Below are 57,671 nucleotides of genomic sequence, written 5' to 3'. Positions count from 1 at the left end.
GCGGCAGCGCATTCATCCTTAGATATAATTCCGTATGATCTTCCGCTTGCCCTGAAATAATCAGCGGCGTACGCGCTTCATCAATGAGAATTGAATCCACTTCATCAACAATCGCGAAATTCAGTTCACGTTGCACGCGCGCGCCAACTTCGTACACCATGTTATCGCGCAAATAATCAAAACCGAATTCATTATTCGTGCCATAAGTAATATCGGCCGCATACGCCTCGCGTTTAGCCTCAGGCTCCATCTGTGACAAATTAACACCGACTGACAAACCCAGAAAACGGTACAGGCGTCCCATCCACTCAGCATCACGCTGCGCCAGATAATCATTGACCGTCACCACATGAACACCGCGGTCAGCTAGTGCATTGAGATAAGCAGCCAGGGTTGCCACCAGCGTTTTACCTTCGCCGGTGCGCATCTCAGCAATCTTGCCATGATGCAACGCCATGCCGCCGATAAGCTGCGTATCGAAGTGGCGCATTTTAAGCGCACGCCGGCTCGCTTCGCGGCACACCGCAAAGGCTTCTGGCAAAAGCTGCTCGAGCGATTCGCCAGCCGCGACCCGTTGTTTAAAGAGTGCCGTGCACGCTTGCAACTGTTCGTCAGTGAGTTTCTCGAACTGCGCCTCAAGCGCATTGATCGCAACGACAGTTTTTTGGTATTGCTTAAGCAACCGCTGGTTACGGCTGCCAAAAATCTTTTTGAGAAGTCCTGCAATCATCGCTTATAAGGTTATAACTGCTAACGTTATTGAATAAAGAGTAGAGTTTATCATGCTACTCTGCCCTGTAATACAGGGAAAACATAGCGCTAACGTATAACTTGAACTCAAGGGCTGGCGCGCATTAGTCTAGTGTATGTGTGTGCGTGCGTACAGACAGAAAGCCAAACCGTAGAATGGAGTTTTGTAAGTTCGAACACGCAGACAGCCCCCATTTTGCTTTTTGCTTGATGCTAATGCCGATCTCACAAAATATTTTTACGCTTACTCCCACGTACTATGTGGAAACGCTCAATAATTTATTTTTGGATAGGGAGATCGTACCGTGTTCCAGGAAAAACAATGTCCAGATTTCCCTTCACAACCTGCAGGCCAAATATTGCTGGCATGAAAAAGTTAACTGTTTTTTTTAAAACAAAGGGAGGCATTCGAATATTGAGTTTCGATGTTTCTACAGCTACCCTCCAATCTGTCAAGGAACCTGTAGGACCACAAATATAGCCGAAATTAACTCCTTGACCATCAAGTGCGCCTTTAAGCTCATACAGAAAACTTTCTTCGTCTCCCTTTCCAACATTGCAAGATTGTAATTTGAGAATACCTACCTCATTCAACCCAGCGCTCTTAAGAGCGTATGCCAATTCTTCCGCCGACATATCTGAGAAAGACTCCTCATTACCATGACCATGTATATCCAAACGGTCAGCTAGCTTTACCTTTTGTAGCCAACCCTCCTCAGGAAAAATAGGAGTGCCAAATTCATTTTTATATAAAATTCCACTTTTATTTATAGCGCGAACATGACTCGGGTTTATCATAATAAACCTATCAAAATAAAAACAATTTTCCTTTGGAATTTGATGGTCTATCGCTTGAGCTCTAGCGTTACACCGGATTGTGAAATCTTCCTCCGTAGAAAGTACATACCTCTTTTGAGCATCCGGTTTTTTTATAATTTGCGGAGATTCTTGACTGCCTCTTCCAATTTTATTTCTGAACCCAGCCAAATTCCCTAGCGAAAAGAATTTCGATCGGAACCCAACCTTGCTTTCTTGAAAGTGTGGCTCGTCAGAAACAGCAGCAGATGGAATGAGCCGAATTTCTTCACAAGAAAAAGAATTTCTCATAGACTTCTCACCGTTTATTAGGTACTGAGATATAAAAATCTTCTCTTATAAAGAAACGCCTCATGCAAGAACTCGCGAAATACACATGTACCTAGCGAACACAAAATATATCTAGGTTGATGTAAGATCAAGACAATTATGAGCTCTCAAAATTTTACAAAATCGTCCCGCCCGCCCAATGCATCATCCGTCGTCAAACTGCTTGAACGCAATGAAACCTTCGCCCAGCTACGTGCCGGCATCAAACAAATCGCAGCCCTGGAACATGACTTAGCCAGCGTTTTACCAGATTATCTAGCACCCAATATTTCCGTTGGGCCAATCAAAAATGGCACACTCTCCCTGCTCACTGCACATAATGCGCTCGCAGCACGTTTACGCCATCTAGAGCCCCGTTTATTGCAAACATTACAAGAACGCGGCTGGCTAGTAGATGCAATTAAAATCCGCGTGCAATCACCTCACACAAAACCCATCTTCACAGCCAAAGAAGCGCATCTATCGAAGACGGGCTTGACTTGTTTGCAGGACTTACACCAAAAAATCTCCCCTTCGCCGCTACAAACCGCCATAGCGCAGATGATTGAGCGTCAAACAAAAATTTCTCAAGAAAAAATATAAAAAAACAATACTCTTATAAGTAATATTAATACCTAATTTTTCTCATTTTTTAAGATCATTCTTATATGAGTAGAGAGTGAAACGTTGCATCATGTCCAGCACAAAACAATCTTGCATTTATTTTCTGTTTACGCCAAACCACTCACTGTTAAAGTATGAATCAACTGCAAGCCATGCGCGTCTTCCTGCAAGTTACCGAAAGCGGCAGCTTCGGGCGAGCAGCCACCCAACTTAAATTGTCCAATGCAGTCATCACGCGTTATGTAGCGCTGCTCGAAGCACATTTAAATACTCAACTATTACAGCGGACAACCCGCTGTCTATCGTTAACTGAAGCAGGGCGCGCTTACGCAGATGGATGTCGCCATATCCTGGCACAAGTTGAAGCAATCGAAGCCAACGCGACACAAATGTCAAGCGTGCCTTGTGGGACTTTAAAGATTTTCGCGTCAGCCGCCCTCTCACTGGCTAATTTAACCCCCTTGCTTAGCACGTATCGCACACGCTACCCAAAGGTAAAATTACAACTCACGCTAGGGCACCGGCCGGTAGATTTAATCGAAAACGGCTTTGACGCCAGCCTTGTCGCTACGGGCTCAATCACCAGTACGAGCATGACTCAACACCCCCTGCTCACGATTGAATCAGCCCTTGTAGCGGCTCCGAGCTACCTTGCTCAGCACGGCGGTACGCCCCATTCTCTCAATGCACTCACACAGCATACCTTTGCCGGACCTACGCAACGTACCTCCAGCCCCACTTGGACCTTTGTCAGCTCTCGCGAAAGCCGTCAAATAGCCATTGAACCTGCTTATTTAGTCAATGATTTAGCGAAATTACGCGAAGCTGCGCTCGCCGGCATTGGTATCGCAATCTTACCGCAGACCATGGTAGATAAAGATTTAGCAAAGGGTAAGTTAAAAAGGATTCTGCCTGAATATAGCGTACCGGAGGCAAACGAACAAATTTCGCTGGTCTACTCAAGCCAACGCCATTTACCGGCTAAGACACGAGCATTTGTCGAGCTCGCAACGCAGCTTTTAGCAAGTGATACTTCACATACAAGATAAAAACGCGGAGCTGCGCACCCCGCTCCTTCGCGCCAACCCATCCTACTGGTCCTTCCCTTCGAGATTGGCCATCCGCACCCTAGCCGTAGCATTATCGATATGCGCTATGGCAGCTCGCCGCGCGGCATCTGGATCAGCCCGCGCAATCGCTTCTATAATCGCTCGATGCTCCGCGTGTAAGGAAAAATCCATGCGACTAACCTGAGTTGTACGAGTCGCTTTAATCGATGTATAAATAAAACGGTTCAGAAAATCTAACAAAGATGCATAAAGCGCATTGCCCGTGGCTAAGGCAATCATTTTGTGCAGCCCAAAATCTTCGTCAACAGCGACATCGCCCTTTTTTGCCGCTCCATCAATGGCTGCCAGCGCCTGTTTGATTTGCACCAATTGCTCAGGTGTGCAGCGCTGTGCTGCAAGTGCTGCAGCCTCCCCCTCAATGCTACGCCGCAATTCAAATACCTGAAATACAGTTTGCAATGAATCTGTTGTGCCGACATCAATCCTAAACGCAGTCGCTGCGCCTGGCTGCAAAACCACTGTACCTAAGCCCTGGCGCGCCTCAACTAAACCGTCTGATTTTAAACGTGAAATGGCCTCTCGGATAACGGTACGGCTTACGCCAAAACGTTTGGCCATGATATGTTCTGTTAGCCGTGAATCAGGGCGTAACTCTTGGCTTCTTATTTTTTGAGCTAGTACCTGAGTTACGCGATCAGCTAACGTACCTACCGAAGCAATCCGAAAAGTATGTGCATCCTTAAAATCCTGTGGCCCCGCCATATTAAATCTTTCCTCGCTATCAATTTTGAAGATTGCCTCTCTTGACCTAATCTAATTTACCCATTCACCTCTTATCCAAAACGAACATAATATTTGATTAACCGAATTATTACCACCAATTTATATTCAATTCCATTTTTAATATTATTAAATTATTATTTTCAATAATTTACCCTCTTCAGTAGCACATAAATTAATCGCAAATTAAAATATCGTTGCTTTTGCAAGCTCGCAAACACAGCGCTCGCCGGACCGATTACAACAAGGATAAATTGGATAACAATATTTACTCAGCTGGCCAAATCTCATTATGAACACTGATGTATTGCTTTACCTCATATCCTCGGTATTTTTACCGTTACCTTATTCACCATTTATATTTAATATAATTTTTTAAGAGTAAATACCAATAAGCCTAGCAAGAAATAAAATTTGACAGCCCATTAAAATCTGCTAAAAATAAAAACCAAGCATTTTTAATTTTCGAAATACTCTATTTTTTTCTTAAATATCTTATAACTCTTACCGGAGTCCATCATGCAAATTCGACATTATTCTCAAACCGCTCAATCCCCCCCAAGCTAATCGTCTAGAGGTGTCTCAAACGGACCACCATCGCATCAATTCCGACACAAACATAGATCACACAACAGCCAGCAGGTCTACCCAGCAACTCAACCGTTAGAACAAACAAAAAGTAGCCTTTTTAACCACTTATCCTCAATCTCGCACTTGCAAAGAACATGATTGAATTAAGCGCTAAATTACAAAACACTCAAGCACAATCTCAAGAAATTGAAAACATTAAGTCTACTGAGGCTGAAATTTTGGAACAAGTTGCAGAGATTGATGAGCTTCGCGAGATATGCCGAACAATAGGGAGAATAGTAGTGCTAAAGCGCCAGAAAGAGAGTAGCCAAGCCATCCCAATTGGACGGGAAATTTCCGATGAACAATTAGCGGACTTTCTGTGGCCAGACCGACTAGTGGAAACACTACGACTACGGTCATCAGCAAGCACAGGATGGGACTGGGGGCCATTGGATGAATCGCAACAATCATCAGACAGCCCGCAGGGATCACCTGCCCAGCCAATAATTATGTATGATTGCCTGAATTTCCCCTGCAATTTAAAAGATGATGAAATGTTTTGTGCGATATTGTTCTCAGGTGTTGATCCGTATCACGCATTACCTCATTAAAAAATGTTAAGCTACTGCAAATGTGGAATAAATGATTGTGCAATAAAAGTTGACTAACTTTTAAAGTCCGTTAGAACTGGAACGAGAAATTTTATTGAGTAGCACTTGATTGAACAAATAATTTGAATGGTTTATTTGAATTTTTAAAGCTTTATCGCTGGTTTATGATTTCCTGATGGAAGCAAGATTTTTCTTTGTGACAAGGGTAAAAAATGAACATTAGTAATTCTCCACGGTTAACGACTTTATTAAACTCAACATCTTCATTAAGCTCGATATCTTCATTAGATTCATCAACTTCATCGTCCCCTTCACCAACCTCGAACACTCCATCTGCTTCAACAAATTTGCTATTGGATAGTCATTTAATTTTGCCTACGCTTTCTTTTCAAGGGATGCTAGGAACAGAAAGCGACACGGAAGAAATGTCATTATCCAATCAGCAGATAGGGGGTACGGAGCATAAGACCGAAGAATTGGAGCAAACAACAAATAAGGGCTTTAGCTATTTATCGTCAATCAGAGAGAACATCAGTAGAATAACAGCGCAACTGCCCAGGCTGGAGCCGAGAGATTGGGGCTTGTCGCTTTCAGTCTGCGTGATTGCTGTGTTGTATCAGATCTATACGGCAAGAACGCTAGAGAGGAAATATGAGATTGAATTTGAGCAGATGCTGAATCACTTGCTAAAACAGGCAGAGCAGGCGATGAATTCGCCTATGGAAAAGGACGATCTCATTTTTGCCAAAATGGATTCGATGAAGAATCAATTTGATCGAATAGCAGAACATCTGAATCAACCAGGGCAGCAGGGATTATATCTGGCGTTTTGTGCCTTAATGCTGTCGCTCAGCGGGATGGCCGTTTTATGGAGAAAAATGAATGGGATGCAAGCGGCACAGTTCCAAAAATCAAAAGAAGATCTAAACAACAGGACTCATTTGGAAAGTAGTTTTAACGAAAGCATAAATCAATTGCAGAGCGCTCTGTCTAAACAAATTGATGGGGTAAATTCAAAAATCAAGGAGGTACAAAATGACCTTGCTAAAGCTGACGATAGAATTTCTCGCATTGAAAATAAGCCTCCTCAACCAAACTCTGACTTAGAAACAGCCCAAGCCGCTCAACTTAATCAACAAGCTACAGAAATTGCAGCAACAGCGGCAAAGATCGATAATCTTCGAGAGCTATGCCAAATGATAGGAAATGTAGTGCAAGATTTGATAAAGCACCTGCAGGAGCGTAGCCAAGTTAATTCAATTTCACAGGAAATAACTAATAAACAATTAGTTGGCCCGCAGTGGCCAGATCAACCATTAGGATGGCCAAGATCGGATTGGGGGCCATGGAACGGATCGCAACAATCATCAGACAGCCCGAGATCTCCGAGCGAACTAATCCCCCCCTTACTCGAGCGAACTCAAGAGCTAGAAACTCAAGTATCTAGACTAACTAGAGTAGAAGGAAATCAGGTAAGCGAAAGTGAAAATCCTGCCAGGCCGACAAATATTTCATTGAGCAGAGCCTATAATGAAACACAGAATATAGCTTCTTTTCAGGCGACACAAAGTGGTACCCCATCCTTAGAAACTGAAGACGAACAAAATAATCTAACCAATATAGCAGAAGGGACTCAGAATTTGGATGGCGTAGAATCTAGAATAGAAAGTGACGGGCAATCTCTTCCAACTTCACCGGAGATCGACGACCCATCATCACCAATAATAATAACCCTTAGCCTTCTAAAAGCCGCTTATTCCCAAGGCCGAAGCCCAAGCGAAGAGAGCTCATGGACTTCATCTCCAGGATCACGGAGCGGATCACCACCACTAACCAATCCAAACGAGTGCCCCCAGCAATGAGGACACTAAATTAAAGGATAAGTAATGCCCCCTCTGGGAGAGTATTTAGTGCAAAGAAGCTTGCTGTATTATGCCTGCATCAAAAGAGGGGGTAGCCCGAATTGGAAGATAAAACGATACAAGTTAACCACTTTTTTGGACGAATTGCCTTAATTGATACGTAAATAAAGTACGGAGGAAATTTGATAGAGACAAAGTGAGTTTCAAATTTCCTAAATAAACATTAATGATTTATATAAAAAATCGCGATCGATAGATTTACATTAAAAATCCAATCCCATACTTTTTACCTTATTTTCAGAAAAAGATCTTTTCAATTTCCAATTAGATTAGGCTTAAGCCTTCAAAAAAACCAGTACAAACGAAGAGAGGACAAAATTCAATTTTGAATTAAACAATAAATCAGTGTATGATGAGGGAAATTGAGAATCTGCTAATATTTGAAATAAATAGGAAAGCTATGTTACCAAATTTTCAAGACAATTTTTTTGATAGTTATTCGTTTTCGGAAAATTTCAGTGCTTATTACGCTGCTTTCTCACACAATAGTGATGATTGCGGTAGTCTTTTTATCACTTAACAACTTCCAATCAATTCAAGCCCACCCAACCAGGACTTAATCGCATTAGTCAAAAATCTCCGCTTCTTTATTAAAACTTCTTATATTTTCAAAACTTTTTCTTCTTGCTGGAGCCGATAATGCAAATTCCATCCTCTGTTACATCTCTATTTTCCTCTTGGCTTCCTAACTTTTGGGATACGGAAACAAAAGCCCAAAATAAACAAGTGCCAGATTTATGCGATCTTCATTTAAACCAAGTTTTGCAGCTTTATAAGGATGAAGGGTTCTGCGCTAGGACGGGAAATGAGAATTCGCCCCCTCGCTTTATTAGAGAGCTAGAGAAAAACTCTTGGCAACCACAGCAACAGGCAAGCAGTTTTTTGAATCATATAGGTTCGATGACAACAGAGGTGAATCGAATTTCTGCGCGGGTTGATCAGTTAAATCCAGAGGTTATACAGGTAGTACTAGCTTTATGTACAGTCCTTTCCGCCTATGCTTTTATTGCAATTAGCTGTGCTTCTAGGAAGCCGGCAACCTTAAAGAAAGAGCACCAAGAATCAATAGACCTTTTACTCGAGCGAGTGCAAACACTAGAAAATCAGGTAAACGAAATTAAAAGTCTCGCCAGATCGACAAGTAATTCATCAATAAATGTCTTTGATGAAGCTGAAAATATAATTTCTCCTCAAATTACACAAAATGACGCCACACTCCCAGAAACTGAAGACGGGCAAACTAATTTGGCTGATATAGATTCCGAAAGGACCGGAGCCACAGTTGGAGAAACCCTCAACGAGGGTAATGACGAGCTAATGAGTAGATCTATAAATCTGAACGACCTAAGAAGGGCTTACAAATCGTCACGGATTCGAAGCACAAGCCAGGGAAGTAATTCTTCTTTAGCAAGTAATTCTTCTTTCATAAGCAATCCATAACTTACAATTACCCACAACTTTGAGCGAGTTCAAAACCTAGCTGTATATCGATGAGTTTTCGCACTCCCCTCCAGATAACGGTGTTGCCTGGAGGAGGATCGTTAGCGCGGGTCATATAGTCGCCAATGTGAGAGGCTTGGCATTTGAGGTTTTCGCAGTATCTTAACCGATTTGATCAAGCCACTCTGCATTTCAGAAGGCGTGGCGTAAACTCGGCCAATAACTTGGAATCTCCCCCCGTCACCCAGAAAGATCCTTTAAATGTATTCACAGCCTGGTGCCTATTTCCCGTTGTTCCGCCACACAAAATCATCTTAATCAAAATACATAAAATCAGTGACTCTGTTGCTTGGCTCGTTCAGCCAACTAGCAATTTCACCACGCTTAACACCTTCTAAGTATTTCGGCTCTCCATCAGGGTCGTTAGAACTAAAACTATACCACCCTTCTTGATTTCCCTTATTCTTGCTCGGAAAATTTTGATCGTTGTCACTATAATAACGCACACCTTGAATTTGAGCAGAGTTCGAAGAATGACTTTCTTTAGACCTCCACACTGAAACCATTAGCCTATTAACAGAAACTTCATCGCTAATGCTGGCCCCCCTAATTTCAAAATTCTTCTCAGGGATCTGAATACCCTTTTGCGGAAGACCTTCGGGATGATAGTTCAATGCATATGTAGATGCATAAACCCCTAGCAGTATCATGCCATAATTGAATGCAGTGTTTATAGCCTTTGCTTCGTCTTGCAGGTATTTATTAACCACATCTTGCCCGGCATTCTCACCAGGCTGACTCAACTTGCCCAAGAATCTTTTCTTTAAAGCTTCCTCTAAATAAATTTCTTTCGATACAATTTTCTCTAAAATAATTTTTCTTACCTTTAAAGCATCAGGGTTTTCTTTTAGAATCTTTTCATTTTCATCTATATAATCTTGAACTAATTCTTTTACATCTTTTTTTTCAGCCTTATTTTTCCCATTTTCTCTGTACGCGCCGCCTAATATGCTCGCAATTTCTATTAATGATAAGGTCTCTCTGTCCGTAACATGACTTCCTTCGAAATCAAAAAGTTTTTCAAAAACTGAACGATAATGAATATCTTCAAACTTAGCGTGAGGATCCCTAATACTCCTTTTACGCTTAGACTTACTACCCGCCGCCGCACTTACTTCAGTGGACGTCGAATTTTCTAGGACTATTTCAGCCCCGTCTACAGGAACACTCCTTGATCCATCTCCAGACGCTGTCTCTATAGATGAGGTATCAATATTAGCATGATCAGATGAGACACCGTTTTCAGACGGTCTGCTATTCCCGCCCCCTGCCGCTACAGATGAGGTATTAACATGCCTCGATGAGACATTGTTTTCAGACGGTCCGCCATCCCCGCCCCCACACGCAACCACAGTCAGAACAGCCATCATTACAAAAATGCATGATTTCATCTATTTCCCCGTTAATTCTAGCTCTTAGCCAATCTTCATTTTATAGCGAACTAGTCAAATTTTAATAACTGTTAAAAAAATACAAAACACTATTTTGCTATATTCGGTCCATTCTTATTCTAAAGCTATCGATATGACTTATGCCCATTCTATCCTAGAAATCTCTCGGTAGAGTTTCTCAAAATCAAACAATTTTATACGTTTACCTTCAAACGTGGACTTGCCCCTCTCCATCCAACTCCAACATCGCAATCCTCAACACCTCAGCCACCGGCTCAAACAATTTATCAGGGATATAATCCCCAATCTTAGTATCCGCCATCAATTGTCGCGCAAGCGCAACATTCGCCACTACCGGCACTTTATAAATCTGCGCCAATTCAAGCACTTGTAATGCCTTACGCCCTTCGCCTTTTTCGGTGACGATTGGCAGTGGCGTTTCACCTTGCTTGTAGTATATACATATTGCAAGATGTGTAGGATTTTTAATCACGGCACTGGCTCGTTCAACGCGGCCAGACATATCGCTGTCTTGCATTTCTTCATGCAATTGACGAATGTGCCCTTTAATGTGTGGGTTGCCTTCTGTATCCTTAAACTCGTGTTTAATGTCTTCCTTGCTCATGCGCAATTGCTTGATGAGCTGGTAGCGCTCAAATAAATAGTCAGTGATCGCAAATATTATATAGAAAGCTAGCACACAGCCAATCAGCCAGCTACATAACTTAGCTACGACTGGAATTGCGCAGTGCACACCGCATTCTGGCAAATAAATTAAAGATTTACCATAGCGGCCTAAGATATAAGCGAAAACAGAACCCAGCAGGATAATCTTAAATATCGTGCGGAGTAAGGTATAAAGTTTTTTCAGCGAGAAAAGATTTTTTAAATTTTGCAGAATGCTAATTGAGCTAAGCTTAGGTTTGAGTTTTTTTGGCGCAAAGAGAAAACCCGTTTGCGCAAGCCCTGTTATGATGGTAACCAGGAGCAATACCGCTGCCAATGAACCGGTAAAGCGCACTAATACTTGTATACACGCTAGAAAAATTCTTAACAGCGCTTGCTCAAACGGCAATGCCATGTATTGAATTGCCTGACCAAAATTATCTTGCAGCGCAGCAATCAACTTCGGCCCTTCTAGCCAAAACCAGAGCGCGGCTATTAGCAATTGCATCCCTTGGATAATTTCGACGCTTTTTGCAACCTGCCCTTCTTCACGCGCGTCTTTGAGTTTCTTGGGGGTGGGCTGTTCGGTTTTTTCGGCCATTTTATGCAGCCTTGGTTGCGCTGAGTTCCAACAATCGACGCACGATTAGCCAAATTTCGTCAAATCGATCCAAATAATGGCCAAGCCCTAAACGCAGTCCAAAAATCAATGCTAAACAGGCAAAAATGGATTTGATTGGCATCGCAATAAAAAATACGTCGAGTTGACCAGCGGTGCGGTTAATCAAGCCAAACGAGAAATCAACCAACAGCATCAAGGCCACGGCCGGTAGCGCAAAGCTAACGCCTAATTCAAGCACAAGACGCCATTGGTGGATCATAAAAAAAGCGGTGTCTTGATTCATTAACAGCGCTTGCCCAAGCGGCAATTTACTATAGGATTGATAAATCGTTGCCAGCAGTAGATTAAAGCCGCCTCCCACAAAAAATAGCGCCGCTAATAATTGTACGAAAAGGAGCGAGAATAATGAAACTTCTTCGCCTAGCGCTGGGTTTAAAATTTCAGCTAACCCAGCGCCGCGTGCAGTGTCGATAAACTCGCCCGCAACAGCCACCGCCCAGAATGGGATCGCCGCTAAAAGCCCAATATATAGGCCCGCTGAAAATTCGCTTAACATCATGCCGGCAAAAGCAAAGCCCTCTGGCGGCGCAGCGCTGTGCGCCCAGGCAAGAGCGATAGGCACGGCAGGTAAAGCGATTAACAACGCAAGTGCGTTTCTGATTAATACGCCACCTAACATGCGAGGGCTAGTGACAGAAAGCAACGCCATGACGCCAAGCGGGCGCATCATGCAGAGCGCCAGCATTTTTAATAGGGGCGCCCAGGCGGCCCAGGCCGTCATATTCAACGCCTCATATCAGACAGTTGTTGAAACACCATATCGCTATAATTCAGTAAAGTGAGGCCAATCCAGCGATACGTCACGAGCAAAGTCAGCGCGGCCGTGAGCAACTTAAAAATAAATTGCACGGTTTGATCTTGTAATTGAGTCAGGGTTTGCATTAAGCTCACCGCTAGACTAACCAGCGCTACAGCAACCACAATAGGCAATGCAAGCAATAAGACGACCCAAAGTAGCTGCGTCGTCATATGGATCAGGATGGAGTCACTCATGAGTAAGAAAGCATTAATTGTGACAAGAGTTTCTCCCAGCCCCCCATGAGTACGAATAACAGGAGCTTGAAAGGTAAGGCAATGGTGAGCGGTGACACCATCATCATGCCGAGGGAAAGCAAAAGGATTGAAACGATCAGGTCAATCGCGAGAAAGGGAAGAAAAATCAGCAAACCCATTTTAAACGCTTCAATCAATTGACCAATCGCAAACGCTGGCATCAGGACTAATAAAGAATTGACATCGAGCCGCTCCTTATATTGCTCCGGCCAAGTGCGCTGTCCAATATCAACAAAGAAATGCGTTTGCCGCGGTGGCGTATGGCGTTTTAGAAACGCCCGATATGGGGCGAGCACGCTCTCATCGATTTGGCTCACTGATTCAGGCGAGCTAAATTCCACGGGATGGGCTTTGAGCGCATCGCTGACCTGTAAACCGACAGGCGTCATCACATAGGCCGTCAGCACGAGCGAAATCGCATAAAGTGCAATATTTGGCGGCACATGCTGAATGCCAAGTGCATTGCGCAAAAGCGCCAGCACAATCGAAATTTTTAAGAACGAGGTGCCAAGCACAACCAATAAAGGCAAAATCGACAGCAGGAAAAGAAAAACGATCAGTTGCAGCGGGTGATCGAGCAAACTCATCTTGTTTCTTCCGGCGCAAGTAGGCGAGTAATTTTGGCGCCCAGGCGCTCGCCAATGCGCACTAGGCTCGCCGTCGCAATTAAACGGCCTTGAGTGCGAATGCCAATTTCCGGTGTGGTTTTCAAATCGGCTTCCAGTACATCTCCCTCTTTGAGCTGAGAAAGCGCTGCAAGTGACACTGTCATCTGTCCAATTTCAAAAACTAGGGTCAGCGGTAAACTTGCAGCAACCTTTCCGAGGGTGAGATTATCTTCAGCTACGGGCTGAACCTCTTCTGCGAGAGGGGCGTGCGCCGCGACTTCAGGAGTGTCAGTCATAAAATGATTTTCTTCGCCTAATGGCTCCATAATGCGCTCAATTTGAATATGATTTTCATCCAACCGACATATTTGCACTAACAGCCGGTCCAATACCAATAACAGGCTAGCGTTTTTAAGCGGAGCTTGCCAGCTAGCCATAACGACATCACCTACTTTTAATGCAGTCAGTTGGGCGACAGATAAATGCGCAAAAGCCGCACAAGCTGAGATGACGGTGTGCTGTTCCGTCGGCTGATGCGGACTGGCGGTCATACATTTTGCCAAGGCGCTCAACCAGGTTAATGGAAATGCATCGAGATGCAGATCAAGCCAACGAAGATCTTTAGAAGAGACCAAAGACAAAACCATGTCGGCCGCATATTCTCGCTGATCAGATCGAGCAGGAGGCGATGCTGGTGCGCCCAGCGCTTTAATCGATGGCGGCACTAGCCCATGCTGTACACACCAATCTAGCCACGGCGCTAAGGTCCAGGCCGCCGCGGCTTCGCGCAAACCCTCATCGAGCACTGAAAAATCTGGCGTGGGTAGAATCGGCTCCAGCCATTCCAGCAACGCTACTTCATCAAACCAAATCCAGACTGATTGGCCGTTAAGCGATAATTCAAGCGGCAACATCGTGCGTTGCGCAGGGTTCGAAGCTTGTGCGCGTTGGGTCAATTGGAGCGAAAGTCCCTCTGTTTCACTTTGCCGCCCGCTACCAATCGCTTGCTGCAAATGCGCGTCTGCGACAGTCCACTCCGGCGCTTCAAAAAAGGCTTGCTCAGTCATACAGACGCTCAATTAATATGCTCTCAAGTGAGTAGAGTGAAGACATCTGCTGCTCAAGTTTATGCCGCATCCCTTTCAGCGCTTCAAATTGTTGAGGATTAGCTGCGCGCAGTGTCATTTTGAGACGGCCTTGGAGTTGGGCAACCCGCATTTCAACGCCAGCAAGCATCCCTGAATGCACCGTAACATGCAATGAACTGCCTGCGTTTTGTATCTTGATTGCAGCAAGCATAAAGATGCTCTCCGCTAACGCACGCAGGGTTGCCGGGGCTAGGCTCCGGCTATGAACGGTTTTAAGTGTGCCGCCAAAGGTGTCCAATGGCGACGGGAGCGACGACGGCACCCCCAGCGCTTCTGAGGTTCGCTTTTTTTTGAGCAAATCCGCGAACCGCTGCATCTGTTCTTGTGATGGCGTTGGTTGTGGCGAGTCTGACTGGGACTCTCTACTGCCTGCATCGTGGCGGTTATCTGTCGTTAAAATTTGCATTATCTTGGTTGTTTTTCAATGAGCTTTAATTTCTCCTGCTTCGCAATACATTGCCGAAGCAGGATATTGTGTTCCTTAAGTTGTTGCTGCAAATCCTCTATTTGCGCACCGAGCTGCTGGCTCTCTTGCTCAAAATTCAAAGCTGTAAGATTGTAATGGCTCAGCTCTTGCAATAATTCCTCTACTCCATCTGACCGGCGCACTGAGCTTTGCGCACTCAGTGCTTGCCATTGCTGCATGACTTGCAAGCGTTGCTCATCGAGTTTTGCGCGAGCGGTTTTTAATTCACTCACTTGCGCTTCAACCTGGTGTATTGCAATTCGTAAACGTTCTTCTCGGCGGCGCTTAACCGCGATTAATTTTGACCACATAACATAGGGTCTCTAAGTTAATGCATCCACTCATTCTGGTCTAACCGGGTAGGCTGACTCTCGGTAAGCACCTGCCTCAGCGCCATTTCAGTTTCAGCCAGTCCACCTCTTTGTGCTGTGCTTTGGCGCAAAAAACTCTCTATCGCAGAGCGCCGCTCAAGCGCTTCATCGGCTTCCGCATCTTGGCCGCGCTGATATTCTCCAACGCGCACCAGTAAATCTATCTCATCGTAACGCGCCAGCAAACGCCTCAATTTGGCAGCGTGCTTTTTAAGCTCGGATGGCGCAACCTGATTCATCACTCGGCTGACGCTACGCAATACGTCGATCGCAGGATAATGATTACGCTCAGCCAAAGCCCGCGACAAAACAATATGCCCATCTAGAATCGAGCGGGTTTCATCGGCCACTGGCTCGTTCATATTGTCGCCCTCTACGAGCACAGTGTAGATACCGGTTATCACCCCCTGCGCGGCTGGCCCGGCACGCTCTAATAGACGCGGCAACGCAGCAAAAACACTCGGAGGGTAACCGTTAGCCGCCATCGGCTCGCCAGCCGCTACGCCAAGCTGACGCGCCGCACGCGCGTAGCGCGTGACAGAGTCAACTAGCAATAATACATTTTTGCCTTGATCACGAAAATATTCAGCGATAGTGGTTGCGGTGTAGGCGGCTTTATAGCGCTCCAACGCAGGCCGATCGGAAGTCGCAATCACAATCACGGCGCGCCGCCGCATTTCATCATCAAATACGCGATCGATAAATTCGCGCACCTCTCGGCCACGCTCCCCAACCAATGCAAGGACAACAATATCGGCTAAATTGCCATGCATCATCATACCCAACAAGGCGCTTTTGCCAACTCCTGCGGCCGCAAAAATTCCGACCCGTTGGCCTTTGCCGCAAGTCAACAAACCATCAATCGCGCGAATCCCGAGTGCCAAAGGCTCTGCGACTAAAGGACGTGATAACGCGCTTGGCGGGTCCGTGCAAATCGGCCGCGACTGGCTCAACGTCCCCGGCGCACGCGTTCTTTGGACTCTTAACGGTCGGCCAAATCCATCTAATACAGCACCAATTAAATGATCCCCGACCTCAATTTCAAGTTGCCGCTCCAACCGCTCAACATCAGCTCCGCAAGCAACGCCTAGAGGTTCATCGAACGGTGACAAAATTGCGGTTTCTTCACTTAAACCGACGACTTCCGCGATCAAGCCACGCGTACCAATACGGCATAGTTCACCCAATTGCGCGCCCGGCAAAGAAGCGTGCAGAACGGTTGGGCCAACGCGGCGGACCGCACCGATCACGCGTGCAGGCGATAGAGAAACTTTAGCTTGCAGCCGTTCATCCAGGCGCTGTGCGAGCACTTCAACGTCAGGCCAATGCATGGCGATGGTCCTCATCAAATAATTCAAGATTACCCAGCACATTCACCTCAAGATCGTCCATTAACTCCTGCGTCGATAATACTGGTGTGGAGAAAAACTCTCGTTCGATCATCTTGCGTAAATAACGACGTACATCCATTGCCGTCAAGAGTACCGGGTATTCTGCGCGAGCTTGATAGCTATTGATATGACGGCGCAAAAGTTCAAGAATTGCACTGGTTTTATCCGCATCTAATGCCGCATAAGTCCCGGCGGAGGTTTCGCGAATTGAATCGCGAATCATATTTTCAATGCGTTCGCCAATTAAGAGTACTGAAATACGGCGTTGCGGCCCCCCAAAAACATGGCAGATTTGCCGGCGCAAAGTGATGCGCACATACTCAGTTAATAAAACAATATCTTTTTCTTTATTTGCCCAATCCGTTAATGCCTCGCATACTGAGCGCAGATCACGAATTGGCACGCCTTCAGAGACAAGGCGTCGCATGATTTCGGAAACTTTTTGCAAAGTCATCGCGCGCAGTAGTTCGCGCAGCAGTTCTGGGTAGCTTTCTTCTATCCTGTTTAGGAGCGAGCGCGTTTCTTGCAAGCCGATAAAATCTTCCGCATAACGCGCCACTACCGCGCCTAACAGAGCACTGATGCGCTCCTCGTGGCTATAGGTAGCTAAGCCGAGACGGGTCGCTATCTCCTTTTGCTCTGACGGCAGCCAGGATAGAGTGACGCCCCATGGCAAAGAATGTTCTTGCGCATCGATATGCAATGCTTGCGCTCTTGCCCAGACTAGGTCTACGTTTTCCGGCATAGTTAGCGTAACCACGGGAACCAAGTAGAGTTGAATTTCAACCTGATACGGGAGCAACTCTGGAGCCTCTACAATAATCGGAAGTGGGAATGGCAGGCCAAGCTCGTCAAATTTTTCTCGGCGAAATTGTTCAAGCATATCGGCGAGCCGATCGCGCTGGGCGGCCTTGGGTCCCAGCCGCACCAATAGCGCAGGTGCCGGTGCAGCTTCAAGCCCGTCCTTGGCTGCCTCCGTCTCTTGCTGTCCGCGTGCTGCGGCGGCCTTGCCGCGTCGGATATACAAACCAAGGCCTACGGCTAGAGCAGCTAGCCCGCCAAAAATGAAAGGGGGAAACCCAGGAATCAACGCGAAAATAGCCATGACGCCCCCTGCCATGAGCAACGCCCATGGCTGCGCAGTCAATTGGCTCGTCATTTGAGTGGCGAGATTCTGCTGCTCCGCATTTGGGATGCGAGTCACAATCAGACCCGCGGTAATTGAAATCAACAATGCTGGAATCTGTGCGATTAGGCCATCGCCTACGGATAAGATCGCGTAGGTACTGACGGCTTGGCTCGCACTCATATTATGCTGTATTACGCCAATCGTAATACCACCAATGATATTCACCAAGACTACGATAATGCTAGCAATGGCGTCGCCTTTAACAAATTTCATCGCGCCATCCATCGCCCCAAATAGACGGCTCTCTTTTTGCAACAATTCGCGCTCGATTTTCGCCTCTTCCGCGCTCATCACACCGGCGCGCATATCGCCATCGATACTCATTTGCCGCCCAGGCATTCCATCTAAAGAGAAACGCGCACTGACTTCAGCCACTCGCTCCGCGCCCTTGGTGATGACAATAAATTGCACGACTGTGATGATCGTAAAAATAATAATCCCGACCGCAACATTGCCAGCGACCACAAAATTACCAAAGGCATAGACAATCTCGCCTGCATCATGTTGCAGCAAAACCAAACGGCTCGTCGTAATCGTCAGCGCCAGCCGGTATAAGGTGGTGATCAGCAAAAGCGCTGGGAAAGCCGAGAATTCAAGCGGATTACGAATATAAATTGCAATCGTTAGTGCCGTCACTGACAACATGATATTGATCGCAATTAATATATCGACCAGTACAGTCGGTAACGGCAGGATCATCATAAACACTGCCGTTACCACAATCGAGACTAGAACAATATCTTGCCGTTTGGAGGCAGCAATTAAAATAGCGTTTAGCCGGTTGATGGCAGTAGTCAGCCTGTTCATGAATTAATCTTTTTAATTTAGTCTATTTAAGAATGCTTTTACCACGCCGGCTCAATTTGCAGCGCTAAAGTCTCAGGCACAGGTTCGTCAGTATCTGTAGTAGCCACAGATGCGCTTGAAGTTTCGCCTCGCAGCGCAGCCAAAACTTGCGCCCAATGCCGAGTTAAATCAAATTCAATACGCAAAAATTCCATGTCTATAATGGCTTGGCCTGCCGTCAGCGTAGCATCCGCAACACAGTGAATCTCAGCTAAGTCTGAGCTCTGCGCTAACTGCGCCGCCACCGACTCGCATTCAGTTGGGTGCAGGCGGATCTGATAGGGGCGCTGCCGCGCGCGCACTCGTACTTGCGCGGCCAACTGGCGCGCAAGTTGCGCAATCTGGTCTTGTCCCTCTAACCATTCTTGCAATACGTTGGCCATGGTGCTGCGCACGCGCGCTTCTAGCCGGTCGATAATGTTGGCTTCTAACTGTGTCTCATCAGATAACCAACGCAGCCCTTGCGTGACCGTTTGATCACGCGCCTCGTCCTGAGTTTGGTGAATCAGGGCAGCTTTCTCTTCCGCGCCGAGTTCACTCGCCGCTGCGCGAATTTGCACCGCCTCTTGCTCAGCCTCATGCCGTATCAGAGCGGCTTGCGTTTGCGCCTGCTCAAGCGTTGCTTCTGCTTGCTCTAAGAGATCGAAGACAGCGGCTTGCAGCACAGGTTCTGACGGCTCTGGCTCAGCAATCAACTTAATTTCAAGATTAAAGGGATTGGCTTCGGTATTCACGGTAACGGCTAGATCTAAATTTATAAAAAACGGGCCAAACGGAATAATGCATCTAACCCAAAAGATGCGGCGGGTTCACGCAGCGGCTCGCCGTCAAAACTACCTGGCGCCAGTAAGATTTCAAGCGCTTGCAATACAGCGCTGCCGGCGAACACCCCAGTTAACGCTGCCGCTCCATAGGGGCACGCATGCTCAATCAACTGCTCAGGCTCAACTAACGGTACTTGCACTTTGAATCCGGGCGGAGCCACGGTGGTTGCCAATACGGCTAATTGAGAACAGGCCACTGTATCTAAATGAGAATTCAGCGCTTCGAGATAGGGTTTAAGCATCCAATATTCTGGCTGCCCAAGACGCAATAAGCCCAAAGCCAATAATAGAGCCGGTAATTTATCGGTCAAACCCAGTACGCGCCGCTCAAGCAAGGTTAATTTTGGGGGAGCGGCACTCGCTTTGGGCACGCCTCGGCGAGCCGCAATCGCATGCTCAATCCAGCGTCGGCTACGCGCACAGGTTTCATATACAGGCTGCCATGTCTCAAGCGCCAGCGCCGGCCACCAATGCTGGTGCATCGCCGCGCCTGGACGCCAGAGCAATGCGTTTAAGCGCGCTTCTAGCGGATCCACTACGAGGCTCGACGTGTTTGCCATATAGAGAAACCAACGGCAGAACCTAGCATTGCCACAAATAACAACACCATGCCACCAAACGATATCGGATTTTGCAGTAAACGCACCCACCATGAAGGCAGTACTTTAGGTTGCAAGGGCGTATAACGATAGGTTGCGGGGACCATCACTACGCTAATGCTGTCATTTTGGATTCCGGGCACGCCTTGACGCACGAGATCACGAATTTGCCCTTGCCAAGTCGATAAATTAGTGGCCGGAGAATATTTTACAAACACCGAGATTGTCGGCTTAATCGTCTCAAGGCCCAAATTGTCAGGCGGCACGCTACCGATTGATACACGCGCCACAATCACGCCATCAATGCTCATTAGCATGGCTTCGATTTGTTGTTCTTTCAGATAATTCATCTTCGCCCGTTCTTGCTCTGGCGATGAAATTAACTGATTAGACGGAAAAACATCCATCACCGATGCGTATTTAGACCGTGGGTAACCATTTTGGCGCAAGATTTCAACCGCCTGAACAAATTGCGATTTTTTGATCTGCAAGGTCAAACCACCAGCTTTATCTTTCTGCTTAGCGGCATCGATCTGATTCGCCATTAATAGCGCTAGCATTTGATTCGCTTCATATTCAGATAAATCTGAATACAATGTCACTTTGCAACCCGCTAGTAAGACGCTAAACGCCAATAAACAACCCGCGACAAAATTCTTGCTCATGACATTGACGTAAGCTTATTGAGCCCATCGGTGCCGGCTTTTGCAATTCTTGCCGCAAAATCGAGTTCCAATACGGTTTTGACTAAAGCGTGCTGCACCTTGAGCATCGCCGCGGGGTCATCAACTGCTTTGTCCAATGTTGCTGGCGCTAAACGTTGGTCAACACGCTCGCCTTGCATCTGCATGGCCTTAAGTAACCCTTCTTCATGCTTAGGTATCGCGTTAGATTGCAATAATTTGGCGAACCCTTCCACTTGCTCGACAGAAGGCTGCGGCTGAACCACGCCATGGGGTTCGTACGCCGCAGGTGCTAACATCGAAGGTGGGATCGATTGGATATCGATGGACATAAGAAATAGTTCTCCAAAAGAAAAGTCGGTTTACCCAAGGCAAATAAATAACCTGCGCTAACTCAGCGAGTGTTTTTTACGCGCTAGGTCGTCCATGTAATTTGCGATCATCTGACGCAAATCTTGCGCACAACCATCTTCAACATTTTTTATAGTCTCTAATGCGGTGTGCGGTTGGCGTAAGCCAAAATGCACCATGGCGACTGCAAGCGCCTGAGTTTCATCTTCCAGCCCTAGCGCTGGGAGCGCCTCAAGCAGCCCTTGCGCTTGTGCAACCAGGCCATGATTGGGTGCAGCAATCGCCGCCTCAACCAATAGCCGTTTGATGTCTCGCGCCAGTTCAGTCATTAGATACGTTGAATAATGACTTGGTTGATTTTTTTGTAAACATCTAAGATTGCACTCTGCAAGCCAATCGTACTATAGAGTTGGTGCGTAAAATATTGGACTTTACTCATGACTCTTGGATCCGATACATCAAGCGCAACGGTCTGTTGCAGTTGGTTTGTTAAATCCGTTGCTTTGTGGCCCATAATCTGGCTGATTTGGTCAATTGTCGTATTCATACTTATCCACCTTACAAAATTAAATTTTTGCGTTGACGTCGCAGCAACACACATCAAGCATGCATTCTATCTTTTGCGACCACACAATTATTGCGCAATTTCTTCCACTACCGAGTCTTCATTTGCAGGACTTGTCGACAAATTGGCAAGCGCTGGCTGCGGCCCAATTGGCTGCGGCTCCGCCTTGATTAGAAAAAGCCGCACTACACTATGCGCCGTGCCGTTTTTATTCCGAAACAAATTACCCAAAACCGGTATTTCACCTAATAACGGAACCCTACTTTCGCCCTGCATCTGCTGGTCTTGCACAAAGCCCCCCAACAACAAACTCTGGCCTGGCAATAAGGTCGCCTGAGTCGCAATTTCAGCATTCGCAATCTGCGGCAATTGCTCATGGTTGCCAGAAATCGGCTCAGTTTGTCGCCCATCTTGAATGTTCAGCGTGAGCATAATCTGATCATAGCTGCCGTTTTTGATTAAACGTGGGGTAACACGCAATAGCGAACCCGCGGAAACGGATTCTAGCCTAGCCACGTTCTCACCCTCTAATTTAGTGTAGAAAGTGATGCTACGATCCAACACTGCTTGCACATTGTTAAGGGTGACCACAGAGGGCCGCGAGAGAATCTTGGCTTGAGAGTGCTGCTCAAGCGCATTCAGCCGCACCATAAAACCGTTTGTATCATTCAATACGCTATTAATGGTAGCGCTTGAACCTTGCGGCAAGCCGGTATTAAAACTCACGCCATATTTGCCGCCTATGTTGGCAGTACCTGACCAGTTAACCCCGAGCGCACTCAGATTGGCTGCATTTACATCGATAATCGCCACCGATATTTCAATTTGGGCTGGCTGTGTGTCGAGCTGCTTAATCAATTTCGCGTAGATGGGCATATTAACCTGCCGATCGCGCACGACAATTGCATTTTGTCGTGAATCCGCTGAGAACGCGGGTAATGTTGTTTCTATAGGCAAGCTCCCGCTAGCACTAGTCAGCGGAACCCCTTCTCCAATCGGCGAACGGCCCTGGATCATTTCGCGCAAGACGCTCACCACACCTGGCACACGAACTTCTTGCTTCCGATAGTTATAAATATTATCGTCGGCAGAGGCAAAACGTAGCGGAAAAACCTGCACCGTTTCCTGATTTTGCGCTTGGTCCAAGACTTTTTCGTCTAGATTTTTCGCAAGCTCGCTCACCCGTTCAACACACATGGGTACGCCAAACACCTCAAGCGCATTGAAATTACTGATTGTGCGTAATGAGCAATATTTTTGCTCTTTTGCGCCACCTTGACTAAGGTATCGGATAAGTTTTTGGGTCGATAAATAACGCGGCGTAATAATCTGGCTTTTGATTTCATGCCCTTTATACACATAAAGAGCCTGGCCATCATAATAGGTGGCCAGATTAAATAGTTGAGTAAAACGCTCGATAATTACGTCCGGCATTTCATTACGAACTGTGCCGACAAAATGATCATTTACTTTAGGGCTTACAATCACGGGAACCCCGTAATTTGCGCCAAGGTCTTTTAGAACATCAGCCACTTTTGCGCCACGCGTCGTAATAAAGTAGGGATCCCCCCGCCATGGAATACGCGCCTGCACTGACCCGAAAGCTAGCATCATAGCTAGCAACAACACCCATTGTTTCACGCTATTCCTATTTTTTTCTTACTGAGAAGGAAGAACCTGCCCGAGCTGATTTTCGCGCAAGCGGTTTATGATACGCATGCCAAACTGCATCAACCACTATTTGCGCATGTTCGACTGCAGCATACTGCTGTTTGTAAATACGATATTGAGCTGGGAGACAAGGTTGACGCAAAGAACGTTGCAATCGATTTTTTTCGCTCTCAAGTTGAGCTGCGAGTTTAGTCCGATGCGCGCCGTCCTGATCGGCCAATAGGCACTCTTCAAGCTGTGTCACGGGGCTGCTCATTGGGTTGTCGCTCATAAGTCAAGCGGCAGATGAATCAACTGCCCATCTTTACGCAACTCAACCCCACCATCATCTAGCTTGGTCACCACATACCCACTTGGCAAGATACTGCCGATCTGTATTTTCATGCCATTGGCAAGCTGTAAAAAAGCCGTTTTATGGTTGCCGCTAAACCCCGTTACGGTGGCAGGAAGTATGCTGAGCTGAAGCTTTGAGGTTGGAATATCCTGATAGACTACGCGGATACGCTCTTCATATTGTTTTTGCCATACATCTAACACTTGCCGCAGTTGCTGTTGGCGCTCAGCTGGCAACTGGCCTGTGACTGTCAAAATGTTGCCGCTCTGGCGCGCCACGCTTAGCTTTGTAAGCAACTTACACTCACGTAAAGTATCCACTAAACTTGTGATGACAGCATCGGCGTCGTTGCTGACCATCCAAGATGCCAAACCTGGCATTTGATTTAACTGCTGACTCACTGTTTCCCAACGTTTACCTGCATGGATATTACCCGTAATCACCACCGAGCCTAACGACGAACCGGCACTAACCCGCGCATCCCGATATCCATTGGCCTGCAATAGATAGGTAACGCCCTGATGCAACTCGTCGACACAGACGACTTGATTACTGTATGGAATGCGCGCATCGTCAAGCCGCACTAAAAATGGCGCTAATTCAGAGGTATGCTGGCATAAACCAGATAATGTCAACGCGCCGCTTTCAGCGCGCATCACTTCTATTTGCGCAAGCCCAGCATTTAGGCGCAGCGTCTCTTGATAACTCTCTAGATTAAATGGCCTATATTGCGACACTGAAGCACGCAACTCTTGCCCCGCTTGCAACAAGGCGGCCACCAAGCCCCCGGCTATGATGCATGGCAAGCCAACGCCCCATAAACGCAAACCGCGTACACGTGCGGCCGCACGCACTGGCGTAACTGGCAAGGCTTCAATTGAACTCGCTGCGTCTTCGACTACCCGCGCCAGATTAAATTTACAGCCGGCCAAATCTATGATTTGCCCCACCTCTAATTTAACTTCATCCGCTTTTAAGCGGCGGCCATCAACCTTGCAACGTATCCGCAAAGGACGTAACGTAACCCCATGCTCATCGACAGATAGCACGCAATGGTCCCCGTGGGTACTCGACAGAGGGAAATTTATATCGCATCCAGGCTGGTCGCCAACAGTTAACTCACCGGCAGGCAAATGCAAAACTTGCCCCGCTAGAGGACCCGATTGGAAAACTAACTTCCACAGAAAACGGGCTGTCATATTAATAAGCTTGCCCTTTCATTATTTTCAAATTGCTGCACCACAACATTCTCAAGTATCAGCAGCACACTCTATACTCGACACCTTTTAATTAAAAAGTCCACTCTCATTCTACTACTTTTTTAGAATTGCGTACTTGCTCAGTGCCGTTACTACAACAACAATTTTTAGCTTGCACACTCCAAACCAGCACGAGCTGCAGTGCATATTTATACTCTTAATTTATCGAATTGCATCCAGAATCCTGGTGATTAACTGGTGAGTCTGTTGCATGAATTTGTTCAGTTCAGCCTCGTAATTCGAGAGAGCCTTTTCTGCTTGCGTAAGCTGTTCGTGCGTTTGTTGCGCAGCAACATCATTTGTCGCTGAATTTTTTCTCAATGTCAATGCCTGCACCAATTCATACTGAGTATCACGCAGCTCGTTTAATACGACTCGTATCAATTCAAATGGATTTTTGTATTCGTGGATATCAATAACCCCGCCAGCCGCGCGTGGCAAAGCTCTATGCTGGCTTACCGAAATAGTCGCATTAGAAATCGCTGGGGGAGGAACGCTGTTGAGCATTTAAATACCTTTAGATAAAGTGAATATAAAAAACGCCGTACATCAGGCGAATTGCCGCGCCTTTTTACCGGCAGTCTTATCTGAACCTGCGCCTTGGTCAGCAATTTTGGATTTATCCGCCTCAGCGCGCACCGTTTGCGTATATTCCTCACTGCAAGCAATAGCACGCTGCATATGTGTTTGGATCTGCTGAATCTGCTCCGGCACATTGCTATTGCCATCGGCCCACTCTCGTTGTAGCTTGGCTAAACGCTCTTGCGCTTTAGGGTCACGCGCTGCATTTTCAGTCAAATCAGCAACTTGCGCACACAATTCACTCACGCGTTCCGCCAGTTTATCCATATCTGACATCTGGCGCAACAGCACTTCGGTCTGGTTAGGTTCGTGGCTCATCCGAAATCCTTTGGTTAAATTGATTTAATAAAATTTATGCACATTTATTTAAACAAACTACACTCGATTCAAAAAGCTAGCGTATAACTAGGCTAAATTAACTTCGCCGCAGACAGCTCATATTTCAAATAAGCGTAATAAATCGGCGCAGCCACTACGCCTGGCAAGCCAAAACCGGCCTCCATGACAAGCATTGCCAGCAATAATTCCCAGGTACGCGCTTCAATTTCAATACCAATAATACGTGCATTTAAAAAATATTCAAGTTTGTGAATCACCACTAGAAAAATTAATGAAGCAAACGCCACCGTCGCCCCGGCTGCAGACAATGAAACCACAATAATCACAGAATTCGAAATCAAGTTACCCACTACGGGCAGCAACCCTACCACGAAAGTAAATAGAACCAGCGTTTTGCCAAGCGGCAGGTTAATCTGGAACAGAGGCAACGCTAATAATAAATAAATGCCGGTTAAACTTGCATTAATTAACGAGATTTTTACCTGTGCAAAGACAATCCGTTTAACCGCATCGCTAAAATGGCTAATGCGCGCTACCAGGGCGGCGGCAAATGGCAAACGATATACGCGGCGGGTGACGCTGACCGCAATAATTGCGCCCAGAATGATGCCTAGCGCAATCCGCACAAAACCTAACACTACATTTTTACCACCTTGCCGCAATTCGCCAATATGCGCTCTCAACCACTCAAGAGCGCCAACGCGAATATCTTCTATGTCATCCGGCAAATAATTTTGCAACCAAACGGGTAATTGACCACGCGCGCCATCGATAATTTGCAAAGTCCGCTCAAGCAGTTTTTGCTCGCTTGGCGCACTATGTTGAAAATACGAGATAGCGGCAACAATCGCTGCGCTTAAAGCGCCTGTTACAAGAATAGAAAGCAGCATGACCGACAACCAGCGCGCGCGTTGGCTGGATAAACGTTTTTCCAATAAGGGGGTCAATGCATGAATCAGTTGAAAGGTAAATAAGCCCGCCAGGAGGCCGCTTAGCAGCTTTAACACGAGCACCAACCAAAGTGCGATCCCCGCTAGAATGTAGCTCGCTATCTCCACCACCATCCATTTAGCTGGCGCATGGTTTATTTTCCGTCCTGGCGCATCCAACATAGCACCGGCATGAGTAGGGCGCTTAGGCTGATGAGCTCGATTATCTTCCATCTTAATTTCCTTTCTCTTCATACGCTACATATTAGACCCGACTACAACCTCACTCCCTCTAGTTCTTTTGCGCGGGTTTAATTTCAAGAGCGGAGCTAAATATTTTCCGGTAAAACTGACTTTTGATTTGGCAATTTGCTCCGGCGTACCGCAAGCAATGATCTGGCCACCGCCAGCCCCCCCTTCTGGGCCTAAATCTATAACCCAATCAGCCGTTTTGATGACATCCAGATTATGCTCAATGATCACTACCGTATTGCCCTGATTGCGCAGTCGGTGAATCACCTCAAGCAGCAATGAGATATCATGGAAATGCAAGCCTGTGGTTGGTTCGTCGAGAATATAAAGCGTCCGGCCCGTATCGCGCTTAGAAAGCTCTAACGACAACTTCACCCGCTGCGCTTCACCGCCAGATAGAGTGGTCGCCGCTTGTCCCAAACGAATGTAACCCAGCCCAACCTCAAGCAACGTCTTCAGTTTACGCGCAACCAGCGGCACCGGTTTGAAAAATTCATGTGCAACTTCAACGGTCATCTCCAAGATTTCACTGATATTTTTGCCTTTATACTGAATTTCAAGCGTTTCACGGCTATACCGCTTGCTATGACATACATCGCATGGCACATAAACATCTGGCAAAAAATGCATTTCAACTTTGAGCACCCCATCGCCTTGACATGTTTCGCAACGCCCACCCTTGACATTAAAAGAAAAGCGACCCGGACCATAGCCGCGCTCTTTCGCTGCCGGCACGCCCGCAAAAAGCTCGCGGATGGGGGTGAAAAGCCCCGTATAAGTCGCCGGATTCGAGCGCGGCGTGCGGCCTATCGGAGACTGGTCAACATTAATGACTTTATCGAAATTCTCAAGCCCTTCAATTTCGTCGTAGGGTGCGGCTTCAGTCGCTGAACCATACAAATGGCGGGCGGCTGCGCGATACAACGTATCATTAATCAAAGTCGATTTGCCCGAGCCCGAAACTCCTGTGATACAGCTTAATAGCCCAATCGGTAACTCAAACGTCACATGCTTTAGATTATTGCCCTGCGCGCCGATAATTCTTAAGCTATCAGGCCCCATTTTTTTACGCTCAGTGGGCACAGCAATTTGCTGATGGCCCGCAAGATAGGCGCCCGTTAATGAATCATGCTGCGCCTCAATTTGCGCTGGCGTGCCTTGCGCAACCACACAACCACCATGCTCACCTGCCCCTGGCCCCATATCCACAACGTAATCAGAAGCACGAATCATATCTTCGTCATGCTCCACCACAATGACCGAATTGCCCAAATCGCGCAGATGCTTTAAGGTTTTGATCAAGCGATCATTATCGCGTTGATGTAGGCCAATTGAAGGCTCATCAAGCACATACATGACTCCCGTTAAACCGGAACCAATCTGCGAAGCCAATCTAATGCGCTGCGCCTCACCGCCCGATAAAGTATCCGCGCTACGCTCAAGCGAAAGATAATTTAAGCCGACATCATTCAGGAAGGTCAAGCGCGCTGTAATTTCTTTGATCACTCGCTCCGCGATACCTTGTTTAGCGCCTGTTAAATGCAAATTCTGGAAGTAGTGCAGCGTATCCCGTAACGGCCAAGCACTGATTTCGTAAATTGCGCGCGCGTTGTCGCCTTCGCCAAGCTTTACATAACATGCTTCACGCCGCAAACGCGCGCCAGCACAAGCGGTACATTGCTGATTATTTTGGTATTTTGCTAATTCTTCACGCACCGTCGCCGACTCAGTTTCATGATAACGACGTTCCAGATTCGGAATAATGCCCTCGAACGCATGCTCGCGAATCGTGGTGCGCCCACGCTCATTAAGATAAGAGAAAGGTATCACCTGCCGCTGTGAGCCGAATAAGATCATTTTTTGAGTCTCTTCTGGCAGACTCTCGAAGGGAACGTCAAGCTCAAATTTAAAGTGCGCCGCCAGACTTTGTAACATCTGAAAATAAAAAGGATTACGTTGCTCCCACCCCTTAATTGCCCCAGAAGCTAACGACAGCGAAGGATAGGCAACCACTCGCTTAGGGTCAAAAAATGTAATTTGACCCAAACCATCGCACTCAGGGCAGGCGCCCATTGGATTATTAAACGAAAAAAGACGCGGCTCGAGCTCTGGCAGCGAATAAGAACAAGCCGGGCAAGCAAATTTCGAGCTAAACGAATGTTCGCGCTCACCCTCCATTTCAACCGCAATCACCCGTCCAGTAGAAAGCCGTAATGCAGTTTCAAATGATTCGGCTAAGCGCTGCTTTATATCCGCATGAATTTTGATCCGATCAACCACCACATCAATCGTATGTTTATCGTTTTTTTTCAGCTTTGGCAGCTCATCAACTTCATAAATATGGGCTTTACCCTCATTTGCAGCCCCTCCGCCCGAACGTACGCGAAAGCGGACAAACCCCTGAGCTTGCATCTGAGCAAATAGCTCCACATGCTCGCCTTTACGATTAGCGACCACTGGCGCTAAAATCATCAATTTGGTGCCAGGCGGCAAAGCAAGCACCGCATCAACCATTTGCGAAACACTTTGCGCCGTCAGCGCAAGTGCGTGGTCTGGACAGTAAGGCGTGCCTACCCGCGCGTACAGTAAACGCAAATAATCATGAATCTCCGTCACTGTGCCTACCGTTGAGCGGGGATTATGCGATGTAGCTTTTTGTTCAATTGAAATCGCCGGAGACAATCCTTCGATCAAATCAACATCGGGTTTTTCCATTAACTGCAAAAACTGTCGCGCATAGGCAGACAAGCTTTCTACATAGCGCCGCTGGCCTTCAGCATAGAGCGTATCAAAAGCCAACGACGATTTACCTGAGCCAGAAAGTCCCGTAACCACAATTAAACGATGGCGGGGCAAATCAAGGTTGATATTCTTTAAATTGTGAGTGCGCGCCCCACGAATGCGGATTTCTTCCATGACCGGTAGCAAAAAAAGAGCTCAAACCTGTTACTATAATCGTTTACTGAGCATGGTGCTCAATTCTAAAATTTACCTACTGCATTTGTTCGTCTTCTTTTGATTGCCTCCTTACCTATGAGCGCACAAGAAATTCGCGCTACCGTCTCACTGGCGGCGATTTTTGCGCTGCGTATGCTGGGCCTCTTTTTAATTCTGCCCGTCTTCTCAGTGTATGCGAAAACCGTACCAGGTGGCGATAATGCGCTGCTGGTCGGGCTTGCGCTAGGGATTTATGGACTGGCCCAAGCGGTTTTTTATATTCCATATGGTTGGGCATCCGACTGGCTTGGGCGCAAACCTGTGATCATTGTGGGTTTACTCATCTTTGCATTGGGTAGCCTAGTGGCAGCGCTCGCCACAGATCTTCGGTGGATCATCCTGGGCCGCGCTTTGCAAGGCGCGGGCGCTATTTCATCCGTGCTCATCGCGTTGTTAGCTGACCTCACCAGCATAAAAAATCGCACGAAGGCCATGGCGATGGTCGGGGCAAGTATTGGCCTATCGTTCACCGCAGCGCTGGTTATTGCGCCAGCTTTATTTGACTGGCTCGGCATGAGCGGCTTATTTGCGGTGATTGGCCTGCTCGCAGTGACTGCAATCGGTGTAACGTTATGGGTTGTCCCCACGCCCACCGCCCCGCCTACCCCGAGTAGAACTTCATTTGCACAAATACTCCGAGATGCAGAATTGCTGAGACTCAATTTTGGCGTATTTGTTTTGCACTTCTCCCAAATCGCGCTTTTTATTGTGGTGCCACGCTTGTTGGAGGCCGCGGGTCTGCCTGTTGCCGCACATTGGAAGATTTATCTACCTGTCATGGGGCTGTCTTTTGTACTGATGGTCCCCGCAATTATCGTAGCGGAAAAGTATGGCCGCATGAAAACCATCATGCTCGCAGCGATTCTGTGTATCCTATTTAGCCAATTGTTATTTGCCGAATTTCCGCCTACCCTATGGTGGCTAGGCACGATACTTATCATCTACTTTACCGGCTTTAATGTACTTGAGGCTGTGCAACCCTCGCTAGTTTCAACGTTGGCGCCTGGCGCGCGCAAAGGCGCTGCCATGGGTATTTACAATACTGTACAAGCGCTTGGCTATTTTATGGGCGGTGTGCTGGGTGGCTGGTTGCTCAAAAATGCGGGGCAGCATACATTATTTATAAGCTGCGCGGGGCTTGTCATGTTGTGGCTTATAATCGCCGCCCATATGCAATCCTCACGCTCCGCGCGCTTTCCTGAATCTATATACACTGAATCACAGGGGAAATGAATGGCATCTGTTAATAAAGTCATCCTGGTTGGCAATCTTGGCGCTGATCCTGAAATACGTTCTCTGCCGAATGGCGACCCCGTCGCGAATATCCGGCTGGCAACCGCAGAACGTTATAAAGATAAGTCCACGGGTGAAATGAAAGAACTCACCGAATGGCATCGCGTGGTTTTTTTCAATCGGCTCGCCGAAGTTGTCCGGGACTACCTCAAAAAAGGCTCTTCTGTTTACATTGAAGGACGCATTCGCACGCGGAAATGGCAAGACCAAAGTGGGCAAGATCGCTATTCAACTGAAATTATGGGCGATCAAATGCAAATGCTTGGCTCACGAAGCTCTGGCACAGCGGCCATGGATCAAGCAAGTTATGCACCCGAGTCCACTCAGGCGGCTCCGCGCGCCAGCAGTTATACGCCTCCTGCAAACGCAGCGGCAAACCGCCCTAGCGGTACTTCTCATAACGCGCCGGCTAGCGGTGGATTTGATGAAATGGATGACGATATTCCGTTTTAAGCGATCACATCGCGCAGCAAGGTTTTATCAAAGCGCCACGGAATAGGCGCCTTATCAACAGCTTGGCGCAGATGGGCGATGAATTGGCTACGCGGAATTTCACGCCCACCGAGTGAAGCCAAGTGTGCTGTATTTTGTTGGCAATCAATCATGTTTACATCATGCCATCGTAAATGACTCACCAATGCGGCGAGCGCAATTTTTGATGCGTCAGGACGTAATGCAAACATTGATTCGCCGAAGAACATGCGGCCAATGCTTACTCCGTATAAGCCACCCACGCATTGATCTGCGTACCAAGTCTCAATGCTATGCGCAAACCCTGACTGGTGTAGTGCCCCATAGGCAGTGAGCACATCCGCCGTAATCCAAGTCCCACTTTGGGCGCGCCGTGCGACGCGAGCACAGGCAGTCATGATATGAATAAACTGGGTATCTACGCGAATTTCCCAGGCGGGCTCACGCAGTATGCGTTTTAGTGTTTTTTTAAGTGAAGGGAATACTTTAAACTCTGCCGGAACCAGCACCATGCGGGGATCTGGACTCCACCATAAGACCGGCTGACCTTCTTCGTACCATGGGAAAATACCCTGCCGATAGGCCAGCAGCAAACGCTGCATATCTAATTTTTCGCTTGCCGCAAGCAGGCCAGATGCACCGCTATGAGTGCTTAACGCAGATTCAACGCTTGGAAACGGATCATTATCGTGCAGCCAAGGCAACATCGTTTAGCTCGGTAGAATGCGAATGACTCAATCTTAGTCGGAATGCAAGCTATGGACGACATCCCCCGTATGTAAGCTGAAGTTTCCGCTAGCACTATCCGCAAAGAAAAAGCGCAAAGTCTGTGCAACGCTCGCAAAAGCGATTTCAGACCAAGGGAGACTCGCTTCATCAAAAAGTTTCACCTCTAAACTTTCTTCACCCGCAGCAAAGTCGATATCTAACAAACGGGCGCGATAGAAAATATGGACCTGATGCGCCCGAGGTACATTTAATAATGAAAAAAGTTCCTGTATTTCAACTCGAGCTCCCGCCTCTTCAAGCGTCTCCCGAGCAGCCGCTTGGGTTGTCGTTTCGTCAAGCTCCATAAAGCCTGCCGGCAAAGTCCAAAAACCGTAACGCGGATTTATAGCGCGGCGGCACAGTAAAACTTTACGGTCCCAGACCGGCACTGTGCCAACTATATTGCGTGGGTTCTGGTAATGAATTTCACCGCACTGAGCGCACACAAAACGCTCTCGGTTATCGCCAGGTGGAACTGCTAAATTCACCTTATTGCCACAGGAAGGACAAAATTTCATAATGGGTCTGGTTATTTGTTAAAGTGCTTGCAGTTTGACTGTTTCTCTTGCTTACAAGCAAATTACGTCTTTAATATAAAGAGCTGACGGCTGAAGCAATTCGTTCATAATAACGAACTTTCATCCTTTCATGGTCAATTGTGTTGAGTTCACTTTATCCATTTGCACGCTCATGTCTGTTCCGTATGGATGCAGAAACAGCGCATCATTTAACTCTTTCTATGTTACGTACGGCGGGCCGTATCGGTATCACTAAACTCCCGGGTTTATGTACCGTCCATGCACCACGCACCGTCATGGGCCTCCATTTTGCTAACGCAGTTGGTCTAGCGGCAGGGTTAGATAAGGACGGCGGCTGTATCGATGGCCTCGCTGCGCTTGGCTTTGGCTTTATTGAAGTCGGTACGGTAACGCCGCGGGCGCAACCTGGCAATCCGCGTCCGCGCCTATTTCGATTGCCTGAGGCTGGAGCATTGATCAATCGGATGGGATTTAATAATGGCGGCGTTGAACACTTTGTAAAAAATGTCCAGGCTGCACATTTTACAGGCATACTTGGACTGAATATTGGCAAAAATGCGGATACGCCGCTTGAGCGGGCGGCTGATGATTATTTGTACTGCCTGGAAAGAGTATATCCATTTGCCAGCTATGTAACGCTTAATATCTCATCGCCCAATACAAAAAACCTACGTCAATTACAAGATAAGACAGCCCTTGATGCGTTACTTTCCACATTAAAAGACAAGCAACAACGCTTAGCCGACCAACACAAAAAATACGTGCCTTTGGTGTTAAAAATTGCGCCTGATCTGGATGATGAGCAAATCAAATTAATTGCTGATTTGCTGCTACGCTACCGTATTGATGGAGTCATTGCAACGAATACAACACTCGCGCGCGCATTGGTTAACGAGCTCCAATATGCGGATGAAGCAGGAGGTTTATCCGGCAAACCCTTATTTGATGCTTCTAATGCGGTCATTCGCCAACTTTATGCCGCTTTAGGCGATGCGGTTCCTATTATTGGCGTTGGCGGAATTTTTTCGGCAGAAGATGCGCGCGCAAAGCTAACCGCAGGCGCGTCACTCGTACAGTTATATACAGGGCTGATTTATCAAGGACCCTCACTGGTACGAGAATGTGCACAGGCCCTTGCAGAACCGCTAGCCCCTGCCGCATCAAACGAAGCTCTTCAAAAAACTTCGTCAAGCGCCTGAGCGGTAAGAATACGTTGGCCCCACTGGTGCAGAGTCTCTGTATTGGCCCTATCCAGGCAGCGCCGATAGGGTTCGGTATGCACCAAACTCACGTTCTAATTCTTGTCAAATCGGAAGGCGGTCTGATCTGGACTACGACAAGATCCGGGGTTATGTATGCGCCCTTTAATTTATAAGTTTTTTTAAAGTTAGGATATGATGCATATTACTAATGTGGCTCATCATAGTATTACTGTTTTTTCACTAAGAAATAACCCAAAAAATTCAGCTCGCCCTACTGATCAAAAACTTACTGAAGTTATCACTCCGTTAAGTCAGAAAAAAGACATTCCTCTAGAAAATTGCAATCCAAGTTCAGCATATGTGAAGCAAGAAAGATTAGGCATGTCTCATATCGGTGCGCCTAAAAATACAAAATTAATTTCTGCTGGTGGCTTACCCGCAATAGATGATGTGTGGTTTGAAATATTAAAAAAACTTCCTCCAAGTGACATGGTCCGCTTTCGAGATGTTTGTTTTGAAGCACACTCTCTCGTTATGAGGAAGCTCAATTATTTACAGGAACCTCTATTTACAAATCCTACTGAGGGGGTTTTATTCTTAAAAAAATATGGCCAAGTAGAAAATGGATTCTTACCTCCTTTATGTAGGGCAGTTGCCTCAGGAGAGGTTGTCAGGGGCCATATTCTATTAGTTGCTGAGCTTATAAAGAAAGACTCCCTTCCTATAACTCTGGAAAATCTAGAAGAAGCTGGACTACTCAATCACAATCAGGTGAATCAGCTTAATGAATATAAGGATATTAATGGTAAGCAGCTTATCTCTCTTACTCTTAAGAAAACGGTACTTTTTTTGGCAACTGGAAAAATAGAGCTAAATATTAAGGTGCCAGACTCTCATATTGCTACGGAATCTGTGTCGCAGGGACTAACTCTATAAAATCCACAGTAGAAAAAATTATTGAAGTAAGCAAAAATTCTGCTCGTAAAGTCCAGGATAATAATCCTAATTCTCAAGTCCTTCTTGATGAATTAACCAATATGTAAAAGGTGTAAGAAAATACGGATTTTTACCGCGGCCATTGATGAAATAGGTTATTCCTCCATGTGCGGCCTTAATCTCTATTTTCAGGCGCACTCTAAGCAATTTATCTACAAGCTTTTTGCCTACGTTGTTTTTTACGCCCAGGCTTTGTAGCGCCTTATCCAACGTCTGATATTGGGCATCCCAGGCAATTTAAACCGCAATTTCCTGATAGAAAATTTGCATCAACTCTTGAAAATAAACCTCTAATGCGCTCTTCCAGGCTGCATCGGCATGGGAACGGGGCGTACGGATTAAATTCGCCATCAGAATCTTTTAGAAGCTAAGTGAATGAATGATTTAATCTACTGTATACGCTCAGCTTTGGTTTTGATATATATCGAAAATTATAGCATGCACCCGCTAGGCAGAAAGATCCCGACCTCAATATAAATCAAACGCAAAGATGATGCTCTTATGGTATAAGAAGGGCTCTTTTTTCATTCTTTTTGCACAATCCAATGAGCGATAGCCATGCGCCGACCAAGACTTCGATTCAGGTAATTGAACGTATGACGTGGTTGTTAGATGCACTTGCCACACATGCTAAACCTGTTAGCTTAAAAGAGCTGGCTCAGCAGACTCGCTTGCACCCATCCACTGCGCACCGAATTCTGAACGATATGGTGAGCTGCCGCTTTGTGGATCGCTCCGAGCCAGGGATATATCGACTTGGGATGCGACTATTAGAATTAGGTAATTTAGTTAAAGCACGGCTCTCCGTGCGCGATACAGCTCTAGGGCCTATGCACGAGCTGCGCCAACTCACCGGACAAACCATTAACCTATCAGTCCGCCAAGGGGATGAAATTGTTTATATTGAACGGGCTTATAGCGAGCGCTCAGGGATGCAAGTCGTGCGCGCGATTGGCGCGCGGGCGCCTCTCCATTTGACTTCGGTGGGCAAGCTTTTTCTTGCCATGGATGAAGCAGAAAACGTACAATCTTATATTGCCCGCACTGGGTTAGCGGGTCATACGCAAAATAGTATTACGCATTCGGCCAAGCTCATCCGTGAGCTCGAGCATGTGCGCCAACATGGCTATGCGCGCGATAATGAAGAACTTGAGCTAGGTGTGCGTTGCGCGGCAGCAGGCATTTATGACGATACGAACAGATTGGTTGCTGGGCTATCGCTTTCCGCGCCTGCTGACCGCATGCAAAATGTTTGGCTCTCCCAGCTTAGTGAGACAGCATTACGTATTTCACGCCTGCTCGGCTATCAAAAAGAAATAGAAGACCCTACTCAGTAGTTTAACCGCGCACCAGCCTGAGTGCGCGCCCTCAAGCGGCCCATTTTAGATAGAAAATCAGAAGTGGCAGAACGCTATTTACCGCTCAATCGACGCCCAAATTGTATGCAACCGTTTGATTGAGACAGGCATAGGGGTGCGTAATTCCTGCGCAAAAAGCGATACGCGTAACTCTTCGAGTAACCAACGAAAGGCGTGTAACTGTGGGTCAACGACATCGATACTCTGACGCCGCTGTGCCTGGGTACGTGAATAGTGCACATACAATGGAGAAAACTCAGCCAAAAGCCGTGTATCTCTCACTGCATCATTTTTTAATTTATCGATGCGTAGCGCCATCGCTTGTAAGTAACGAGGAAAATGAACCAGCTGCTCATAAGGCGTATCGGTCAAAAAATATTTCCCCATCAAAGTTTGTAATTGCTGTGTCATATCCGTATGGGCAGCGGCAAAGCTTTTTACTGAAGCGAGTTTTTTTACTACGGTGGTGTAAACCGTAAAAATTTGTGTCGCCAAACGGCTAATTTCTTGGGCAAGTAGCGTAAAGCGACTACGCCCTTCGTCACAACGTACTGCAAAAGTAGCTGCATCAGTAGGTAATGGCTCACGCAAACAAGCGCGTTCAAGCGCACATGTAATAATTTGCGCCCGCAGTTCATCTGCGGTGCCAAGCGGCATGTATTGCATTGCCATTTGCTGAAAATTAGGTAGATTTTTCTCGATAAAACGAATTGCGTCACGCAATTGCAGTGTAAAAAGCCGCCGCAAGCCGGTTCGATGAACACGCACAGCCTTTTGCGGTAAATCAAAAAGCTCTAGGTCGCAAACCGCACCACGGTCAACCAGCGCTGGATAGCCCACCAAAGTTTCACCGTTGCACTCAATCTCCATGATTTCTGGCAAGCTGCCAAAACTCCAGTGAGTTAAGTTTTTGTAATGGGCCGTCGTCGCGACCGAGTTTTGCACTTCTTGGGTATTTTCTGCGTTGACTCTTTCTGCTGTCGCGCCAGTGACCGTTTTAACCGCAATTTTCTGAAAACTCTGCTGCGCTTGAGTACCTAATTCGGCCCGCAATTGCGCAAGATTGCGACCTGCGGCAAGCTGCCGGCCATATTCATCGATCACTTTGAAATTCATGAAAAGATGGGCTGGCAAGGTCTCAAGTTTAAAATCCGTAGGATGCAAAGTGAGTTGTTTTTGCGTGCGAATATCTGCACGTAGTGCGCCAATCAAATCGCCCACGCCGAAGCTTGCACGCTCAACAAAATCAGCTGCATAAGCGGGCAGAGGAACACAATGCCGGCGCAATTTTTGCGGTAATGATTTAAGTAACAAATGCACTTTTTCTTTAAGCATCCCCGCAACCAACCACTCGCAACGATGCGCATCGACTTGGTTTAAAGCAAAAATGGGAACCGCCAAAGTCACCCCATCCCGCAGCGAGCCTGGCTCAAAATGATATGACACGGCCATTTCAACGCCTGCCAGGCTCAATTTTTTAGGAAATAGCTCGGTGGTCACACCCGCGGCTTCATGCCGCATGAGATCATCACGGCTTAAGAAAAGAAGCTTTTCGTTTTTAACTTGCTTACCACGCAGCGCTTGACGATACCAATGCTCAAAATCAGATCCAGTATAAATATCAACTGGAATGGCCTGATTGTAAAAAGCATAAATCAATTCATCGTCAATCAAAATATCAGGTCGTCGAGAACGATGTTCAAGCTGCTCAATGTCGGCAATCTGCTGTTGATTATGTTTGAAAAATGGCAATTTAGTATCAAACTCACCTTCAACCAAGGCAGCACGGATAAAAATTTCTCGTGCTTGCTGCGCAGCCTGCGCCGTCTGTTTACCAAAAATGACGCGGCGGCGATGATAAACCGTTAATCCATATAAAGTTGCGCGCTCGAAGGCTACGACCTGGGCGGCCTTCTTTTCCCAGTGTGGCTCACCGATGGAGCGCCGTAGCAAATGTGCGCCGGCACGTTCAACCCAAGTTGACTCTATGACTGCAATGGTGCGTGCAAATAAGCGGCTGGTCTCAACCAGCTCGGCCGCCACGATCCAGCGTCCGGCTTTCTTAGCTAAATGTGAACCCGGCCACAGATGAAATTTAATGCCACGAGCCCCCAAATAATGGGGTTCACTCTCAGCTTTAAATCCAAGATTTCCTAATAACCCACTTAACAAAGACACATGGATTTGCTCGAACGTTGCGTTTGTCTGGTTAATCCGCCAGTTCTGTTGGCTGGCAACGGTTAACAGCTGGCTATGAACTTCGCGCCACTCACGTAAACGTAAATGTGAGAGGAAGTTGGCACGGCATAGATCCAGCAACTGCCGGTTTGATTTTTTATGCGTCAATGCTTCATCAAACCACTGCCAGATTTTTAGAAAAGAGAGAAACTCCGATTTAGGATCGGCAAATTTACGGTGGGCGGTATCAGCGGCGCTCTGTTGCTCCAGCGGACGATCGCGTGGGTCTTGGACCGACAATGCGCTAGCGATAATCAATATCTCGCGTAAAGCGTGCTGCTCATGCGCGGCAAGAATCATCCGGCCGATGCGTGGATCAAGTGGCAATTTTGCTAGCGCTTGACCAACCGATGTCAATTGATGGGTGTCATCTACCGCTCCTAATTCAGCCAGCAACTGGTAACCATCTGCAATTGCCTTAGTCGGCGGAGGCTCAAGAAAGGGAAAATCCGCGACCTCAGCTAACCGTAGCGACTTCATTTTTAAAATGACTGCCGCCAGTGAAGAACGCAAAATTTCTGGCTCGGTAAAACGTGGCCGCAATTGCCAATCAGCTTCATCATATAAACGAATACAAACACCATCCGCCACCCGCCCGCAACGGCCGGCGCGTTGTTGTGCGGCAGCTTGTGAAATGGGCTCAATGCGTAATTGCTCAACCTTATTACGATAAGAATAGCGCTTAACCCGCGCTAAGCCGGTATCGATTACATAGCGGATACCTGGCACGGTTAGCGAAGTTTCAGCTACGTTCGTAGCAAGCACAATCCTGCGTGCATTGCCGGCTTTAAATACACGCTCTTGTTCAGCCATTGATAGGCGTGCAAATAGAGGCAAAATTTCGGTATGCGGAGGGTGATGTTGGCGCAGTGCTTGCGCTGTGTCACGAATTTCACGCTCGCCGGGCAAAAATACCAGGACATCGCCAGACCCTTCGCGCGCGAGCTCATCAACCGCATCAACGATAGCGGCTGTCAGGTCACGCCCAGTCGCCCCCCCATTTTCAAGTTTATCGGTCTCAACAGCAGGCCCCTTGCGCGCTTGCAAATCCGCTCCACGCCTGACATCTTCTTGCAGCGGACGATAACGTATCTCAACCGGATACAAGCGACCACTCACTTCAATGACAGGTGCATGAGTTCCTGCTTGACTAAAGTGTTTTGCAAAACGCTCAGCATCTAATGTAGCGGAGGTAATGATTAACTTTAAATCGGGTCGACGCGGCAGAATCTCCTTTAGATAGCCTAACAAAAAATCTATATTCAGGCTGCGCTCATGGGCTTCATCAATAATTAATGTGTCATAAGCGCGTAGCAGGGGATCAGATTGCGTCTCAGCTAACAAAATACCATCCGTCATCAATTTGACGGATGCGCTATGGCTGAGCTTGTCAGTAAAACGTACTTTGTAGCCGACGACCTCCCCTACTGGCGTATGCAGTTCTTGCGCAATGCGCCGCGCGGTAGCGCTCGCCGCCAGACGCCGTGGCTGAGTATGGCCAATAAGCCCCTTGCCACCTGCACCCCAACCCCGTCCAAGCGTCAGACAAATTTTGGGTAATTGGGTGGTTTTACCTGAGCCGGTCTCACCGCACACAATCACCACCTGATGCGCAGCAATCGCTGCCGCAATCGAGGCGCGCTTGCCCGATACCGGTAATTCAGCCGGAAATTCAATGGGCGGCAAGCGACTCGCCAACGCTATATCAGTCGCAGCGAGCGCCTGCTTTTCCTGCAACGAAGGGGGAACAACTATCGACAATTTGCTAAAACCTGAGTAGTTTGCTTAAGACATAAATCCCAAGCCACGATTCAATCACTGAATGAAGCATTATAATCTGCGCATGAATTCTTTTAGCACCCTCACTAACGACAAAATGCCCCCTCAGAAAGTGTCTAATGAAATAAATGAGAAAGCGCTCGAAATGGTTGATCAACAAGCTCGTTTTGTTGATTGGCTACGTTCTGTCGCACCTTATATCCATGCTTTTCACAATAAAACTTTTGTGGTTGCATTTGGTGGCGAGCTGGTGCAACTAGGAGCGCTTAACGCCTTAATTCAGGATATTGCCTTTCTTCATGCTATGGGGATGCAAATTGTGCTCGTGCATGGCTCACGCCCACAGGTTGAAGAGCAATTACGCTTGCATCAAGTTGAATCATCGTTCTTTAATGGGATGCGCATTACGGACGCAAATGCACTTGAATCCGCTAAAGAGGCGGCCGGCGAAGTGCGCCTAGATATCGAGGCCGCCATCAGCCAAGGGCTCCCTAATACGCCCATGGCCCATGCGCATATTAGCGTGGTTTCAGGCAACTTTGTTACGGCGCGTCCCGTAGGTATTTTAGATGGGGTGGATTTCCAGCACACGGGTATTGTGCGCAAAATCGATGCCAACTCAATTCATCACTCTCTCTCTCATCGCAAATTAGTCTTGCTCTCGCCCTTGGGTTTCTCGCCCACTGGAGAAGCGTTTAATTTGTCGATGGAAGACGTTGCTGCGTCTGCCGCAGTGGCACTGCATGCAGATAAACTCATTTATCTGAGCTCCATGCCAGGCATTATCGAAGATAGCGCGTTACAACGCGAATTGTCGCTTAACGAAGCTCAGCAGCTCCAAGCCTCAAACACTTTAGATGCGGAAACGGCAACTTATTTAACTCATGCAATTCGCGCGTGCCGCGGGGGGGTGACACGCGTGCATTTAATCCCTTTCACGCTGGATGGTAGCATTTTGCTTGAGCTTTTTACTCACGATGGCGTCGGCTCAATGATTTCCGATAGAAATTTGGAAAGTCTGCGCGAAGCAGTCATCGATGATGTGGGCGGTATTTTGCAGTTGATTGAACCGCTTGAATTTGATGGCACTCTGGTGCGACGCGGACGCACTCAAATTGAACGCGACATTAATCATTTCTCCGTCATAGAGCATGATGGCGTGCTCTTTGGCTGTGCTGCGTTGTATCCATATCCGCAAGAAAAATTAGGCGAAATGGCATGTTTAAGTGTCGCCCCAGACTCACAAGGAGTCGGTGACGGTGAACGACTGCTCAAACATATTGAGCAACGAGCACGGGCGCAGGGGCTTACACGTATATTTGTGTTGACGACACGCACTGAGCACTGGTTTTTAAAACGTGGGTTTAGAAAAGCCAGCATTGATAACTTGCCTGAAGACCGCCGCCGCCTTTATAACTGGCAACGTAAATCGTTGGTGCTGATGAAGCAACTTTAACCAGCGGAAAACATCTGCATAAAATATAGGTAAGTTATACATTGCAAGTCAATTGCACCGACTCTCCACCATTGGTCATTAATTTAATAGGATGTACTCCATGACTCGCACCGTTTATTGCGTAAAACTTGGCAAACAAGCTGAAGGCCTTGATTTCCCCCCTCTGCCGGGAGAATTAGGTCAGCGCATTTATCAGGATATATCGAAAGAAGCGTGGCAAAGCTGGCTTAAACAGCAAACCATGCTGATTAACGAAAATCGTCTCAATATGGCCGATGCACGCGCACGCCAATATTTAATCAAACAAACCGAAAAATTCTTTTTTGGCGAAGGCGCAGATACAGCCTCTGGCTATGTACCACCCGAGAATGCTTGAGAATAGTGTAATGAATAAGATTGACACCACTCTAAATAAAAGTTTTGAGCCCCACGCAATCGAAGCCTATTGGGGGCCGCGGTGGGAGCAAAAGGGTTACGCCAAACCCACGTTCTCACCTGGATCTAAAGATTTTTCGATTTTACTACCGCCCCCCAACGTCACGGGTACGCTGCATATGGGGCATGCGTTTAATCAGACGATTATGGATAGCCTGACGCGCTATCATCGGATGCAGGGCGCCAACACGCTGTGGGTACCCGGTACGGATCATGCCGGGATTGCCACTCAGCTCGTCGTCGAGCGCCAGCTCAAGCAACACCATCTGTCACGCCATGAGCTTGGCCGCCAGGCTTTTGTTGAGCGAGTTTGGGCTTGGAAAGAAACCTCTGGCTCAATCATTACACAGCAAATCAAACGTCTAGGCGCTTCAACCGATTGGAGTCGCGAATATTTCACGATGAGCCCGCATATGTCGCAAGCGGTGATCGAAGTATTCGTCCGCTTATATGAGCAGGGCTTGATCTATCGCGGCAAAAAGCTCGTGAATTGGGATCCCAAGTTAGGCACGGCCGTCTCCGATTTAGAAGTGGTTAGCACCGAGGAAGAGGGTTCGCTGTGGCATATCCGCTACCCCCTGGTTGACGGTTCTACTTACTTAACGGTCGCCACGACTCGTCCAGAAACCATGCTGGGCGACGCAGCCCTTATGGTGCATCCGCAAGACGAACGCTATCAAGCCTTCATTGGCAAAATGGTGCGGCTGCCACTGAGTGAACGCGAAATCCCTGTCATTGCAGATGATTATGTAGATCCTACATTTGGTAGCGGCGTAGTCAAAGTAACGCCGGCTCACGATTTTAACGATTACCAAGTCGGTCAACGGCACCAGCTGCCATTAATCAATATTTTTACGCTTGACGCTAAAATTAATGATAATGCTCCGGCTCGCTGGCGCGGCCTTGAGCAGCACGAAGCTCGGCGCTTGATTGTCGCCGAGCTTGAGGCCCAAGGGTTACTCGCTGCCGTCAAGCCTCATAAATTAATGGTGCCACGCGGCGATCGGACCCAAGCGGTGATTGAACCGATGCTGACAGATCAATGGTTTGTCGCCGTTAATAAACCGGCCCCTGCCGACAGCCGACACCCAGGCCAGTCAATGGCGGCGACTGCGATTGAAGCCGTACGGCAAGGGAAGATTAAGTTTACCCCGGAAAATTGGGCCAATACCTACTATCAATGGCTGGAAAACATTCAAGACTGGTGTATTTCTCGGCAACTTTGGTGGGGCCATCAAATTCCCGCTTGGTACGATGAAGAAGGGCGAATTTATGTTGCGCGCAATGCCGATGAGGCGCGTGAGAAAGCCCGCGCACAGGGCTATACCGGGCCACTAACGCGAGATGAAGATGTGCTGGACACCTGGTTTTCGTCAGCATTAGTGCCTTTTTCAGCCCATGGTTGGCCCAATCAGACCAAAGAGCTAGCGCATTTTCTGCCATCCTCCGTGCTCGTCACGGGCTTTGACATTATTTTTTTCTGGGTCGCGCGGATGGTGATGTTGACTCAACATTTTACTGGCCAAGTCCCGTTTCATACCGTGTATATACATGGCTTGGTGCGTGACGCCAACGGCCAGAAAATGTCAAAATCAAAAGGCAATATACTCGATCCAATCGATTTGATCGATGGTATCGACCTAGATGCGCTGCTTGCCAAACGTTTAGCCAATGCGCAAGATCCCAAGCAGGCGGCTGAACTTGAGCAAGTAACCCGCGCTGAATTTCCGCATGGCATTCCGTCATTTGGCACAGATGCTTTACGCTTTACTTTCGCCTCACTGGCTACCCCCGGACGCAATATTAATTTCGCCCTAGCCCGCTGCGAAGGGTATCGTAATTTTTGTAACAAATTGTGGAACGCAACGCGCTTTGTGTTGATGAATTGCGAAGACCAAGGCAGCAGCACAAACATAGCAGAGAGCGAGCCATCACTAGCAGATCGATGGATCCTCTCTTTACTGCAACAAGTCACGGACGAAATCGACCAAGGCTTTACTGAATTACGCTTCGATCTTATTGCAAATGCTTTATACAAATTTGTCTGGGACGAATACTGCGATTGGTATCTTGAATTCGCTAAGGTGCAACTACAAACGGGAACGCCAGCCCAGCAGCAAAATACGCGATCTACGTTGTTATATGTACTCGAAACCATTTTAAGACTGGCGCATCCGATTATTCCCTTTATCACCGAAGCACTGTGGCAGAAAGTCGCGCCATTGACGGGCCGCTACCCGACTCAGACTGCGGCGGAGAACGCTTCTATCATGGTCCAGCCATACCCTCGCGCACAAAAAGAAAAAGTCGATCTAGCCGCTGAACAATGGGCGACACAACTCAAAGAGGTGATCGATGCATGTCGCAATTTGCGCAGTGAAATGAAGCTCGGGCCAGCGCAACGAGTACCGCTTTTCGCCAGCGGCGATACTCACCTACTCACCACCTTCGCGCCTTATGTACGCGCTCTCGCGCGCCTCTCTGAAGTCACCCTCAGCGCAGATGAGGCAACCCTCGATGCAGCAACAACCGGAGCTCCCGTCGCCCTGGTTGGCGCACTGAAACTCGCCTTAAAAGTTGAAATTGACATCGACGCGGAACGCGCGCGACTCGCCAAGGAAGTGCAACGAATTGAGCTAGAAATCTCAAAATGTAACGCTAAGCTACAAAATAATCACTTTGTTGCAAAAGCCCCCGCTGAGGTAGTTGAACTCGAAAGAAAAAGGCTGTCAGAATACGCGTTAATACTCTCTAAGCTTAACGCTCAGCTCACTCGGCTCACCCGCTGAGCTTTATTTTGAATCGACTGAAAGGACCGTAGTAATGTTAAAAGTCACTAAAGCAGTATTTCCAGTCGCCGGTCTTGGCACGCGCTTTCTGCCTGCAACTAAGGCCAGCCCCAAAGAGATGCTGCCGATTGTCGATAAGCCGTTAATTCAATATGCTGTCGAAGAAGCGATCGCCGCTGGGATTACCGAAATGATCTTCGTGACTGGGCGCGGCAAGCGCGCAATTGAAGACCATTTTGATAAATCCTATGAAATTGAGGCTGCACTCGAAGCACACGGCAAACAAAAATTGCTTGAAATCGTGCGCGGTATCAAGCCAGCTCATATTAATTGCTTTTATGTGCGCCAAGCCGAGGCGCTTGGCCTAGGCCATGCGATTTTATGCGCGGAAAAATTAGTCGGAGACAATCCATTTGCAATCTTACTGGCAGATGATTTATTAGATGGCGCACAACCCATTCTTAAGCAAATGATAGAGAAATTTAACCACTATCACAGCTCATTAATTGGAGTCGAGGAGATTTCACGTGAAGATTCGCGCTCATATGGCGTGATAGAAGGTAAAGAATGGGAAGACAACATCATTAATTTATCTGGCATCATCGAAAAACCCGCACCAGAAGAGGCGCCCTCTAGCCTTGGGGTAGTCGGTCGCTATGTTTTAAAGCCGCGTATTTTCGAGCATCTGCGAGCGCTGCGCCCAGGCGCCGGCGGTGAGTTGCAACTCACTGATGCGATTCAATCTTTAATGCAAGATGAACAAGTTCTGGCCTATCGTTATAAAGGCACGCGCTTCGATTGCGGCAGTAAATTGGGCTACCTAAAAGCAACTGTCGAATTCGCTTTACGCCATCCAGAAGTGAAAGATGAATTTGAAGCTTATTTAAATGAGCGTATGCTCATGCTGGCGGAAATGGATGCCAAGGCTTAACCGTTTTCGTTTGAGTTGAATAAACTTATTTAACTTGATCGAACTTTATGCCGGGTGAGCGCGTCTAAAGGACTCGCACCACCCCTGCATCAGAGATGCCACTCACCAATGGCGTTAGACCTAACGTCGACGCATCAAGAAAGTAAACACTTTATCCTGCGTCGATACTTCAATCATTTGATTACCGGTCTGCTTCGCAAACGCAGCAAAATCGCGGGGCGCGCCAGGATCAGTCACGAGCACTTTTAAAATCTGCCCGCTTTGCATCTCAGCGAGGGCCTTTTTTGCGCGCAAAATCGGCAATGGGCAGGTTAGCCCACGCGCATCGACTTCTTTATCAAAATGCAGCGCTTGCTTCATAATTGGTGCTCAACCCAGTCCTTTACCGTAGCCAGCGCTGCGGGTAAAGCCGCGGGTTGTGTGCCACCGGCCTGCGCCATGTCCGCACGGCCCCCTCCTTTGCCGCCGACTTGCTGTGCGACAAAATTAACCAGCACGCCCGCTTTGATTTTGCCATTCACCTGCTGCGGTGTTACACCTGCAATTAGGTTGACTTTATCGCCATCCACACTCGCCAATACAATGACCGCATTGATTAATTTATTTTTTAATTGATCGACTGACTCGCGTAATATTTGCATATCAGCGCCGTCCAGTTGGGCGGATAACACCTTGACTTCACCCACTTTGACTGCCCGTGCCGCCAATGCATCAAGCTGCTGGCCAACCAACCTTGATTTTAATTGCACGAGCTCTTTTTCAAGCGTTTTAGAGTATTCTTGGAGTTGCCCAATGCGCTGATTGAGCTCAGCGGGTTGGGCTTTTAACAAGTCCGCCACACTAGAAATGCGCTCATCTAAAGTTTGCACAAAGTGCAACGCTTGCATTCCAGTAATGGCTTCAATGCGTCGAATGCCGGCCGCCACACCGCCTTCAGAAACAATCTTAAATAAACCGATATCACCTGTACGGGCGACGTGCGTACCGCCACATAATTCGCGCGAAAAGCCAATCTCAAGCACCCGCACCTGGTCGCTATACTTTTCGCCAAATAACGCCATAGCGCCACTTTTTAACGCATCGTCATAGGCCATGGTCTGCGCCTGGGTTGGCTCATTACGCAGAATTTCTGTATTCACCATGGTCTCAATGCTTTGAATTTCAGCTTGGCTTAGCGGCGCATGATGAGAAAAATCAAAGCGCGCCTTATCCGCATCAACCAGCGACCCCCTTTGCTGCACATGAATCCCAAGTACCTCGCGGAGCGCTTTATGCAGCAAATGGCTGGCCGAATGATTACGCATTGTGTGCAGGCGGCGCTGACTGTCTACCGCGGCCTGTACCACGTCACCCAGTTTTAATTCGCCGTGCTCAAGCAAACCGTGGTGGCCAATCACCTCCGCCTGGATTCTTACCGTATCCGTGACCATAAAATGCGCGCCTTCAGCCTGCCTTGCACAACTTTGAGTCAATCTGCCTTGGTCGCCAGCTTGCCCACCTGACTCAGCATAAAATGGCGTGGTGTCAAGCACCACAATACCGCGTTGCCCGGCTTGCAAACGTTGACTAAAAACTCCGTCTAAGTAAAGTGCCGTAATTTTCGCCTCAGCTACGTTAAGCGTCTCGTATCCTCTGAAAATTGTTTTAGCGCCACTATATTCAAGTGCGTTTGACAGCGTAAATTTACCTGCGGCCCGGGCTTGTTCACGCTGACGCTGCATCGCTGCATCAAAAGCCGCTGCATCGACTTGCACACCTCGCTCACGACATACATCGGCGGTCAAGTCGAGTGGAAAACCATAGGTGTCATGGAGCTTGAAAGCGATTTCACCCGCTAACGTCATTGAGCCGGACGGGGTTTGAGCGCTCACCGCGTTGGCTTGGAGTTCATTGAGCGCGGTTTCAAGCAGATGCATGCCATGCGCGATCGTCTCAAAGAAGCGCTCCTCTTCTTGACGCAGCACATCGGTCACGCGCTCTTGAGCCGCGCTCAGCTCCGAATACGCTGGCCCCATTTCTGCGACCAGATCCTGCACCAATTTATGAAAAAATGGCTGAACACAGCCCAACTTATAACCATGGCGGATCGCACGCCGAATAATCCGACGCAATACATAACCGCGACCTTCGTTACTGGCAATCACGCCATCAGCAATGAGAAAGGCACAAGCACGAATATGGTCAGCAATCACTTTAAGCGAGTTATTCTTTATATCGGAGATTCCGGTTTCGCGGGCTGCGGCACGAATCAATACTTGGAATAAATCGATTTCATAATTACTGTGCACTTTCTGTAAAACGGCGGCAATGCGCTCCAGGCCCATGCCAGTATCTACGCACGGTTTGGGCAACGGCGTCATGACACCTTGCTGATCCCGATTGTATTGCATGAAAACCAAATTCCAGATTTCAATATAGCGATCGCCATCTTCATCCGGCGAACCGGGTGGCCCACCGTCAACCTCAGGACCGTGATCATAAAAAATTTCAGAACAAGGTCCACACGGACCTGTATCGGCCATCTGCCAAAAATTATCAGAGGCATAACGCGCGCCTTTGTTGTCACCGATGCGCACAATCCGCGCGGCCGGCACGCCAATTTCTTGCGCCCAAATCGCATAGGCCTCATCGTCTTCTTGGTAGACGGTAATCCACAGTCTTTCTGGCGGCAATTGATAGACCTGAGTTAACAACTGCCACGCAGATTGAATCGCCTCACGCTTGAAATAATCACCGAACGAGAAATTACCAAGCATTTCAAAAAAAGTGTGATGCCGCGCGGTATACCCCACATTCTCTAGGTCATTATGTTTGCCGCCTGCGCGCACACAACGTTGGGCGCTAGTGGCACACAAATAAGGGCGCGCATCAGTGCCAAGAAAGACTTCTTTGAATTGCACCATGCCAGAGTTGGTAAACAATAATGTTGGATCATTGGCAGGAATCAAACTTGATGAACGGACAATCGTGTGCTTCTTTGATTCAAAGAAGCGTAAAAATTTCTCGCGGATTTCAGCAGCTTTCATGACGGCAGGGGTAGATATACGGTAAAGCGTAATGGGTTTTAGCAAGCTATAGATTATACGAGATAGCCACCCGTTTCCGATGCAATCAAACGCCAATCAGCATCTTCAGCAGCCAGCCTCGCGTAGAACTCGCTATACTTCTCTCAATCATCTTCTAAACTGAAGGTCTCAGATTGATCGTCGTAAGAAAAGATTTCTGCGTACCGGCCCCAGTTGATGACTGCGTCCAGCGTCTGCTCAGCTGCACTGTCCGATAAAAAATCTTCTAATTCTTGCTCAAATCTCATGCGCGGCGCGCGGCGGCCAGGCCGTTCATGCAAGACGCGTTTAATCCAAGCCGCCAGCGGTACATTACGCAGTAGATGCTCAGCAAAGAGTCGCTTGCGTTCCTGAGTGCCGTATTCGGCAAACTTCTTGCCAGGCGGCGTGAGCAAAATGTCACCCTCACGGACATCTGCAAAACCAAGGTATTGCATCATTTCAGCGACGGGAAATAGATCATCCACTTCAAGGTGAAGGGTGCGCGCGATTTCAGGCAAATCCGCTTTACCTCCGTAGGGAGGAGCCGCGACGGTTTCGATCAGACCCGCCATCAAGTTAGTGGATACTTCTGACAACCAACTCCCCAAGGTTAAGCCCTTACGCATCGCTTCGGCACTCGGGCGAGCGGTCATTTGCGCATAAATATTATCAACTAAGCGCCTAAAAGCTGGGTCAAGTCGGTTACGTGGGTGCTTAAAGGGTACCGGAATTTCAGCGATAACGCGGCCGGGATTGGATGACAACACTAAAATACGGTCGCACATAAAGACCGCCTCTTCTACATTGTGCGTGACAATCAATACGGCTTTAATGGGTAAACTTTTTTCACTCCATAAATCCAATAAATCGGTGCGTAGCGTCTCGGCTGTCAATACATCAAGAGCTGAAAATGGTTCATCCATTAACAGTAAAGTTGGGTTAACCACGAGCGCCCGCGCAAACCCAACGCGTTGCCGCATCCCACCTGATAACTCGCGCGGATAAGCGCTTTCAAAGCCATCTAGGCCGATCAGATCAATTGCGGCAAGCGCGCGTTGGCGTCGTTCACGCGCGCCAACCCCAAGTGCTTCCAACCCAGCTTCGACGTTTTGCAACACCGTAAGCCAAGGAAATAGCGCAAATGTCTGGAACACCATCGCCACGCCCTCAGCCGGACCTGTCAGAGGTTGGCCTAGATACTCAATTTCGCCGCCGCTAGGTTCGATCAAACCCGCAATCAGGCGTAGCAAAGTAGATTTGCCAGACCCCGAACGACCTAGCAAGCCAACAATTTCACCCCTTTTTAGGGTTAGATTTGCACCGTCAAGTACCAGTAGCTCTCCCTGTGATTTTTTAAAACCACGGCGCACATTGGTTACGCGCAAAATTTCATTGGGTCGATCGAGGGCTGAATTGTGCATGGGGATCTATCTATCAATTTTTCTAAAATGAAGCAAAGTTAAGCAACTGCTTAGCACTGGCGCGTCGCATCATATCTCCAATCAACGCCAGACCAACTGCGCATTTTGCACCATCCCTAGTTAAGACGAAATTTACTTTCAGCGTAGGCATACAGTGGACGCCATACTAGCCTGCTAAATAAAGTGACAAATAACACCATCACGGTGATCCCCAGAATAATCCGGGGATAATGACCTGCGGTAGTCGCTTCAGCAATATACGCGCCTAAACCATGCGCAACAAACTTCGTATTGCCCCATGACACGACCTCAGACACGATACTCGCGTTCCATGCGCCGCCAGCGGCAGCGATAGCGCCTGTGACATAATAAGGAAAAATGCCCGGTAGCATGACTTGCCGCCACCATTGCCAGCCACGGATCCGAAAGTTAGTTGCGACTTCTTTGAAATCATTTGGATAAGCGCTCGCGCCAGCCACCACGTTGAAAAGAATATACCATTGCGTGCCTAAGATAATCAGTGGAGAAAGCCAGATATCTGGATTGAGCTGAAAACGTGCAATCGTGACCACAAAAACCGGGAACAAAAGATTCGCTGGGAAAGCAGCCAAAAACTGCGTCAATGACTGGACTTTCTCCGCCAAGGCGGGGCGCAGTCCGATTAAGACACCGATTGGCACCCAAACTATAGAAGCCAGTGCAATTAAAATCAGCACGCGCAAAAAGGTAGCCAAACCCAGGCTTAATACGAGTAGCAAGTCACTCCAACCCACTTCTGCGCAGATGTAATTTGATACTCGGTAGACAAGATAGCCGGTGATAAAGAGTATCGCCCCGCCCCAGATCATGTCTACCGCCCTTGTACTTAAGCTAAGTGGGGCAAATTGAGTGAAGAACTTAGGCGTCAGTGCAAACGACGGCTTTCTGAATGTAAAGCGTATTGGCAAGCGCGCTATCTTTGCCAGAACCCAGCCGACCGGCACCAGTAAGCAACGAATTAACCGCGTGCGGTGAATCAAATCAAGCACCCAAGATTCAGGTGCCAGCCCCGAACTCGTCGTTTCAAGTCGAAATTTATCCGCCCACGCGACCAGCGGGCGAAACAGAAGTTGGTCATATGCCAAAATCACCGCTGCCATGGTCAAGATCACCCAGCCGACCGCAGTTAGATCACGCTGATTGATTGCCTGCGCCAGATAGGCGCCAACACCGGGCAACGTGATCGTGTGGTTACCCACTGTAATGGCTTCCGATGCCACGACAAAAAACCACCCGCCGGACATTGACATCATCATGTTCCACACCAAGCCCGGCATTGAAAATGGAACTTCGAGCTTCCAGAAACGTTGCCAAGCACTCAAATGAAAGCTGCGCGAAACCTCATCTAAATCCCGCGGCACCGTACACAGAGATTGATAGAAACTAAAGGTCATATTCCAGGCTTGGCTGGTAAATATGGCGAAAATAGCCGCACATTCGGCCCCTATCACACGCCCTGGGAAAAGTGCCAAGAAAAAAGCGACGGTAAATGAAATATAGCCCAACACCGGTACTGACTGCAAAATATCGAGTATGGGTATCAGGATTTTCTGTGCACGGCGGCTTTTAGCTGCAAGCGTGCCATAGATAAGAGTAAAAATAAGCGCGGCCACCATCGCCGCTAACATACGCAACGTTGTGCGCAACGCATATTCGGGCAGATTGGCCGGATCAAGCGAAATTACTTGGGTTTTTAACGTAGCGAGGGGAGCCATGGTTTGATGAAAACCAAGCGCTGCCATTGCTATGACGCAAATGATTAAGGGAAAAACCACGAAATCCCAACGATTTGGAAGCAACCGCCATGCCGAAGCAGCAGGCATTGGCAGTTTAAGAACAGGCAATTTCATGCACTCACCCGTTAAAATAGGTTAAATATAAATAACTGGGCGCCTAAAGCTAACACTTGCCCCTGGATGGGGTCAAAGACTGTCTTCAGGCGTTTATACAAAATATGATGGATTATATTTTCTAAACTACTGCCACCGCCAAGCCAATTGACGAAACAGCGATTTCAGCATTAAATAAACTCTTCGCTAAGCGAACATCCCCCCGTAGCGCCGGAGTTTACCGATATTTGTTTGCATTATGCGACAGCATATGTCATCGCATACCCCCATAGCTACGGTAAAATGCCGAGCTTTAACCAGAGATACCGATCATGAAAAGGCTGGCTATTTATCTAGCGCTCGCACTTGCCGCTACTAGTGTAAACGCGAAAGACTGGAAAGTCATTCGTTTCGGCGTCGACCCAAGTTACCCGCCGCTTGAATCTAAAGGCCCCGATGGTAAAATGCAAGGCCTTGATATCGAACTTGGCGAAGCACTCTGCGCTCAATTGCAAGCAAAGTGCATTTGGGTTGAACAGGATTTTGACAGCATGATCCCGGCGTTAAAGGGACGCAAATTCGATGCTATTTTGTCCTCGATGACAGTTACAGCGCCACGCAAAAAACAAATTGATTTTTCCAATAAACTATTCGATGCTCCTGCCCGCATGGTAGCATTGGTCGATGCGAAACTAACGCCAGATGCCAAAAGGCTAAGAGACAAGCGGATTGGCGTGCAACAGGGCACCACCGCAGAGACTTATGCAAAACGGCAATGGGCGCCCAGAGGCGTTACCATTATTTCCTATGCAAACCAAGACCAAGTCTATGCCGATCTTTTATCCAAGCGACTTGACGCTTCGTTGCAAGATGAAATACAAGCCGAGGTTGGCTTTCTAAAAACCCCGCGGGGTCAAGGTTTCGCTTTTGCCGGGCCATCGATCAAGGACCCTGAAACGCTGGGACAGGGCATTGCGATTGGCTTGCGCAAAGGAGATACAGATCTGAAGGAACAACTCAATCGGGCGCTGGCTGAGATCCGTCAGAACGGTACATATCAAAAGTTAACCCATCAATATTTCAACCGTAGTCACTATAGCAATTAAGTCGATTTTAAATTCTCATGCTTTTACAGGGATACGGCCCGCTCATTGCACAGGGCGCATGGCAAACTATTCAGCTCGCAGTGCTATCGCTGGCGGTCTCATTCATGCTTGGGCTGGCTGGCGCCAGCGCCAAACTCTCAAAAAACCGGCTGGCCTCAGCCGTCGCCACCGCTTATACGACATTGATTCGTAGTGTGCCGGATTTGGTACTCATGCTACTGATTTTTTATAGTATTCAAATTTGGCTCAATAACTTAACAGATTTGATGGGTCTTGAGCCGCTAGAGATCGATTCGTTCTCCGCCGGCGTACTCACCCTCGGCTTTATTTATGGCGCTTATTTCACCGAGACTTTTCGCGGTGCTTTTCAAGCTGTGCCGCGTGGCCAGCTAGAGGCCGGTGCGGCCTATGGAATGACGCGCTGGCAAATCTTTCGGCGCATCCTTTTTGCACAAATGATGCGCTTTGCGCTACCCGGTATTGGCAATAACTGGCAAGTGCTATTAAAAGCCACTGCGCTGGTTTCAATTATTGGCCTGTCAGACCTTGTCAAGGCGGTACAAGATGCCGGCAAAGGCACGTACAACATGTTTTTCTTTGTACTCGTCGCCGCCCTCATCTACCTTGCGCTCACCGCGCTTTCCAATCTTGTGCTACTCGCTTTAGAGCGCCGTTATTTGGTTGGAGTCCGTAAGGCAGCGCTATGATCGAACTTCTGCACGATTACTGGCGAGCGTATCTTTTCACGGATGGCTACCAAGCTACAGGATTAGTCATTACGCTATGGCTATTAGTGGTATCCATCGCTTTTGGGTTTTGCCTAGCGATCCCGTTAGCCGTAGCTCGGGTGTCGAGTCGGCGCTTGATTGCCGCGCCGGTTCGACTCTATACCTATGTATTTTGCGGCACACCACTGTATGTCCAGTTATTATTTTTTTATACGGGCATCTACACGCTTAACGTTGTGCAGACAACGCCTCTCTTAAGTGATTTTTTCCGCGATGGCATGAATTGCACCTTACTCACCTTCGCACTGAATACGTGCGCCTATACAACCGAGATTTTTGCCGGCGCAATTAAAACCAGCTCACCCCATGAGATCGAGGCGGCGCGCGCTTATGGCATGAGCCAATTTACGTTGTATCGGCGCATTATTTTGCCATCCGCACTCAGACGAGCTTTGCCGGCTTATAGTAATGAAGTGATTCTTATGTTGCATGCGACAACCATCGCGTTTACCGCAACGGTGCCAGATATTTTAAAAATCGCGCGCGACGCAAATTCGGCGACCTATCTCACTTTTCAAGCGTATAGTGTAGCCGCGCTCCTTTATCTCTGTATTTCGTTTGCGCTAGTTTGGCTCTTTAGGCGAGCCGAGCGACGCTGGCTCGCTTATCTGTAAACGCAATACCCTTCACTCTATCTACCCATATGCTTTCTATGGACTCATCTCACTATAAATTAGTCGTTACCGATTTGCACAAAAGATATGGTGCGCAAGAGGTCCTTAAAGGCGTATCGTTGCAGGCGAAGGCGGGGGATGTAATTAGTGTCATCGGCTCATCAGGCTCTGGCAAAAGCACGCTTTTGCGTTGCATCAATTTCCTCGAACAGCCCAACGCTGGACGCATCATTATTGATGGCGAAGAAGTACACACCATCGCCAATCCACAAGGCCAGTTGCAAGTTGTCGATCATAAGCTATTGCAACGCGTGCGCACACGCCTGGCGATGGTATTTCAGCATTTCAATTTATGGGCGCATTTAAACGTACTAGAAAATATCATCGAAGCGCCCGTGCATGTCCTCGGCCTATCGCGCGCGCAAGCACAAGAGCGCGCTCGTCTCTACCTGGATAAAGTCGGGCTTGGCCGCGAAATTGAAAAAAAGTATCCAACGCATCTATCAGGCGGACAGCAACAACGCGTAGCCATTGCCCGCGCCCTCGCTATGCATCCGGATGTGCTACTCTTTGATGAACCCACTTCTGCGCTTGACCCAGAACTTATAGGTGAAGTGCTCAAAGTGATGCAAACTTTGGCTAACGAAGGCCGCACTATGATTGTTGTCACGCATGAGATGGGGTTCGCGCGCCATTTATCCAATCATGTGATTTTCTTGCACCAAGGACGGATTGAAGAAGAAGGCCCTCCTGATGAGATCTTCTTACATCCCAAAAGTGACCGGTTAGAGCAATTTCTCGCAGGCAGCCTTAAGTAAACCGTACCTTGTCCAGATCAATTTGACTTGCTCTTAAGCGCTCTTTTTTTGAGAAACAACCTTATGTCCCGTAACCACGACCTGTTCGCGCGAGCCCAGAAAACCATCCCCGGCGGCGTTAATTCTCCCGTGCGCGCTTTTCGCTCAGTGGGCGGCACACCTTGTTTTATCAAACGTGCATTAGGCCCTCATTTTTGGGATGCCGACGATAAGCGTTACGTTGATTATATTGGCTCATGGGGACCCATGATTCTCGGCCATTTAGATGCGCAGGTGCTGGCTGCAGTTGAAACCGCATTAACTCATGGATTTAGTTTTGGCACGCCAACCGAAGCCGAGATTGAAATTGCGGAAGAGATTTGTAAGCTTCTCCCTTCAATTGAACAAGTCCGGCTTGTCTGCAGCGGCACCGAAGCCACCATGAGCGCGTTACGGCTTGCGCGCGGCTTTACCGGACGACAGCGCATTATTAAATTCGAAGGGTGTTACCACGGCCATGCAGATAGCTTGCTCATCAAAGCAGGTTCTGGACTCTTAAGTTTTGGACAGCCCACTTCGGCGGGTGTGCCTGGTACCGTGGCTCAACATACGACCGTGCTTGAATATAACAATCTAGCGCAATTAAGCGAAACTTTTGCGTCAATTGGCGCAGAAATTGCTGCTGTGATTGTTGAGCCCATCGCTGGCAATATGAATTTAGTGCGCGGCGCACCGGCCTTTCTTCAGCAGCTGCGTGAACTATGCACACAACATGGCGCACTTTTAATTTTCGATGAAGTGATGAGCGGCTTTCGCGTGGCGCTAGGTGGCGCACAAGCACTTTACGACATTACACCGGATTTGACCTGTTTAGGTAAAATTATCGGTGGCGGCATGCCCGCCGCTGCATTTGGCGGGCGCCGCGATATTATGGCGCATTTGGCCCCGCTGGGCGCGGTTTATCAAGCGGGTACGCTAGCCGGCAACCCGCTTGCTGTCGCCGCCGGACTCGCCACCCTAAAGCGCTTGCAAGAGCCTAACTTTTATGCGCAACTAGAGACTCAAACCGCGCGTCTAACGGAGGGCCTCACACAGGCCGCTCACGCCGCAGGCATTGCCTTCTCCACCGATCATATAGGCGGGATGTTTGGCTTATATTTTGCGGCTTGCCCACCCACCTGTTTGGCCGAGGTTGCAGAGTGCAATCTAGAGCATTTCAAGGCTTTTTTCCATCATATGCTCGCGGCTGGGTTTTATTTCGCCCCTTCCGCCTATGAAGCAGGTTTCGTCTCCATTACCCATGATGCTGCCGTGATTGATGCAACGCTTACAGCAGCACACACGGCCTTCTCCGCCTTAAATGGCTAGCGTTCATGTTTTCTAACGCTGACTTCATTTATATGCAGCGCGCTTTGGCGCTTGCTGCACGCGGCATGTACACGACAACCCCCAATCCGCGCGTTGGGTGTGTGCTGGTAAAAGACGGTGCAGTGATTGGCGAGGGATTTACACAACCGGCGGGGGGAAACCACGCGGAAATCCAGGCATTACACGATGCGCGCACGCGCGGACATGACCCAAGCGGCGCTACCGCCTATGTTTCATTAGAGCCATGCAGCCACTT

At 47.9% G+C, this 57,671-nt stretch carries 53 protein-coding genes and 1 pseudogene (2 of these 54 running past the window's edge); 20 read left to right on the top strand and 34 right to left on the bottom strand.

What is annotated here, in order from left to right; translation table 11 throughout:
• Both secA and MPB2EB_RS00980 read right to left on the bottom strand, forming a co-directional pair.
• A pseudogene (gene secA, locus MPB2EB_RS00985) lies at nucleotides 1–730 on the bottom strand (preprotein translocase subunit SecA) (its annotated part extends 1,845 nt beyond the left edge of the window); the annotation flags it as partial.
• A gap of 299 nt (nucleotides 731–1,029) precedes the next feature.
• A complete protein-coding gene (locus MPB2EB_RS00980; RefSeq protein ID WP_185182032.1) occupies nucleotides 1,030–1,857 on the bottom strand; it encodes a hypothetical protein in 828 nt (275 codons plus the stop codon).
• A gap of 138 nt (nucleotides 1,858–1,995) precedes the next feature.
• On the opposite strand from MPB2EB_RS00980, the gene MPB2EB_RS00975 reads away from it, so the two are divergent.
• Both MPB2EB_RS00975 and MPB2EB_RS00970 read left to right on the top strand, forming a co-directional pair.
• Nucleotides 1,996–2,478: a DUF721 domain-containing protein gene (locus MPB2EB_RS00975; protein ID WP_185182031.1), complete on the top strand. Its 483-nt coding sequence runs from the start codon at nucleotides 1,996–1,998 to the stop codon at nucleotides 2,476–2,478.
• A gap of 155 nt (nucleotides 2,479–2,633) precedes the next feature.
• Nucleotides 2,634–3,548, top strand: a complete 915-nt coding sequence (locus MPB2EB_RS00970) for a LysR family transcriptional regulator (RefSeq protein WP_185182030.1) — start codon at nucleotides 2,634–2,636, stop codon at nucleotides 3,546–3,548.
• Between the two features lie 42 nt (nucleotides 3,549–3,590).
• On the opposite strand, the gene MPB2EB_RS00965 is transcribed toward MPB2EB_RS00970, so the two are convergent.
• Complete coding sequence (locus MPB2EB_RS00965) at nucleotides 3,591–4,331, bottom strand: FadR/GntR family transcriptional regulator (RefSeq protein ID WP_185182029.1); 741 nt, start codon at nucleotides 4,329–4,331, stop codon at nucleotides 3,591–3,593.
• Nucleotides 4,332–5,074: 743 nt separating this feature from the next.
• On the opposite strand from MPB2EB_RS00965, the gene MPB2EB_RS00960 reads away from it, so the two are divergent.
• The 3 genes from MPB2EB_RS00960 to MPB2EB_RS00950 all read left to right on the top strand — a co-directional run bounded on the left by MPB2EB_RS00960 (nucleotide 5,075) and on the right by MPB2EB_RS00950 (nucleotide 8,895).
• Nucleotides 5,075–5,533: a hypothetical protein gene (locus MPB2EB_RS00960; protein WP_185182028.1), complete on the top strand. Its 459-nt coding sequence runs from the start codon at nucleotides 5,075–5,077 to the stop codon at nucleotides 5,531–5,533.
• 212 nt (nucleotides 5,534–5,745) lie between these two features.
• On the top strand, nucleotides 5,746–7,395 hold the full coding sequence (locus tag MPB2EB_RS00955) for a hypothetical protein (protein WP_185182027.1): 1,650 nt from the start codon (nucleotides 5,746–5,748) through the stop codon (nucleotides 7,393–7,395).
• 699 nt (nucleotides 7,396–8,094) lie between these two features.
• Nucleotides 8,095–8,895, top strand: coding sequence for a hypothetical protein (locus MPB2EB_RS00950; RefSeq protein WP_185182026.1), 801 nt, complete (start codon nucleotides 8,095–8,097; stop codon nucleotides 8,893–8,895).
• A 314-nt stretch (nucleotides 8,896–9,209) separates the two neighbouring features.
• Here the strand turns inward: MPB2EB_RS00950 and MPB2EB_RS00945 are convergent, their stop codons facing one another.
• The 23 genes from MPB2EB_RS00945 to uvrA all read right to left on the bottom strand — a co-directional run bounded on the left by MPB2EB_RS00945 (nucleotide 9,210) and on the right by uvrA (nucleotide 30,070).
• The gene (locus MPB2EB_RS00945) at nucleotides 9,210–10,346 is read right to left on the bottom strand and encodes a hypothetical protein (protein ID WP_185182025.1); all 1,137 of its coding nucleotides are present in this window, start codon (nucleotides 10,344–10,346) and stop codon (nucleotides 9,210–9,212) included.
• A gap of 208 nt (nucleotides 10,347–10,554) precedes the next feature.
• The gene (locus MPB2EB_RS00940; protein WP_185182024.1) at nucleotides 10,555–11,613 is read right to left on the bottom strand and encodes an EscU/YscU/HrcU family type III secretion system export apparatus switch protein; all 1,059 of its coding nucleotides are present in this window, start codon (nucleotides 11,611–11,613) and stop codon (nucleotides 10,555–10,557) included.
• Between the two features lies 1 nt (nucleotide 11,614).
• Complete coding sequence (gene sctT / locus MPB2EB_RS00935; RefSeq protein ID WP_185182023.1) at nucleotides 11,615–12,415, bottom strand: type III secretion system export apparatus subunit SctT; 801 nt, start codon at nucleotides 12,413–12,415, stop codon at nucleotides 11,615–11,617.
• 2 nt (nucleotides 12,416–12,417) lie between these two features.
• Complete coding sequence (gene sctS, locus MPB2EB_RS00930; protein WP_185182022.1) at nucleotides 12,418–12,687, bottom strand: type III secretion system export apparatus subunit SctS; 270 nt, start codon at nucleotides 12,685–12,687, stop codon at nucleotides 12,418–12,420.
• Entirely contained in the window at nucleotides 12,684–13,334 is a 651-nt protein-coding gene (gene sctR / locus MPB2EB_RS00925; RefSeq protein ID WP_185182021.1) for a type III secretion system export apparatus subunit SctR, read from the bottom strand. The genes sctS and sctR overlap by 4 nt, the downstream gene beginning before the upstream one ends.
• A complete protein-coding gene (locus MPB2EB_RS00920) occupies nucleotides 13,331–14,422 on the bottom strand; it encodes a FliM/FliN family flagellar motor switch protein (RefSeq protein WP_185182020.1) in 1,092 nt (363 codons plus the stop codon). The genes sctR and MPB2EB_RS00920 overlap by 4 nt, the downstream gene beginning before the upstream one ends.
• The gene (locus MPB2EB_RS00915) at nucleotides 14,415–14,909 is read right to left on the bottom strand and encodes a hypothetical protein (protein WP_185182019.1); all 495 of its coding nucleotides are present in this window, start codon (nucleotides 14,907–14,909) and stop codon (nucleotides 14,415–14,417) included. The genes MPB2EB_RS00920 and MPB2EB_RS00915 overlap by 8 nt, the downstream gene beginning before the upstream one ends.
• Nucleotides 14,909–15,280, bottom strand: coding sequence for a hypothetical protein (locus MPB2EB_RS00910; RefSeq protein WP_185182018.1), 372 nt, complete (start codon nucleotides 15,278–15,280; stop codon nucleotides 14,909–14,911). Before MPB2EB_RS00910 ends, MPB2EB_RS00915 begins: the two co-directional genes overlap by 1 nt.
• Before the next feature lie 17 nt (nucleotides 15,281–15,297).
• A complete protein-coding gene (locus tag MPB2EB_RS00905) occupies nucleotides 15,298–16,671 on the bottom strand; it encodes a FliI/YscN family ATPase (protein ID WP_185182017.1) in 1,374 nt (457 codons plus the stop codon).
• Nucleotides 16,658–18,727, bottom strand: a complete 2,070-nt coding sequence (gene sctV, locus MPB2EB_RS00900) for a type III secretion system export apparatus subunit SctV (protein ID WP_185182016.1) — start codon at nucleotides 18,725–18,727, stop codon at nucleotides 16,658–16,660. The genes MPB2EB_RS00905 and sctV overlap by 14 nt, the downstream gene beginning before the upstream one ends.
• Before the next feature lie 38 nt (nucleotides 18,728–18,765).
• On the bottom strand, nucleotides 18,766–19,500 hold the full coding sequence (locus MPB2EB_RS00895; protein WP_185182015.1) for a FliH/SctL family protein: 735 nt from the start codon (nucleotides 19,498–19,500) through the stop codon (nucleotides 18,766–18,768).
• 20 nt (nucleotides 19,501–19,520) lie between these two features.
• Nucleotides 19,521–20,126: a type III secretion system domain-containing protein gene (locus MPB2EB_RS00890; RefSeq protein WP_185182014.1), complete on the bottom strand. Its 606-nt coding sequence runs from the start codon at nucleotides 20,124–20,126 to the stop codon at nucleotides 19,521–19,523.
• Nucleotides 20,126–20,854: a type III secretion system inner membrane ring lipoprotein SctJ gene (sctJ, locus tag MPB2EB_RS00885; protein WP_185182013.1), complete on the bottom strand. Its 729-nt coding sequence runs from the start codon at nucleotides 20,852–20,854 to the stop codon at nucleotides 20,126–20,128. The genes MPB2EB_RS00890 and sctJ overlap by 1 nt, the downstream gene beginning before the upstream one ends.
• Nucleotides 20,851–21,204 carry a hypothetical protein gene (locus tag MPB2EB_RS00880; protein WP_185182012.1) on the bottom strand — a complete coding sequence of 118 codons (354 nt, stop codon included), beginning with the start codon at nucleotides 21,202–21,204 and terminating at the stop codon, nucleotides 20,851–20,853. Before MPB2EB_RS00880 ends, sctJ begins: the two co-directional genes overlap by 4 nt.
• A 57-nt stretch (nucleotides 21,205–21,261) precedes the next feature.
• Nucleotides 21,262–21,552, bottom strand: a complete 291-nt coding sequence (locus MPB2EB_RS00875) for a DUF1039 domain-containing protein (RefSeq protein ID WP_185182011.1) — start codon at nucleotides 21,550–21,552, stop codon at nucleotides 21,262–21,264.
• Nucleotides 21,552–21,770, bottom strand: a complete 219-nt coding sequence (locus MPB2EB_RS00870; RefSeq protein WP_185182010.1) for a hypothetical protein — start codon at nucleotides 21,768–21,770, stop codon at nucleotides 21,552–21,554. The genes MPB2EB_RS00875 and MPB2EB_RS00870 overlap by 1 nt, the downstream gene beginning before the upstream one ends.
• An 87-nt stretch (nucleotides 21,771–21,857) precedes the next feature.
• Complete coding sequence (locus tag MPB2EB_RS00865) at nucleotides 21,858–23,417, bottom strand: EscC/YscC/HrcC family type III secretion system outer membrane ring protein (RefSeq protein ID WP_370576606.1); 1,560 nt, start codon at nucleotides 23,415–23,417, stop codon at nucleotides 21,858–21,860.
• Nucleotides 23,418–23,436: 19 nt separating this feature from the next.
• Nucleotides 23,437–23,730 (bottom strand): EscE/YscE/SsaE family type III secretion system needle protein co-chaperone, encoded by a 294-nt coding sequence (locus MPB2EB_RS00860; protein ID WP_185182009.1) that lies wholly within the window; start codon nucleotides 23,728–23,730, stop codon nucleotides 23,437–23,439.
• Nucleotides 23,727–24,992 (bottom strand): type III secretion system inner membrane ring subunit SctD, encoded by a 1,266-nt coding sequence (gene sctD, locus MPB2EB_RS00855; RefSeq protein ID WP_185182008.1) that lies wholly within the window; start codon nucleotides 24,990–24,992, stop codon nucleotides 23,727–23,729. Before sctD ends, MPB2EB_RS00860 begins: the two co-directional genes overlap by 4 nt.
• 222 nt (nucleotides 24,993–25,214) lie before the next feature.
• A complete protein-coding gene (locus MPB2EB_RS00850) occupies nucleotides 25,215–25,559 on the bottom strand; it encodes a hypothetical protein (protein WP_185182007.1) in 345 nt (114 codons plus the stop codon).
• A 42-nt stretch (nucleotides 25,560–25,601) separates the two neighbouring features.
• The gene (locus MPB2EB_RS00845) at nucleotides 25,602–25,952 is read right to left on the bottom strand and encodes a hypothetical protein (RefSeq protein ID WP_185182006.1); all 351 of its coding nucleotides are present in this window, start codon (nucleotides 25,950–25,952) and stop codon (nucleotides 25,602–25,604) included.
• Nucleotides 25,953–26,044: 92 nt separating this feature from the next.
• On the bottom strand, nucleotides 26,045–27,136 hold the full coding sequence (locus MPB2EB_RS00840; RefSeq protein ID WP_232534451.1) for an AI-2E family transporter: 1,092 nt from the start codon (nucleotides 27,134–27,136) through the stop codon (nucleotides 26,045–26,047).
• Nucleotides 27,137–27,160: 24 nt separating this feature from the next.
• On the bottom strand, nucleotides 27,161–30,070 hold the full coding sequence (gene uvrA / locus MPB2EB_RS00835; protein WP_185182005.1) for an excinuclease ABC subunit UvrA: 2,910 nt from the start codon (nucleotides 30,068–30,070) through the stop codon (nucleotides 27,161–27,163).
• 117 nt (nucleotides 30,071–30,187) lie between these two features.
• On the opposite strand from uvrA, the gene MPB2EB_RS00830 reads away from it, so the two are divergent.
• A complete protein-coding gene (locus tag MPB2EB_RS00830; protein ID WP_185182004.1) occupies nucleotides 30,188–31,384 on the top strand; it encodes an MFS transporter in 1,197 nt (398 codons plus the stop codon).
• Nucleotides 31,385–31,897 (top strand): single-stranded DNA-binding protein, encoded by a 513-nt coding sequence (locus MPB2EB_RS00825; RefSeq protein WP_185182003.1) that lies wholly within the window; start codon nucleotides 31,385–31,387, stop codon nucleotides 31,895–31,897. It abuts the gene before it with no gap.
• Here the strand turns inward: MPB2EB_RS00825 and aat are convergent.
• On the bottom strand, nucleotides 31,894–32,622 hold the full coding sequence (aat, locus tag MPB2EB_RS00820) for a leucyl/phenylalanyl-tRNA--protein transferase (RefSeq protein ID WP_185182002.1): 729 nt from the start codon (nucleotides 32,620–32,622) through the stop codon (nucleotides 31,894–31,896). The genes MPB2EB_RS00825 and aat overlap by 4 nt on opposite strands.
• Before the next feature lie 33 nt (nucleotides 32,623–32,655).
• Entirely contained in the window at nucleotides 32,656–33,201 is a 546-nt protein-coding gene (locus MPB2EB_RS00815; protein WP_185182001.1) for an NUDIX hydrolase, read from the bottom strand.
• 140 nt (nucleotides 33,202–33,341) lie between these two features.
• On the opposite strand from MPB2EB_RS00815, the gene MPB2EB_RS00810 reads away from it, so the two are divergent.
• Together MPB2EB_RS00810 and MPB2EB_RS00805 are read left to right on the top strand one after the other, a co-directional pair.
• A complete protein-coding gene (locus MPB2EB_RS00810; RefSeq protein WP_185182000.1) occupies nucleotides 33,342–34,421 on the top strand; it encodes a quinone-dependent dihydroorotate dehydrogenase in 1,080 nt (359 codons plus the stop codon).
• A 195-nt stretch (nucleotides 34,422–34,616) separates the two neighbouring features.
• Nucleotides 34,617–35,360 (top strand): F-box protein, encoded by a 744-nt coding sequence (locus MPB2EB_RS00805; protein ID WP_185181999.1) that lies wholly within the window; start codon nucleotides 34,617–34,619, stop codon nucleotides 35,358–35,360.
• Nucleotides 35,361–35,426: 66 nt separating this feature from the next.
• Here MPB2EB_RS00805 and MPB2EB_RS00800 read toward each other — a convergent pair whose 3' ends face one another.
• A complete protein-coding gene (locus tag MPB2EB_RS00800; RefSeq protein ID WP_185181998.1) occupies nucleotides 35,427–35,630 on the bottom strand; it encodes a hypothetical protein in 204 nt (67 codons plus the stop codon).
• 335 nt (nucleotides 35,631–35,965) lie between these two features.
• Here MPB2EB_RS00800 and MPB2EB_RS00795 point away from each other — a divergent pair, with 335 nt between their 5' ends.
• Entirely contained in the window at nucleotides 35,966–36,757 is a 792-nt protein-coding gene (locus tag MPB2EB_RS00795) for an IclR family transcriptional regulator (RefSeq protein ID WP_185181997.1), read from the top strand.
• Nucleotides 36,758–36,835: 78 nt separating this feature from the next.
• On the opposite strand, the gene hrpA is transcribed toward MPB2EB_RS00795, so the two are convergent.
• Nucleotides 36,836–40,753, bottom strand: coding sequence for an ATP-dependent RNA helicase HrpA (hrpA, locus tag MPB2EB_RS00790; protein ID WP_232534495.1), 3,918 nt, complete (start codon nucleotides 40,751–40,753; stop codon nucleotides 36,836–36,838).
• A gap of 187 nt (nucleotides 40,754–40,940) precedes the next feature.
• Between hrpA and argA the strand changes: the two genes are divergently transcribed.
• From argA to galU, 4 genes are all read left to right on the top strand, one after another.
• Nucleotides 40,941–42,251, top strand: coding sequence for an amino-acid N-acetyltransferase (gene argA / locus MPB2EB_RS00785; RefSeq protein ID WP_232534494.1), 1,311 nt, complete (start codon nucleotides 40,941–40,943; stop codon nucleotides 42,249–42,251).
• Nucleotides 42,252–42,351: 100 nt separating this feature from the next.
• Nucleotides 42,352–42,627 (top strand): oxidative damage protection protein, encoded by a 276-nt coding sequence (locus tag MPB2EB_RS00780; RefSeq protein WP_185181995.1) that lies wholly within the window; start codon nucleotides 42,352–42,354, stop codon nucleotides 42,625–42,627.
• Nucleotides 42,628–42,637: 10 nt separating this feature from the next.
• Entirely contained in the window at nucleotides 42,638–45,475 is a 2,838-nt protein-coding gene (locus MPB2EB_RS00775) for a valine--tRNA ligase (protein ID WP_185181994.1), read from the top strand.
• A 34-nt stretch (nucleotides 45,476–45,509) separates the two neighbouring features.
• Nucleotides 45,510–46,406 (top strand): UTP--glucose-1-phosphate uridylyltransferase GalU, encoded by an 897-nt coding sequence (galU, locus tag MPB2EB_RS00770; protein ID WP_185181993.1) that lies wholly within the window; start codon nucleotides 45,510–45,512, stop codon nucleotides 46,404–46,406.
• A 120-nt stretch (nucleotides 46,407–46,526) separates the two neighbouring features.
• Here the strand turns inward: galU and MPB2EB_RS00765 are convergent, their stop codons facing one another.
• The 4 genes from MPB2EB_RS00765 to MPB2EB_RS00750 all read right to left on the bottom strand — a co-directional run bounded on the left by MPB2EB_RS00765 (nucleotide 46,527) and on the right by MPB2EB_RS00750 (nucleotide 52,763).
• Nucleotides 46,527–46,754 carry a sulfurtransferase TusA family protein gene (locus tag MPB2EB_RS00765; RefSeq protein WP_185182602.1) on the bottom strand — a complete coding sequence of 76 codons (228 nt, stop codon included), beginning with the start codon at nucleotides 46,752–46,754 and terminating at the stop codon, nucleotides 46,527–46,529.
• An 8-nt stretch (nucleotides 46,755–46,762) separates the two neighbouring features.
• Entirely contained in the window at nucleotides 46,763–49,432 is a 2,670-nt protein-coding gene (alaS, locus tag MPB2EB_RS00760; protein WP_185181992.1) for an alanine--tRNA ligase, read from the bottom strand.
• Nucleotides 49,433–49,575: 143 nt separating this feature from the next.
• Entirely contained in the window at nucleotides 49,576–50,874 is a 1,299-nt protein-coding gene (locus MPB2EB_RS00755) for an AAA-associated domain-containing protein (RefSeq protein WP_185181991.1), read from the bottom strand.
• 116 nt (nucleotides 50,875–50,990) lie between these two features.
• Complete coding sequence (locus tag MPB2EB_RS00750) at nucleotides 50,991–52,763, bottom strand: ABC transporter permease subunit (RefSeq protein WP_185181990.1); 1,773 nt, start codon at nucleotides 52,761–52,763, stop codon at nucleotides 50,991–50,993.
• A 311-nt stretch (nucleotides 52,764–53,074) separates the two neighbouring features.
• Between MPB2EB_RS00750 and MPB2EB_RS00745 the strand changes: the two genes are divergently transcribed.
• The 6 genes from MPB2EB_RS00745 to ribD form a co-directional block, all read left to right on the top strand.
• The gene (locus MPB2EB_RS00745; protein ID WP_185181989.1) at nucleotides 53,075–53,848 is read left to right on the top strand and encodes an ABC transporter substrate-binding protein; all 774 of its coding nucleotides are present in this window, start codon (nucleotides 53,075–53,077) and stop codon (nucleotides 53,846–53,848) included.
• A gap of 17 nt (nucleotides 53,849–53,865) precedes the next feature.
• Nucleotides 53,866–54,555: an ABC transporter permease gene (locus MPB2EB_RS00740; RefSeq protein WP_185181988.1), complete on the top strand. Its 690-nt coding sequence runs from the start codon at nucleotides 53,866–53,868 to the stop codon at nucleotides 54,553–54,555.
• Entirely contained in the window at nucleotides 54,552–55,250 is a 699-nt protein-coding gene (locus MPB2EB_RS00735; RefSeq protein WP_185181987.1) for an ABC transporter permease, read from the top strand. The genes MPB2EB_RS00740 and MPB2EB_RS00735 overlap by 4 nt, the downstream gene beginning before the upstream one ends.
• A 38-nt stretch (nucleotides 55,251–55,288) precedes the next feature.
• The gene (locus MPB2EB_RS00730) at nucleotides 55,289–56,068 is read left to right on the top strand and encodes an ABC transporter ATP-binding protein (RefSeq protein WP_185181986.1); all 780 of its coding nucleotides are present in this window, start codon (nucleotides 55,289–55,291) and stop codon (nucleotides 56,066–56,068) included.
• Between the two features lie 63 nt (nucleotides 56,069–56,131).
• The gene (gene hemL, locus MPB2EB_RS00725) at nucleotides 56,132–57,415 is read left to right on the top strand and encodes a glutamate-1-semialdehyde 2,1-aminomutase (protein ID WP_185181985.1); all 1,284 of its coding nucleotides are present in this window, start codon (nucleotides 56,132–56,134) and stop codon (nucleotides 57,413–57,415) included.
• A 5-nt stretch (nucleotides 57,416–57,420) separates the two neighbouring features.
• Nucleotides 57,421–57,671, top strand: the 5' portion of a protein-coding gene (gene ribD / locus MPB2EB_RS00720; protein WP_185181984.1) for a bifunctional diaminohydroxyphosphoribosylaminopyrimidine deaminase/5-amino-6-(5-phosphoribosylamino)uracil reductase RibD. It continues 901 nt past the right edge of the window; the window shows 251 of its 1,152 coding nt (coding positions 1–251); the start codon lies at nucleotides 57,421–57,423; its stop codon lies beyond the right edge, outside the window.

This window comes from Mycoavidus sp. B2-EB, from assembly GCF_014218255.1.
Taxonomy (GTDB): domain Bacteria; phylum Pseudomonadota; class Gammaproteobacteria; order Burkholderiales; family Burkholderiaceae; genus Mycoavidus.
This window is presented reverse-complemented; position numbering and strand designations above follow the sequence as displayed.

Excerpts from the sequence above, each read along its gene's own strand:
- sctD (WP_185182008.1), bottom strand. The coding sequence starts at position 24,992 with ATGACAGCCCGTTTTCTGTGGAAGTTAGTTTTCCAATCGGGTCCTCTA.
- MPB2EB_RS00775 (WP_185181994.1), top strand. The coding sequence starts at position 42,638 with ATGAATAAGATTGACACCACTCTAAATAAAAGTTTTGAGCCCCACGCA.
- MPB2EB_RS00910 (WP_185182018.1), bottom strand. The coding sequence starts at position 15,280 with ATGTGGTCAAAATTAATCGCGGTTAAGCGCCGCCGAGAAGAACGTTTA.
- galU (WP_185181993.1), top strand. The coding sequence starts at position 45,510 with ATGTTAAAAGTCACTAAAGCAGTATTTCCAGTCGCCGGTCTTGGCACG.
- sctT (WP_185182023.1), bottom strand. The coding sequence starts at position 12,415 with ATGACGGCCTGGGCCGCCTGGGCGCCCCTATTAAAAATGCTGGCGCTC.
- MPB2EB_RS00880 (WP_185182012.1), bottom strand. The coding sequence starts at position 21,204 with ATGTCCATCGATATCCAATCGATCCCACCTTCGATGTTAGCACCTGCG.
- MPB2EB_RS00860 (WP_185182009.1), bottom strand. The coding sequence starts at position 23,730 with ATGAGCGACAACCCAATGAGCAGCCCCGTGACACAGCTTGAAGAGTGC.
- MPB2EB_RS00980 (WP_185182032.1), bottom strand. The coding sequence starts at position 1,857 with ATGAGAAATTCTTTTTCTTGTGAAGAAATTCGGCTCATTCCATCTGCT.
- MPB2EB_RS00870 (WP_185182010.1), bottom strand. The coding sequence starts at position 21,770 with ATGAATACGACAATTGACCAAATCAGCCAGATTATGGGCCACAAAGCA.
- MPB2EB_RS00730 (WP_185181986.1), top strand. The coding sequence starts at position 55,289 with ATGGACTCATCTCACTATAAATTAGTCGTTACCGATTTGCACAAAAGA.
- MPB2EB_RS00975 (WP_185182031.1), top strand. The coding sequence starts at position 1,996 with ATGAGCTCTCAAAATTTTACAAAATCGTCCCGCCCGCCCAATGCATCA.
- argA (WP_232534494.1), top strand. The coding sequence starts at position 40,941 with ATGGTTGATCAACAAGCTCGTTTTGTTGATTGGCTACGTTCTGTCGCA.
- MPB2EB_RS00945 (WP_185182025.1), bottom strand. The coding sequence starts at position 10,346 with ATGAAATCATGCATTTTTGTAATGATGGCTGTTCTGACTGTGGTTGCG.
- alaS (WP_185181992.1), bottom strand. The coding sequence starts at position 49,432 with ATGAAAGCTGCTGAAATCCGCGAGAAATTTTTACGCTTCTTTGAATCA.
- MPB2EB_RS00805 (WP_185181999.1), top strand. The coding sequence starts at position 34,617 with ATGATGCATATTACTAATGTGGCTCATCATAGTATTACTGTTTTTTCA.
- MPB2EB_RS00795 (WP_185181997.1), top strand. The coding sequence starts at position 35,966 with ATGAGCGATAGCCATGCGCCGACCAAGACTTCGATTCAGGTAATTGAA.
- hemL (WP_185181985.1), top strand. The coding sequence starts at position 56,132 with ATGTCCCGTAACCACGACCTGTTCGCGCGAGCCCAGAAAACCATCCCC.
- MPB2EB_RS00750 (WP_185181990.1), bottom strand. The coding sequence starts at position 52,763 with ATGAAATTGCCTGTTCTTAAACTGCCAATGCCTGCTGCTTCGGCATGG.
- MPB2EB_RS00960 (WP_185182028.1), top strand. The coding sequence starts at position 5,075 with ATGATTGAATTAAGCGCTAAATTACAAAACACTCAAGCACAATCTCAA.
- MPB2EB_RS00970 (WP_185182030.1), top strand. The coding sequence starts at position 2,634 with ATGAATCAACTGCAAGCCATGCGCGTCTTCCTGCAAGTTACCGAAAGC.
- MPB2EB_RS00740 (WP_185181988.1), top strand. The coding sequence starts at position 53,866 with ATGCTTTTACAGGGATACGGCCCGCTCATTGCACAGGGCGCATGGCAA.
- MPB2EB_RS00965 (WP_185182029.1), bottom strand. The coding sequence starts at position 4,331 with ATGGCGGGGCCACAGGATTTTAAGGATGCACATACTTTTCGGATTGCT.
- MPB2EB_RS00905 (WP_185182017.1), bottom strand. The coding sequence starts at position 16,671 with ATGCATTGGCCTGACGTTGAAGTGCTCGCACAGCGCCTGGATGAACGG.
- MPB2EB_RS00875 (WP_185182011.1), bottom strand. The coding sequence starts at position 21,552 with ATGACTGAACTGGCGCGAGACATCAAACGGCTATTGGTTGAGGCGGCG.
- sctV (WP_185182016.1), bottom strand. The coding sequence starts at position 18,727 with ATGAACAGGCTGACTACTGCCATCAACCGGCTAAACGCTATTTTAATT.
- MPB2EB_RS00780 (WP_185181995.1), top strand. The coding sequence starts at position 42,352 with ATGACTCGCACCGTTTATTGCGTAAAACTTGGCAAACAAGCTGAAGGC.
- MPB2EB_RS00920 (WP_185182020.1), bottom strand. The coding sequence starts at position 14,422 with ATGACTGAGCAAGCCTTTTTTGAAGCGCCGGAGTGGACTGTCGCAGAC.
- MPB2EB_RS00955 (WP_185182027.1), top strand. The coding sequence starts at position 5,746 with ATGAACATTAGTAATTCTCCACGGTTAACGACTTTATTAAACTCAACA.
- MPB2EB_RS00840 (WP_232534451.1), bottom strand. The coding sequence starts at position 27,136 with ATGGAAGATAATCGAGCTCATCAGCCTAAGCGCCCTACTCATGCCGGT.
- MPB2EB_RS00755 (WP_185181991.1), bottom strand. The coding sequence starts at position 50,874 with ATGCACAATTCAGCCCTCGATCGACCCAATGAAATTTTGCGCGTAACC.
- MPB2EB_RS00940 (WP_185182024.1), bottom strand. The coding sequence starts at position 11,613 with ATGGCCGAAAAAACCGAACAGCCCACCCCCAAGAAACTCAAAGACGCG.
- sctJ (WP_185182013.1), bottom strand. The coding sequence starts at position 20,854 with ATGAGCAAGAATTTTGTCGCGGGTTGTTTATTGGCGTTTAGCGTCTTA.
- sctR (WP_185182021.1), bottom strand. The coding sequence starts at position 13,334 with ATGAGTTTGCTCGATCACCCGCTGCAACTGATCGTTTTTCTTTTCCTG.
- MPB2EB_RS00735 (WP_185181987.1), top strand. The coding sequence starts at position 54,552 with ATGATCGAACTTCTGCACGATTACTGGCGAGCGTATCTTTTCACGGAT.
- MPB2EB_RS00745 (WP_185181989.1), top strand. The coding sequence starts at position 53,075 with ATGAAAAGGCTGGCTATTTATCTAGCGCTCGCACTTGCCGCTACTAGT.
- MPB2EB_RS00915 (WP_185182019.1), bottom strand. The coding sequence starts at position 14,909 with ATGCAAATTTTAACGACAGATAACCGCCACGATGCAGGCAGTAGAGAG.
- uvrA (WP_185182005.1), bottom strand. The coding sequence starts at position 30,070 with ATGGAAGAAATCCGCATTCGTGGGGCGCGCACTCACAATTTAAAGAAT.
- MPB2EB_RS00845 (WP_185182006.1), bottom strand. The coding sequence starts at position 25,952 with ATGAGCCACGAACCTAACCAGACCGAAGTGCTGTTGCGCCAGATGTCA.
- MPB2EB_RS00850 (WP_185182007.1), bottom strand. The coding sequence starts at position 25,559 with ATGCTCAACAGCGTTCCTCCCCCAGCGATTTCTAATGCGACTATTTCG.
- sctS (WP_185182022.1), bottom strand. The coding sequence starts at position 12,687 with ATGAGTGACTCCATCCTGATCCATATGACGACGCAGCTACTTTGGGTC.
- aat (WP_185182002.1), bottom strand. The coding sequence starts at position 32,622 with ATGTTGCCTTGGCTGCACGATAATGATCCGTTTCCAAGCGTTGAATCT.
- MPB2EB_RS00950 (WP_185182026.1), top strand. The coding sequence starts at position 8,095 with ATGCAAATTCCATCCTCTGTTACATCTCTATTTTCCTCTTGGCTTCCT.
- MPB2EB_RS00830 (WP_185182004.1), top strand. The coding sequence starts at position 30,188 with ATGAGCGCACAAGAAATTCGCGCTACCGTCTCACTGGCGGCGATTTTT.
- MPB2EB_RS00825 (WP_185182003.1), top strand. The coding sequence starts at position 31,385 with ATGGCATCTGTTAATAAAGTCATCCTGGTTGGCAATCTTGGCGCTGAT.
- MPB2EB_RS00815 (WP_185182001.1), bottom strand. The coding sequence starts at position 33,201 with ATGAAATTTTGTCCTTCCTGTGGCAATAAGGTGAATTTAGCAGTTCCA.